The 57,671-nt window shown below is 67.5% G+C and carries 48 protein-coding genes (2 of these 48 running past the window's edge); 27 read left to right on the forward strand and 21 right to left on the reverse strand.

All coding sequences use genetic code 11. The features are described 5' to 3' along the window. Both EV192_RS13325 and EV192_RS13330 read right to left on the reverse strand, forming a co-directional pair. Positions 1–6,904 carry the 5' portion of a DUF7927 domain-containing protein gene (locus tag EV192_RS13325; RefSeq protein WP_243726802.1) on the reverse strand. Its footprint begins 1,220 nt before the window's first position, so the window shows 6,904 of its 8,124 coding nt (coding positions 1–6,904); its start codon is at positions 6,902–6,904; its stop codon lies off the left edge, out of view. Positions 6,905–7,203: 299 nt separating this feature from the next. Next, positions 7,204–8,022, reverse strand: a complete 819-nt coding sequence (locus tag EV192_RS13330) for a hypothetical protein (protein ID WP_132114835.1) — start codon at positions 8,020–8,022, stop codon at positions 7,204–7,206. 283 nt (positions 8,023–8,305) lie between these two features. On the opposite strand from EV192_RS13330, the gene EV192_RS13335 reads away from it, so the two are divergent. From EV192_RS13335 to EV192_RS13350, 4 genes are all read left to right on the forward strand, one after another. Beyond that, positions 8,306–8,698, forward strand: a complete 393-nt coding sequence (locus EV192_RS13335; protein WP_207926008.1) for a nuclear transport factor 2 family protein — start codon at positions 8,306–8,308, stop codon at positions 8,696–8,698. 120 nt (positions 8,699–8,818) lie between these two features. Further along, a complete protein-coding gene (locus tag EV192_RS13340) occupies positions 8,819–11,617 on the forward strand; it encodes a hypothetical protein (protein ID WP_132114837.1) in 2,799 nt (932 codons plus the stop codon). A 97-nt stretch (positions 11,618–11,714) separates the two neighbouring features. Then, a complete protein-coding gene (locus tag EV192_RS13345; protein WP_132114839.1) occupies positions 11,715–12,143 on the forward strand; it encodes a nuclear transport factor 2 family protein in 429 nt (142 codons plus the stop codon). A 32-nt stretch (positions 12,144–12,175) separates the two neighbouring features. Further along, positions 12,176–12,646 carry a winged helix-turn-helix transcriptional regulator gene (locus EV192_RS13350; protein ID WP_207926009.1) on the forward strand — a complete coding sequence of 157 codons (471 nt, stop codon included), beginning with the start codon at positions 12,176–12,178 and terminating at the stop codon, positions 12,644–12,646. Here EV192_RS13350 and EV192_RS13355 read toward each other — a convergent pair. After that, positions 12,635–14,290, reverse strand: a complete 1,656-nt coding sequence (locus EV192_RS13355) for a DUF885 family protein (RefSeq protein WP_132114843.1) — start codon at positions 14,288–14,290, stop codon at positions 12,635–12,637. The genes EV192_RS13350 and EV192_RS13355 overlap by 12 nt on opposite strands. A gap of 73 nt (positions 14,291–14,363) precedes the next feature. On the opposite strand from EV192_RS13355, the gene EV192_RS13360 reads away from it, so the two are divergent. Together EV192_RS13360 and EV192_RS13365 are read left to right on the forward strand one after the other, a co-directional pair. Then, positions 14,364–15,053, forward strand: coding sequence for a FadR/GntR family transcriptional regulator (locus tag EV192_RS13360; RefSeq protein WP_132114845.1), 690 nt, complete (start codon positions 14,364–14,366; stop codon positions 15,051–15,053). After that, the gene (locus EV192_RS13365) at positions 15,043–16,200 is read left to right on the forward strand and encodes an NAD(P)/FAD-dependent oxidoreductase (protein WP_132114847.1); all 1,158 of its coding nucleotides are present in this window, start codon (positions 15,043–15,045) and stop codon (positions 16,198–16,200) included. Before EV192_RS13360 ends, EV192_RS13365 begins: the two co-directional genes overlap by 11 nt. Positions 16,201–16,209: 9 nt before the next feature. Here EV192_RS13365 and EV192_RS13370 read toward each other — a convergent pair whose 3' ends face one another. Beyond that, positions 16,210–16,662, reverse strand: a complete 453-nt coding sequence (locus EV192_RS13370) for a MarR family winged helix-turn-helix transcriptional regulator (RefSeq protein ID WP_165960365.1) — start codon at positions 16,660–16,662, stop codon at positions 16,210–16,212. Positions 16,663–16,728: 66 nt separating this feature from the next. On the opposite strand from EV192_RS13370, the gene EV192_RS13375 reads away from it, so the two are divergent. Both EV192_RS13375 and EV192_RS13380 read left to right on the forward strand, forming a co-directional pair. After that, the gene (locus tag EV192_RS13375; RefSeq protein ID WP_132114851.1) at positions 16,729–17,073 is read left to right on the forward strand and encodes a hypothetical protein; all 345 of its coding nucleotides are present in this window, start codon (positions 16,729–16,731) and stop codon (positions 17,071–17,073) included. A gap of 40 nt (positions 17,074–17,113) precedes the next feature. Continuing rightward, on the forward strand, positions 17,114–20,245 hold the full coding sequence (locus EV192_RS13380; RefSeq protein WP_132114853.1) for an ATP-binding protein: 3,132 nt from the start codon (positions 17,114–17,116) through the stop codon (positions 20,243–20,245). Here EV192_RS13380 and EV192_RS13385 read toward each other — a convergent pair. Then, complete coding sequence (locus tag EV192_RS13385; RefSeq protein ID WP_132114855.1) at positions 20,229–20,978, reverse strand: ABC transporter permease; 750 nt, start codon at positions 20,976–20,978, stop codon at positions 20,229–20,231. The two genes, EV192_RS13380 and EV192_RS13385, sit on opposite strands and share 17 nt — an antisense overlap. Then, positions 20,975–21,913, reverse strand: a complete 939-nt coding sequence (locus EV192_RS13390; RefSeq protein WP_132114857.1) for an ATP-binding cassette domain-containing protein — start codon at positions 21,911–21,913, stop codon at positions 20,975–20,977. Before EV192_RS13390 ends, EV192_RS13385 begins: the two co-directional genes overlap by 4 nt. A 232-nt stretch (positions 21,914–22,145) precedes the next feature. On the opposite strand from EV192_RS13390, the gene EV192_RS13395 reads away from it, so the two are divergent. After that, entirely contained in the window at positions 22,146–23,372 is a 1,227-nt protein-coding gene (locus EV192_RS13395) for a cytochrome P450 (RefSeq protein WP_132114859.1), read from the forward strand. Positions 23,373–23,453: 81 nt separating this feature from the next. On the opposite strand, the gene EV192_RS13400 is transcribed toward EV192_RS13395, so the two are convergent. After that, the gene (locus tag EV192_RS13400; RefSeq protein WP_132114861.1) at positions 23,454–23,957 is read right to left on the reverse strand and encodes a M15 family metallopeptidase; all 504 of its coding nucleotides are present in this window, start codon (positions 23,955–23,957) and stop codon (positions 23,454–23,456) included. A gap of 86 nt (positions 23,958–24,043) precedes the next feature. Here EV192_RS13400 and vanR-Sc point away from each other — a divergent pair, with 86 nt between their 5' ends. After that, entirely contained in the window at positions 24,044–24,727 is a 684-nt protein-coding gene (gene vanR-Sc, locus EV192_RS13405) for a VanSc-type vancomycin resistance response regulator transcription factor VanR (RefSeq protein ID WP_132114863.1), read from the forward strand. Further along, positions 24,720–25,835, forward strand: coding sequence for a sensor histidine kinase (locus EV192_RS13410; RefSeq protein WP_132114865.1), 1,116 nt, complete (start codon positions 24,720–24,722; stop codon positions 25,833–25,835). Before vanR-Sc ends, EV192_RS13410 begins: the two co-directional genes overlap by 8 nt. Here EV192_RS13410 and EV192_RS13415 read toward each other — a convergent pair. The 10 genes from EV192_RS13415 to EV192_RS13460 form a co-directional block, all read right to left on the reverse strand. After that, positions 25,830–26,930, reverse strand: a complete 1,101-nt coding sequence (locus EV192_RS13415) for a UDP-N-acetylglucosamine--N-acetylmuramyl-(pentapeptide) pyrophosphoryl-undecaprenol N-acetylglucosamine transferase (RefSeq protein ID WP_132114867.1) — start codon at positions 26,928–26,930, stop codon at positions 25,830–25,832. The genes EV192_RS13410 and EV192_RS13415 overlap by 6 nt on opposite strands. After that, positions 26,927–27,415: a GNAT family N-acetyltransferase gene (locus EV192_RS13420; RefSeq protein WP_132114869.1), complete on the reverse strand. Its 489-nt coding sequence runs from the start codon at positions 27,413–27,415 to the stop codon at positions 26,927–26,929. The genes EV192_RS13415 and EV192_RS13420 overlap by 4 nt, the downstream gene beginning before the upstream one ends. A 15-nt stretch (positions 27,416–27,430) precedes the next feature. Then, the gene (vanX, locus tag EV192_RS13425; protein ID WP_132114871.1) at positions 27,431–28,039 is read right to left on the reverse strand and encodes a D-Ala-D-Ala dipeptidase VanX; all 609 of its coding nucleotides are present in this window, start codon (positions 28,037–28,039) and stop codon (positions 27,431–27,433) included. After that, positions 28,036–29,067, reverse strand: a complete 1,032-nt coding sequence (gene vanA / locus EV192_RS13430; protein ID WP_132114873.1) for a D-alanine--(R)-lactate ligase — start codon at positions 29,065–29,067, stop codon at positions 28,036–28,038. Before vanA ends, vanX begins: the two co-directional genes overlap by 4 nt. Continuing rightward, the gene (locus EV192_RS13435; protein WP_207926045.1) at positions 29,064–30,026 is read right to left on the reverse strand and encodes a D-isomer specific 2-hydroxyacid dehydrogenase family protein; all 963 of its coding nucleotides are present in this window, start codon (positions 30,024–30,026) and stop codon (positions 29,064–29,066) included. The genes vanA and EV192_RS13435 overlap by 4 nt, the downstream gene beginning before the upstream one ends. A 168-nt stretch (positions 30,027–30,194) precedes the next feature. Then, positions 30,195–30,893: a hypothetical protein gene (locus tag EV192_RS13440; RefSeq protein WP_132114877.1), complete on the reverse strand. Its 699-nt coding sequence runs from the start codon at positions 30,891–30,893 to the stop codon at positions 30,195–30,197. After that, complete coding sequence (locus EV192_RS13445; RefSeq protein WP_132114879.1) at positions 30,890–31,771, reverse strand: ATP-binding cassette domain-containing protein; 882 nt, start codon at positions 31,769–31,771, stop codon at positions 30,890–30,892. The genes EV192_RS13440 and EV192_RS13445 overlap by 4 nt, the downstream gene beginning before the upstream one ends. Beyond that, a complete protein-coding gene (locus EV192_RS13450; protein ID WP_207926010.1) occupies positions 31,768–32,139 on the reverse strand; it encodes a GntR family transcriptional regulator in 372 nt (123 codons plus the stop codon). Before EV192_RS13450 ends, EV192_RS13445 begins: the two co-directional genes overlap by 4 nt. Before the next feature lie 64 nt (positions 32,140–32,203). After that, positions 32,204–33,019 (reverse strand): APH(3'') family aminoglycoside O-phosphotransferase, encoded by an 816-nt coding sequence (locus EV192_RS13455; protein WP_132114884.1) that lies wholly within the window; start codon positions 33,017–33,019, stop codon positions 32,204–32,206. A 37-nt stretch (positions 33,020–33,056) separates the two neighbouring features. Further along, positions 33,057–34,058: a helix-turn-helix domain-containing protein gene (locus tag EV192_RS13460; RefSeq protein ID WP_132114886.1), complete on the reverse strand. Its 1,002-nt coding sequence runs from the start codon at positions 34,056–34,058 to the stop codon at positions 33,057–33,059. A gap of 492 nt (positions 34,059–34,550) precedes the next feature. Between EV192_RS13460 and EV192_RS53760 the strand changes: the two genes are divergently transcribed. Genes EV192_RS53760 through EV192_RS13495 form a run of 7 tightly spaced genes read left to right on the forward strand, consistent with a single transcriptional unit; the run spans position 34,551 to position 41,684 of the window. Continuing rightward, positions 34,551–34,772, forward strand: a complete 222-nt coding sequence (locus EV192_RS53760; RefSeq protein ID WP_165960366.1) for a phosphopantetheine-binding protein — start codon at positions 34,551–34,553, stop codon at positions 34,770–34,772. 18 nt (positions 34,773–34,790) lie between these two features. Further along, positions 34,791–36,305 carry an amino acid adenylation domain-containing protein gene (locus EV192_RS13470; RefSeq protein WP_132114890.1) on the forward strand — a complete coding sequence of 505 codons (1,515 nt, stop codon included), beginning with the start codon at positions 34,791–34,793 and terminating at the stop codon, positions 36,303–36,305. After that, complete coding sequence (locus tag EV192_RS13475; RefSeq protein ID WP_132114892.1) at positions 36,302–37,615, forward strand: ATP-grasp domain-containing protein; 1,314 nt, start codon at positions 36,302–36,304, stop codon at positions 37,613–37,615. Before EV192_RS13470 ends, EV192_RS13475 begins: the two co-directional genes overlap by 4 nt. Continuing rightward, positions 37,584–38,636: a thioesterase domain-containing protein gene (locus EV192_RS13480; RefSeq protein ID WP_132114894.1), complete on the forward strand. Its 1,053-nt coding sequence runs from the start codon at positions 37,584–37,586 to the stop codon at positions 38,634–38,636. The genes EV192_RS13475 and EV192_RS13480 overlap by 32 nt, the downstream gene beginning before the upstream one ends. Then, positions 38,626–39,594, forward strand: coding sequence for a tetratricopeptide repeat protein (locus EV192_RS13485; RefSeq protein ID WP_132114896.1), 969 nt, complete (start codon positions 38,626–38,628; stop codon positions 39,592–39,594). Before EV192_RS13480 ends, EV192_RS13485 begins: the two co-directional genes overlap by 11 nt. After that, positions 39,591–40,415 (forward strand): thioesterase domain-containing protein, encoded by an 825-nt coding sequence (locus EV192_RS13490; protein ID WP_165960367.1) that lies wholly within the window; start codon positions 39,591–39,593, stop codon positions 40,413–40,415. Before EV192_RS13485 ends, EV192_RS13490 begins: the two co-directional genes overlap by 4 nt. A gap of 18 nt (positions 40,416–40,433) precedes the next feature. Then, entirely contained in the window at positions 40,434–41,684 is a 1,251-nt protein-coding gene (locus EV192_RS13495; protein WP_132114900.1) for an MFS transporter, read from the forward strand. An 11-nt stretch (positions 41,685–41,695) separates the two neighbouring features. Here EV192_RS13495 and aroF read toward each other — a convergent pair whose 3' ends face one another. Next, positions 41,696–42,574, reverse strand: a complete 879-nt coding sequence (gene aroF / locus EV192_RS13500; protein WP_207926011.1) for a 3-deoxy-7-phosphoheptulonate synthase — start codon at positions 42,572–42,574, stop codon at positions 41,696–41,698. A gap of 160 nt (positions 42,575–42,734) precedes the next feature. Here aroF and EV192_RS13505 point away from each other — a divergent pair, with 160 nt between their 5' ends. Further along, complete coding sequence (locus EV192_RS13505; protein ID WP_132114902.1) at positions 42,735–43,349, forward strand: helix-turn-helix domain-containing protein; 615 nt, start codon at positions 42,735–42,737, stop codon at positions 43,347–43,349. Beyond that, a complete protein-coding gene (locus EV192_RS13510; RefSeq protein WP_132114904.1) occupies positions 43,241–45,019 on the forward strand; it encodes a tetratricopeptide repeat protein in 1,779 nt (592 codons plus the stop codon). The genes EV192_RS13505 and EV192_RS13510 overlap by 109 nt, the downstream gene beginning before the upstream one ends. Here the strand turns inward: EV192_RS13510 and EV192_RS13515 are convergent. After that, complete coding sequence (locus tag EV192_RS13515) at positions 45,001–46,767, reverse strand: hypothetical protein (RefSeq protein WP_132114906.1); 1,767 nt, start codon at positions 46,765–46,767, stop codon at positions 45,001–45,003. The genes EV192_RS13510 and EV192_RS13515 overlap by 19 nt on opposite strands. Positions 46,768–47,469: 702 nt before the next feature. Here EV192_RS13515 and EV192_RS13520 point away from each other — a divergent pair. The 7 genes from EV192_RS13520 to EV192_RS13550 all read left to right on the forward strand — a co-directional run bounded on the left by EV192_RS13520 (position 47,470) and on the right by EV192_RS13550 (position 55,819). Beyond that, positions 47,470–47,694 carry a response regulator transcription factor gene (locus EV192_RS13520; protein ID WP_132114908.1) on the forward strand — a complete coding sequence of 75 codons (225 nt, stop codon included), beginning with the start codon at positions 47,470–47,472 and terminating at the stop codon, positions 47,692–47,694. Between the two features lie 75 nt (positions 47,695–47,769). Beyond that, positions 47,770–48,132 (forward strand): SH3 domain-containing protein, encoded by a 363-nt coding sequence (locus EV192_RS13525; protein WP_132114910.1) that lies wholly within the window; start codon positions 47,770–47,772, stop codon positions 48,130–48,132. A 149-nt stretch (positions 48,133–48,281) separates the two neighbouring features. Continuing rightward, positions 48,282–49,199 carry a hypothetical protein gene (locus EV192_RS13530; protein WP_132114912.1) on the forward strand — a complete coding sequence of 306 codons (918 nt, stop codon included), beginning with the start codon at positions 48,282–48,284 and terminating at the stop codon, positions 49,197–49,199. Continuing rightward, on the forward strand, positions 49,180–50,535 hold the full coding sequence (locus EV192_RS13535; protein ID WP_132114914.1) for a peptidoglycan-binding protein: 1,356 nt from the start codon (positions 49,180–49,182) through the stop codon (positions 50,533–50,535). The genes EV192_RS13530 and EV192_RS13535 overlap by 20 nt, the downstream gene beginning before the upstream one ends. Beyond that, positions 50,532–51,221, forward strand: a complete 690-nt coding sequence (locus tag EV192_RS13540) for an ABC transporter ATP-binding protein (RefSeq protein ID WP_132114916.1) — start codon at positions 50,532–50,534, stop codon at positions 51,219–51,221. Before EV192_RS13535 ends, EV192_RS13540 begins: the two co-directional genes overlap by 4 nt. Continuing rightward, positions 51,214–52,422, forward strand: a complete 1,209-nt coding sequence (locus EV192_RS13545) for an ABC transporter permease (protein ID WP_132114918.1) — start codon at positions 51,214–51,216, stop codon at positions 52,420–52,422. Before EV192_RS13540 ends, EV192_RS13545 begins: the two co-directional genes overlap by 8 nt. Before the next feature lie 220 nt (positions 52,423–52,642). After that, positions 52,643–55,819: an SdrD B-like domain-containing protein gene (locus tag EV192_RS13550; protein WP_132114920.1), complete on the forward strand. Its 3,177-nt coding sequence runs from the start codon at positions 52,643–52,645 to the stop codon at positions 55,817–55,819. A gap of 209 nt (positions 55,820–56,028) precedes the next feature. Here the strand turns inward: EV192_RS13550 and EV192_RS13555 are convergent, their stop codons facing one another. After that, positions 56,029–56,529, reverse strand: a complete 501-nt coding sequence (locus EV192_RS13555; protein ID WP_132114922.1) for a hypothetical protein — start codon at positions 56,527–56,529, stop codon at positions 56,029–56,031. A gap of 927 nt (positions 56,530–57,456) precedes the next feature. Next, positions 57,457–57,671, reverse strand: the end of a protein-coding gene (locus EV192_RS13560; RefSeq protein WP_132114924.1) for a hypothetical protein. 286 nt of this gene lie beyond the right edge of the window; the window shows 215 of its 501 coding nt (coding positions 287–501); its start codon lies off the right edge, out of view — the gene reads right to left on this strand; its stop codon occupies positions 57,457–57,459.

The following is a 57,671-nucleotide window of genomic DNA, read 5'->3' on the forward strand; positions in this document are numbered from 1 at the left end:
GACCCGTATTCTTCACCGTCACCGTGTACTTCACCACGTCACCAGGATTCACCGAAGACTTGTCGACAGTCTTCTTGATCTCCAGCCCGGACACCGGAGTGGTCGTCGAACAATCAGGATCCGTTGAACCCGGCGGACAATCGCCGCCCGGCGTCTCCGACGACACCGCATTCACCAGCTTGTGATCACCAGGGTTGGGGTTCTTCACCTTCACGCTGTAGGTGACTGTCACCATCCCGCCGACAGCCACATCCCCAGACCACGTCAGCTTCGGCGCCGCATACGTGATCACACCCGCCGTCGCCGCACCATCATTCTGATAGTCCGCATCATCCAGGACCCGGGTCAGATCATCGGTGAACGTCGCACCAGAGTACGGAGTCTGACCGGTGTTCCGCACGGTCACCGTGTACTTCACGACATCGCCTGGGTTCACCGAAGACTTGTCGACGGTCTTCTTGATCTCCAACCCCGAAACCGGCGTTGTCGTCGTACAAGCCGGGTCCTTCGACCCCGGCGGACAGTTCCCACCCGGCGTATCCGAAGACACCACGTTGACCAGCTTGTTGTCACCTGGGTTCGGCTTCTTCACCCTCACGCTGTACGTAACCGTCACCGTTCCGCCGACCGCGACATCCCCGGTCCAGGTCAGCTTCGGCGCCGCATACGTGACCACACCTGCGGTCGCAGCACCGTCGTTCTGATAGTCGGCATCATCCAACACCTGCGTCAGATCATCCGTGAACGTCGCACCGGAATACGGCGTCTGACCGGTGTTCTTCACGGTTACCGTGTACTTCACGACATCGCCTGGATTGGCGGAGGACTTGTCGACGGTCTTCTTGATTTCCAAACCAGACACCGGAGTGGTCGTCGAACAATCAGGATCTGTTGAACCCGGCGGACAATCGCCACCCGGCGTCTCCGACGACACCGCGTTCTTGAGCCGGTTGTCGCCAGGGTTGGGGTTCTTCACCTTCACGCTGTATGTAACCGCCACCGTCCCGCCGACAGCAACATCCCCAGACCACGACAGTTTCGGCGCAACATACGTGACCACACCCGCCGTCGCCGCAACGTCGTTCTGATAGTCGGCATCGTCCAGAACCTGCGTCAAATCATCCGTGAACGTCGCACCAGAGTATGGAGTCTGGCCCGTGTTCTTGACTGTCACCGTGTACTTCACGACATCGCCCGGATTGGCCGAGGACTTGTCAACGACCTTCTTGATCTCCAGGCCGGACACCAGCGTGGTCGTCGAACAATCAGGATCCGTTGAACCCGGCGGACAATCCCCGCCCGGAGTCTTCGAGGAAACGGCGTTGATCAGCTTGTGATCGCCAGGGTTCGGGTTCTTCACCTTCACGCTGTACGTAACCGTCACCGTCCCGCCCACAGCGACATCACCAGACCACGTCAACTTCGGCGCCGCATACGTGACCGCGCCTGCCGTCGCCACACCGTCGTTCTGATAGTCCGCATCATCCAACACCTGCGTCAAATCATCCGTGAACGTCGCACCAGAGTACGGAGTCTGACCGGTGTTCCGCACGGTCACCGTGTACTTCACCACGTCACCGGGATTCACCGACGTCTTGTCGACCGTCTTCTTGATCTCCATCCCGGACACCGGCGTTGTGGTCGTACAAGCCGGGTCCTTCGACCCCGGCGGACAGTTCCCACCCGGCGTCTCCGAAGACACCGCATTCACCAGCTTGTTGTCGCCCGGGTTCGGCTTCTTCACCTTCACGCTATAGGTAACCGTCACCGTCTCACCGACAGCGACATCACCTGTCCACGTCAGCTTCGGCGCCACATAGGACACAGCCCCGGCCGTTGCAGCGCCATCATTCTGGTAGTCCGCGTCATCCAGGACCTGCGTCAGATCATCCGTGAACGTCGCGCCCGTCAGCTTGGTCTGACCGGTGTTCTTCACCGTCACCGTGTACTTGACGACATCACCCGGGTTGGCCGAGGACTTGTCAACGGTCTTCTTGATCTCCAGTCCCGCCACCGGTGTGGTTGTGGAACAGTCCGGGTTGTCCGATTCCGGCGGGCAGTTGCCGGGGGTGTTGGAGCTGACGCCGTTGCGCAGTTTGTGGTCGCCGGTGACCGGGTTCTTGACCTTGACCGAGTAGGTCAGCGTGGTCGACTGGCCCACCAGAAGGTCACCGGTCCACACCAGGTTCGGTGCGGTGAAGACGAAACCGCCGGCGACGGGCGAGGCTTTCGCGTCGTTCTGGTAGTCGGCGTCGTCGAGCACGGCGGTCAGGTCGTCGGTGACGCGCGCCGCTTCCGCGCCGACGAGGTCGATCTTTCCGGTGTTGGTCACGGTGACCGTGTAGGTGACCACGTCACCCGGATTCGCGCTTTGCTTGTCCGAGGTCTTCTTGATGGTCAGTTCTCGGCTGGGCAGGGTGGTCGTACAGTTCGGGTCGGTCGACCCCGGCGGGCAGTTGTTGCCCGGGGTGTCGGAGGTGACGACGTTGGTGAGCTTCTTGTCGCCGGGGTTGGGGTTCTTGATCTTCACCGTGTACGTGACGGTGGCCTGCTCCCCGATGCCAAGCGGACCGTTCCAGCTCAGCTTCGGCGCGGCGTAGGACAACGTGCCGGTCGTGGCCGCGGCGTCGTTCTGGTAGTCGGCGTCGTCCAGCACCTGGGTCAGATCGTCGGTGAACGAAGCGCTGTTCTGCCTGGTCTGGCCGGTGTTCTTGACTGTGATCGTGTACTTGACCACGTCACCCGGGTCGGCCGACTCCTTGTCCGCGACCTTCCTGATCAGCAGTCCGGACACCGGAGTCGTCGTCGAACAATCCGGATCCGTCGACCCCGGCGGACAGTTGCCACCCGGTGTGTCCGTGGAGATCGCGTTGATCAGCTTGTGGTCACCATGATTGGGGTTCTTCACCTTGACGCTGTAGGTGACCGTGACCGTCTGGCCGACAGGGATGTCCCCGACCCACGTCAGTTTCGGCGCGGCGTACGTGACCACACCTGCTGTCCCCGCGCCGTCGTTCTGATAGTCCGCATCATCCAGAACCTGGGTCAGGTCATCGGTGAAGGTGGCCCCGGTCTGCTTCGTCTGCCCAGTGTTCTTCACGGTCACCGTGTACTTCACGACATCACCCGGGTTGGCGGACGCCTTGTCCACCACCTTCTTGATTTCCAGGCCGGACACCGGAGTCGTCGTCGAACAATCAGGATCCGTCGAACCAGGCGGACAATCGCCACCCGGAGTATCCGAAGACACCCCGTTGATCAGCTTGTGATCACCAGGGTTCGGATTCTTCACCTTCACGCTGTAAGTGACTGTCACCGTCCCGCCGACAGCGACATCCCCAGACCAAGTCAGCTTCGGCGCCGCGTACGTGACCGCGCCCGCCGTCGCCGCACCGTCGTTCTGGTAGTCCGCGTCGTCCAGAACCTGCGTCAAATCGTCAGTGAACGTCGCGCCAGAGTACGGCGTCTGACCGGTGTTCCGGACAGTCACCGTGTACTTCACCACGTCACCGGGATTGGCCGAAGACTTGTCGACGGACTTCTTGATCTCCAGACCAGACACGGGAGTTGTGGTCGTACAAGCCGGATCCTTCGACCCTGGCGGACAGTTCCCGCCCGGTGTGTCCGAAGACACCGCGTTGACCAGCTTGTTGTCGCCCGGGTTCGGCTTCTTCACCTTCACGCTGTAGGTGACCGTCACCGTCTGCCCGACAGGGACATCCCCACGCCAAGTCAGCTTCGGCGCCGCGTACGACACCGAGCCCACCGTTGCGGCGCCATCATTCTGATAGTCCGCGTCATCCAACACCTGCGTCAAATCGTCAGTGAACGTCGCGCCAGAATACGGCGTCTGACCCGTATTCTTCACCGTCACCGTGTACTTGACGACATCGCCCGGGTTGGCAGACGGCTTGTCCGCTACCTTCTTGATTTCCAGCCCAGACACCGGAGTCGTCGTCGAGCAGTCCGGATCCGTCGACCCAGGCGGACAATCGCCACCTGGCGTCTCCGAAGACACCGCATTGATCAGCTTGTGATCACCGGGGTTGGGGTTCTTCACCTTCACCGAATACGTCACGGTGACCGTCTGACCTACCGCGACGTTCCCGGTCCACGTCAGCTTTGGCGGCACATAGGACACTGCACCAACCGTTGCGGCGCCATCATTCTGATAGTCCGCGTCATCCAGAACCTGCGTCAAATCGTCCGTGAACGTCGCACCGGAATACGGAGTCTGACCGGTGTTCTTCACCGTCACCGTGTACTTCACCACGTCACCGGGATTAGCCGAAGACTTGTCGACGGACTTCTTGATCTCCAACCCGGACACCGGAGTCGTGGTCGAACAATCGGGATCCGTTGAGCCCGGCGGACAGTTCCCACCCGGGTTGTCCGAAGACACCGCGTTGACCAGCTTGTTGTTGCCAGGGTTCGGCTTCTTCACCTTCACCGAGTACGTGACCGTGACCTTCTCACCAGCGGCGAGTGAGCCCGCCCAGGTCACCTTCGGCGTCGCGTAGGACACCGTGCCGGTCGTGGCCGAAGCGTCGTTCTGGTAGTCGGCGTCGTCCAGCACCCCGGTCAGGTCGTCGACGATCTTGAGGCCGGCGGCGGTGACTCGCCCGGTGTTGGTGACGGTGACCGTGTAGCGGACCGTGTCTCCTGGGTTCGCGGACTGCTTGTCCGCGGTTTTCTTCACCGTGTACGACGGGGCAGGCACCTTGGTGGTCACGCAGGCCGCGGCCGGGTCGTCCGGGCACCGGTTGTCCGGCGGTACCACCGGCGGCGGGCCGATCGGCACCGCGGCGCGGTTCACCAGGTCCTTGCCGATCGCGGCCTCCTCAACCCGGACCTTGACCGTCAACGTCACGGTCTCGCCGACCGCCAACCCGGGCACCGCCCAGTCGATCGGGCCGCTGCCGCTTGCCGTGCCCTTGGACGGCGTGGCGGACAGGTAGCTCGTGCCCGGCGGGAGGGTGTCGCGCACGGTCAGGGCCGGCACAGGGATGAAGCCGGTGTTCCGCAACGTGACGGTGTAGGTGAGGATGTCGCCGGGCACCGCCTCCGGGCGGTCGACCGACTTGGTCAGCTGGTACTTCGGCGACGTGACCGTGTTGCGGACGGTGTTGGAGGTGCGCTCCTGTGGGCGCCCGGTGTCCTTGCCGCGGAAGGTGAGCTGGCCGGTGTTGTCGAGTTTGGTGCCGTCCGGCACGTCCGGGCCGACCTTGACCTTGAAGCCGACCTGCTGGGACTGGCCAGGCCCGAGGTCACGCAGCCGGCAGGTCACCACCTGGCCGGTCGCCGAGCAGTCCGGATTCGAGCCCGCCACGTACGTCACGCCGGCCGGCAACGTGTCGGTCAGCACCACGTTGGTCGCGGTGTCCAGGTCGTTGGTGGTGCCGTCGGCGTGCTTGTTGGCGACGTCGAACGTGTACGCGACCTCTTGGCCCTTGGTGACGTAGCCGGGCGGGGCGTCGTTGGTGTTGCCAGGCGGGTCGTTGGCCTTGGTGATCTGGAGGTCCGGTTCGAGCGCGTCGGTGACTAGCCACACCACCTGCGGGTAGAGCGCGTCACCGGTGGTGCCGATCTTCACCTGCAACTGGGAGGCTCCCGCGGGGACCTTGCCGGTGATGTCGATGGTGCGGGAGTCGTAGCCGACGTTGTTCACCGGGTTCGGGTCGCGGGTGGTGACGTTCGTCCCGGAACCCGTCGCGGTCACCTCGTCGATCCGGCTGCTGAAAGCGTTGTTGGTGACCACGCCCGCGGGCGCGGGCACGGAGATCCGTTGCAGCGACGCGGCGTCCTGGCCGACCTCCAGGTAGTCGCCGGTGATGTTCGCGTCGCCGTCGCCCGCCACGATGCCGAGGGCGACGTTGGGCTGGCGCGACGCCGGGGCTTTGATGCCGCTCAACGAGATGACCGCGCTCGCCGGGCTACCACCGCCGGCCACCTTCTGCAGGCCGTCCCAGACCTGCAGGTAGCGCAACGGTTCGCTGGGCAGTTCGTACGCCGCCACGAGCGACCAGCCGCCCCAGCAGCCGAGGTTGCTCGACCGGTTGGCCGACTGTCCCTGGCAGGCCTGGATGTCGGCGACCGTGTAGTCACCGGCGCCCGCCGCGGTCACCAGGCTGGTGACGTCCACCGCGCCGCCGTACGCGTACAGCGTCGGGAAGCCGGAACCCAGGGCGTCGAACCAGTCGTAGCTGGTGGCCGTAACGCTGGTGTACGTGGTCGACCCGGGCGCTTTCACCGAGACCTTGTTGCCCACGGTGCCGTCGCCGGAACCGGTCGGGAAGCCACCGGTGCCCACTGGGTTGAACTGCCAGTACAGGCGCGCGTTGAGCACTTTGGCGCCGGCCGGGAGGTTCAGTCGCGCGGTGGACGCCGTGTTGCCCGGCGCGGCCGGGTCGACCTTGATCCAGGACACCGAGTTCGCGTTGTTCGCCATGGCGTCGCAGAAGACCCCCGGGGCACACTGCACCACCGAGTTGGCCGCCATGGTGATGCCGCCGTGTGCGAGGCCGGAGTACACCGGCACCGGCCCGATCGGCCGCTCCGTGCCCGCACCCCGGGACTGCGGCCCAGGCGACGCGGCGGGCGCCGTCGGCTCCGCCGAGCTGCTGGGGGTCGAGGTGGTGGGTGTGTCGGTAGCCCGTGGCGGCCGGCCAGTGGCCGAGGTGGCCGGCGTGGCGTCGGCTCCGGGCGGCAGGCTCGTGGCCGGCCCGCCAGTGGCCGAGGGGTGCTCCTGTGGGGTGTCTGGCGTCGACGTCACTGTCGGGGTGGCCGGTTCGGTCACCGTTGCTGTGGCCGGAGCGCCCAGCAGGAGGACCACGACCACCACGGCGACCACCGATCGCAACCGGCGGAGCCGTTCCCGTCCGAGCCGACCATGACGCACCAGCATGCCGCCTCCCACACCACCTCGCCCTCACCCGCGCAGGTCACAGCCAGTGAGGGCGCAGCGAGTCCACCCGTGCGGCAATGCTGCGATCCCGTGATCACCCCGGCAACCGAGACAAGCGCCACTCCCTTGACCGAGAACCCAAAGCAGTGACAAGGCCTCTCAACCGGGTGACCGCTCATCCCGAACCCAACGACACCACTGGGTGAGAATCACCCGACAAACCCACAGGGAGTGCGCAGCCGCCCGCCCAAACCACCCAGCCCAGCGACATCGGCGTTCAACAGGTGATTAGTTGGCACTCAGACAAGCAGCGGGACGAGTTTCTCGGCGAAGTCCCGGTTGCCCCCACCGACCGCCAGATCGACCGGAACTCCGTCCCGAAGCCGGATGAGGTCAGGCTCGCCGAGTTCCGCGGCCGGTCGGCCGGCGATCCGCGAGTTGTAGGCGGCGGCGATCGGCATCCCGCTCATCATTCCGATGGACTGTGACCGGCCGTCCGGCAACCGGAAGTCGCAATTGCCGAAGACGGACGTGCTGACCACCTGAGCGCCGAACTTCTCTTGGACGAGGGTGCACAGTTGCAACGCCTGCACGGGCTTTGGCAGGTCCAGGAACTCGTCGTGGCTGAAGGGTGTGGCGACGAACGGAAACAGCCCGGCGGTGTCGGCCTTGACGGCTGGACCGCCCGGCTTGGCGAGCACCGGCACGAGGTCGGCGAGTACCTTCCTGGCCAGGGCGAGATCACCGGTTGTCCGCAAGGTGAGGACGGGCCACTGAACGCTGCCCAGCGTGAGGGCGACTCGGTCGGCGATCGCGACATCCATTGCCACGCCGCTGTCCTCGCGGACCGCCGCGGGCCTGCCCGCGATGGTCTCCACGCCCCTGAACACGTCAGGGCTGGGGTACAGCGACAACTCGATGCTCAGTTGACCGGCGGTGATCTTGCAGCGGCTGTCCGTGCCCTCGACGTTCGGCACCCGGCGGGCATCGGCGCCCAACAGCCGCTGCCACTGGTCAGTGGACAACGCCTGGCACAGGATCTGCGATCCGGTCTCCGGTTGCACGAAACTCAACCCGAACCCGCTGGCCATCGGCACCTTGCGCAAACCGTCCGCCATAACCGGATCGGGACGCGGTGCCTCGGACTTCGAATCCGTTGGTGCCGGCGCACCACATGCCGTTAAGACGATCAGCGCAACCAACATCCACCGAACGAACACTGTTCCCCCCTTTGTCAGCCCCTTGCTGCCCACCGATATGCCGATGGTCAGGAGATCTTGTACCAGACTCCTGACCCGATCGACGACCTGGCGCAGGCGTCATTCCCTCGCGGGAATTGCCCGGCTTCCCCACACATCGCAGGATCACTCCTACGTTCATCGTCTCGCAGGAGGAATTCCGTTGTCCGACAACACCACCGCCGCGGTCATCGCCCAGTTCAACGACGCGTTCACGCGGCACGACCCCGCTCTGCTGACCGGCCTGGTCGCCGACGACTGCGTGATGGTGTCGGTACAGCCCGCACCCGAAGGCGCCCGGTACGAAGGGCTCGACGCCTGCCTGGGCTTCTGGCAGGACCTCGCCGCCGATGAGAACACCAGCTTCGCCCCGGACGACGTGTACGTCTTCGGCGACCGCGCGGTCATCAAGTGGCACGTCACCTTCAAGCACGGCGAGGTCAACGAGGTGTTCGGCGACGCCCACGCGTCGTCCACTTCGGTGGCCGGCGTCAACCTCATGCAGATCCGCGACGGACGCATCGTCGAGGCGCTCGGCTACAGCAAAACCCCGTGAAATGCCAAAACGGGTGGCGCGGGTACGGAATGATGGTGAGCGATGTCCGTACAGCTGGCGTTTGGCGTGACAACCGGGACTGGATTGCGGTGTTGGCTGCCCGTCTCCGGTGGTAGAGCCATGCCCCGGCCGATCGACGACCGGGTCGGCGCGCACCCGCCTGGTTCCGCCGTCGCCGTCGGCCCGGCCGACGCGGAACCCGCGGTGCTGCAGGAGGCGAGCAGGCAGCTCACCTTGCTGGTGATCGACGGGACCGAAGCGGCCGCGGGGGCGGGCGTCGATCTCGGCGGCGGCTTCACCTCGGCACGGCTGGCCGGCGCGCACGGTGACCGGCGGGACGCGGTGCTCGCCGCGCTGCGGGTCCTCGGCGTCAATGGCGCACACCGGCTGGGCGATCGGACCGGCAGCCTGGTGGCGCTGTTCGGGCCGTCGGCGACCAAGCGGGTCGGCGCGGCCGCGAACACGGCGATCGCCGAGCAGCGTTGGGCGGCGCTGCAACTGGCCTCGGCGGCGTCGGACCTGCTCGGGCCGGAGCAGTTGGAGCGCTTGCTCGCACTGCGCGCCCCGGACGGGATCGACCCGTTCCCCCGCGGTGCGGCGTCCACACTGTCCGGTCATCTGTCGCGGGTGCTGGAGAGCTGTCAACGACCGCGGCGACTGGCGCTGATCATCAGCCTGTGGGATCACGTGTGCGCGCGGCTGGTCGAGCGACGGCGTCTGGACCGCCTGCCTTCGGGGCAGACCCGGGCCGATCGGATCGGCAAACTCCGCGACCGCCACCGTGACCACTTCGATGAGTTGATCCTGCGGCAACTGACCCATGCGGTCGGCCGCCCGACGCTGGCCGCCGCGGCTCGCTGGCTGCCACCGCCGTGGTGGACGGCACGGGAACTCAGCGATCTCCTGCACGACGCCATCGCGGCGACCGCGTTGTTGCGGTTCGCCAGGACCTTCTCGGACGACGGTCTCGCGGCCGCCGCGGCGAAGCACCACAGTGAACTGGTCGCGGCCGACGCCTGCCTCACCGACAACGAGCGGACCGCGGCAGCACGCCGGCCCGAGGGCGCCTACAGCCATCCGGCGCGGCCAGGATGCTATGTCCACCAACTGGTTCAGCGACTGCCGCCGGAGCACGAGATCACCCCGAGGACCGAGATCCACGTGCGGGAACGGGTCGGCATGGCCCGCAACTACGGCGTGGTCGTCTTCGACGCGGTGACCAGATTCGTCAGCTATCTTGATCAGCCGCTGCACAACTGCTGGGACACCTGTAAGCCGTGGCAGGCGGCCGAGCTACGGCAGTGGCGCGCCGCAGCGGGGTTTTCGCGGGCGCCGGGCAGTTGGGAGCAGCCGCCGTTGTCCGACGCGCACGCCGACAGCCCGACGCAGACCCTTGCGCAACGGTTGGCCGCCGTTCCCGCCGCGGATCCGGCCTCGGTGGAAGCGCCGCACGATCTGCTCTGGCTCGCCGACCTCGCCGACGCACTGGCGCCCTTCTACGGCAACGAGTCCGCCACGGCGGGGCACGCACGGCCCGCGCCTGACCTGGACTACGACCCACCGGCGCCGGACCGGCCCCTTGCCGACTCCGTACCGCTGGCCGTCGCGGAGGTGGCCCAGCTGGTCGCGTTCGGGGCGACGCCGCCGCCCCGTTGCGGCAGTTGGTCGGAACTGGTGGCCGGGGTCAACGCGGACGCGGTGATCGCCGAGGCCAGTGTCGGCGCCTTCCCGATCCCACCCGAAGTGTCCGCTGTGGACACTCAGGTCGTGCCGGGCACCGCGCTGTCCGTGGAACTGGGCCGCGATCCACGGCAGCTGGCCGAATGGTCCGGCTACATGGGCAACTGCATCGGCGAGTCGTGGTACGCCGACCAGGCCCGCCGAGGTCACTGCGTGCTGATGGCGTTACGCGACAAGGCGTCCGGCCGGATCGTCGCCAACCTCGACATCCGGCGACGCACCGGCGGCTGGCTGATCCACGAGCTGCGCGCGCGGTTCAACGACAATCTCGCCCCAGCGTTGGAAAAGCACGTCAAACAGTGGGTGAACGGACTCACGACACCCGTACCGTCCGCACCCGAGCCGCTGCTCCCCGTACCGCCTGTACGGTCGCGGAGCGGCTCGTCGCGCCGTTCCGCAGCAGGGCGCTTGCCTGCCGATCTCATCGTCGCCTTGGTCTCGGCAGTGGAGCGGGAACTGGCGTCGGCACCAGCCGTGTCCGCGCAGCGCACCTACGCCGCGCTAGCGCGTGGTCTCGGACGGCCTGGGCAGCCGGCCGATTTCGACCCGGACGCGGCGGTGATCGCCCTCAAACGCGTCGGCCCGACCAAGCACGTCGAACTCCTTCATGCGGCCATGGACGCCGGGCTCGACCTGCTGGTCCTGTGGCAGGCGACACGCGTTCGCCCGCTCGCCGCCGCAGTGGGCAGGCTGGATCCAGAGGACCGGCTCGCGACGCTCACCAACGGCTCAGCCCTCCCGCGGACGCTGCGCGCACTCGTGCGCCGGCCGGAAATCGCGCCGGCCTACGCCATGGACGCGGTGGCACGAGCGGTCCGCGCGGCCACGGGTGAACTGGCCGGCAGTGAAGCGTTGGCTCGATCTGTGGCCCGCAGCCCCTCCCCCGAACTGGTGTGCGCGCTGGCGATCGCGACCACCTGCGCACCCAGGTCCACAACGGACAATGTGGTGCAGCTCACCGCGGCAAGAAAGATAATGGTACCCGGCTTCCCCGCCACCAACCTGTTCGACGAGCACGGACCATGGCAGCACGCACTGACAGCGGCGGCCGATCTCGGCGCACCAGTACAACTGTTCGCGGAGCGCATCGCCGAGCACGGCCTGCTCATCCCGGCGGCGCTGCTCGGAAACGGCGGCTGGCCCGCCCTCTGGCGCCGTGCGCACCGCGCCGGTCGTTAGGGCCGTGCCGAGGTCGCCGATCCACAGTGCCTTGCAACGAGCAAGTCACCTCTCTACTGTGGAGGTCACTTGTTAGTTGCAAGGGACGGAGGCCGGCATGTACCACGCGATCGTGCGCGCCAAGGTGCGCAAACTGTGGGCACGGATCGGGCAGGGCGACTACCACGCCGCCATCGCCATGGCCGCGCCTGATGTGCACTTCCGGTTCGTCGGCGACGCCCCGCCGGCCGCGGATCTCACCGGGCGGGCGGAGTTCGAGCAATGGTTCCGCGACCTGTTCGCGCTCTTCCCCGGACTCCGTATCACCCTGACCGACCTGGTGGTCCGAGGCTGGCCGTGGCGTACCACCGTCGTGGTCCGGCTCACGATTGTCGCGACACTGGCCGACGGGACTCCCTATCGCAACGAAGCCGTCCAGTGGATCACCCTGCGCTGGGGCCGGATGGTCGACGACTACGTCCTGGAGGACACCAGTCGTCTGGCTGACGCCGTCCAGCGGCAACACGAAGCGGCCGCACTATCGTGAAACGAGATCGTTTCGCGACGATGGCGTGTTCGGTGGCCCGGAGCGTTGGGCTGGTCGCCGATCCCTGGGCGCTGCTGGTGCTGCGGGACCTTTTCCTTGGCCTGAACCGGTTCGAGCAGTTGTACCGGGACCTGGGCGTGGCCACGAACGTGCTGGCCGAGCGGCTGGATCGCCTGGTGGACGCGGGTTTGGTGGTCCGGGAGCCCTATCAGCACCACCCCGTGCGACACGAGTATCAGCTCACCGAGTCCGGCAAGGACTTCTACGGCGTGGTCCTCAGCCTGCTCGCATGGGGTGACAAACATCTGGCCGACGACGGCGCCCCCATGCTGCTGATGCACGCGACCTGCGGTCATCAGACCACCCCGGTCGTCACATGCGACCACTGCGGCGCCGAACTCCACGCCGACCAGGTGACAGTCCTCCCTGGACCGGGCGGCCGCGCCGGACCCGGCACCACCCTGATCGCCGAGCTGCTCACCGGTCCTGGCTCACCGGGCTGACGGTCCACCGCCGAGCTTGTCGGCGTTGTCGAGATGGTCGCGTAGGCCGAGAAGTTCCAGGCGCTGCAACGTCAACGGTACGTTTCCCGCACGCCAGAGCCGGTCGTGGAAGGCACGCAGGTCGAAGTCCGGGCCGTGGTGCTGGGTGCACGCGGTGAACAGGTCGAGGATCTGGGCACGACCGGCCAGGTAGCTCAGGCCGACCCCGGGGTTGCTGGCGTAGAGGACGGCGTCCTCCCAGGCGGTGTACTGGTCGAGGGGCACGAGTCGGGCGAGTTTGTCCGCGGCCTGGTCCAGGGTGATGGCTCCGGTGGCGAGGTCGATGTCGATCCCGGCTCGCAGGGCGCGCAGCCGCATCGAGTTCACGAGGAACAGGGCACTGTGCGGCCGGTCGTCGAACAACCCGGACAGCAGCATGAGTTCCTCGTTGTAGAAGGCGATGCCCTCGCTGGGCAACGAGTCGAAGCGGTGCCGGCGGACCGGGTCCGGGTGCTGCCAGGACAGAGCGAACTGTTGGGCGTGCACGCCTTCGTGCACGATCGACGTGCGCGGGTCGGTCGCCTTGGCCAGTTCGAAGTACGGCAGGTCGGGAGCCGGCTCGCGGACGTAACGCAGCGCGTCCTCGCCTGCCCTCGCGAGGGAGGTGGGGTCGTGCGGCACCCCCAGCCAAGCCAGGGGCGCGAGGTAGGACGGCATTTCGACGAATCGGTAGTGCCGCAGGGTTTCCGGCTGGCTGAGCAGGTTCCGTTCGTGGTAGAAGCGGCGCATCTCCAGCTCGTCTCCATGCTGCTGGGCGACTTCGGCGGCAGCGCTCGGAAACAGCGCGTCCGGTGGTAGATCCCGATAGCGATGGCGCAGGATCGTCTCAGTCGCGACCGCCCGGTGCCATTCCTGCGCGGCCATGACGCGTAACTGTTCGACCGGATGCGGCCACAACGAGACGCCGTGCAGGAAGGACGCGAACGCCGCAGGCCCAACGGCGGTGGTCTCGGTCACGGTGGGCGGCGTTGTCCGAAGCCATCCCCGGTAGTCGACCAGAGCCCGCGTGGCCGCCGCCGCGGCAGCCCGGAACGCCGGAACGTGCCCGGTGGGCAACACCGCGGCCAGGCCGGCGATCACCTCGGCCATCTGGTCCTCGATGGACCCGAGCATCCGCACCGCGTACCGGGTGAACGGCCCGGCCGCGTGACCCGGCAGGTTCGCCCGCGCCTGGGCGAGGGTGCGCGGAACGCAATCGAGCAGCCGGATCACGTGCCCGGCGCGGTCGTCGTCGAACGGACGGCGGATCAGCAGGAACGTGTACAGCGGCCCCAGCGCCTGCTCAACGTAGAAGTACGGGCTGACCTGCCACGCACGCAACGACCGCAACTCCCAGCCGACCCGGGCGAGCGCACAGCCGAGCAACCGCTGATCGACCTCCTCCGCGGTCGTTCGAGGCGGCGGGAGTTCTTTGAGCCGGTGGCTGAACCGGTCGAGCGCCGCGTGCCGCTCCGCGACAGCCTTGGCGGACCAGTCCGGTAGCCAGCCGTGTGGTCGGTCCAGGCGAACGACGTCATCGTGCGTGTCCGCCACGGTCGCCGCCCGCCACCGCCAGAACTCCGCACTCAACTCGACCAGGTCATGGGGAAGTACGGGATCGGTCACGGCAACCTCCGTTGCTTGTCGACGTCCATGATCCTACAATTGGGTGACCCAGTAGTCCAACTCAAGGTGACTCATGCAGATCGACGTTTTCGGCAAGATCGCGAGCGAACGCCGCTACGAATCAGTGGTCCGGCAGGTGCTGCGCCTGATCTCGACCGGCGAGATCTCGCCCGGCGCCCAACTGCCGCCCGAGCGTGACCTGGCCGAACGGCTCGGAGTGAGCCGCAACGTGCTGCGCGAGGCGTTCCGGGTCCTGGAGGTGCGCGGCATCGTGCACTCCCGTGCGGGCGGAGGCCGTTACGTCCGAGCCGACAACATCGCCGCCACACTGCCGGCCGATGGCGTGGTCCTGCGCATCGAGGAGGCGGTCATCGCCGACGTGCTGGAGTCGCGGGAACTGCTGGAAGTCCAAACGGCCCGGCTCGCCGCGACGCGGGCCACCGACGACGGGCGCCAAGCCGTGCTCGCGGCCTGCGAAGGTTCCGACGGCGAGTGGGCGGAGAACGTCCGGTTCCACACCGCGGTCGCCGCCGCCACCGGGAACTTCATGCTGGAACGGCTGGTCCGGCTGCAACTGGACCTGCTCGCCGACGTCCGGCAACGCGACCACTACCCGGCCCCGGGCACGGCAACGGCTTTGCTGGCCGAACACCAGGCCATCGCCGACGCCGTCGCCCGTGGCGACGCCGACGCAGCCGAAGCCGCGGTACGCGCGCACTTCGCGCACACCCGCGCGGTGACTCGGCAGCCCGATGAACGCTGACGTCGTCATCGTGGGCGGCGGGATCATCGGCTGCGCCACCGCGATCCACCTGCTACGGGCCGAGCCCACCCTGCGCGTAACCGTCGTCGAACCCGACCCCGGCTACCGGCTCGCCGCCACGCCCCGCGCGTCCGGCGGCATCCGCCAGCTCTTCTCGTTGCCGGAGAACATCGCGCTGTCCCAGTACACCCTCGACGTCATCGCGCACTGGACCGACTTCGCCGGCCCGGACGCGCCTGAGCTGCTGTGGCGGCCCAACGGGTACCTGTTCATCGCCGCCGAACGCGACGCGCCCCGCCTTGCCACCGCTCTGGACACGCAGATCCGCCACGGCGTACGCGCCGAGTGGCTCGAACCCAGCGAGTTGGCCACACGCTTCCCCGTTCTCAACGTCCGCGATCTCGCCGGCGGTGTGTTCTCCGCCGACGACGGCTGGCTCGACCCGTGGGCGATGCTCCAGGGCATGCTCAACGCGGCCCAGCGACTCGGCGCGCGCCTGGTCAAGGATCGAGTCGCCGGACTGACCATGCAAGGCACCGTGGTCCGCACGGCCGACCTCGTCTCCGGGGGCCGCCTCGCCGCCGACGCGTTCGTCAACGCCGCGGGCTGCTGGGCGCCGGACCTCGCCGCGGGTGTGGGGATGCCAGTCCCTGTCGAACCCATGCGCCGGCTGGAACACCAAGTCCACTCCCCCGCGGACATGTCCGGGTTGCCGTTCGTCAAAGACGTGCACGGGCTGGCCATCCGCCCCCAGGGCGGGGGTCTGTCGGTCGGACTCGTCGACTTCGACCACGCCGGCGGTTTCGACCTCGACGTCGACCACGGCCACTTCGACCGCGCCGTCTGGCCGGCGCTCGCCCACCGGATCCCCGCGCTCGACCAGCTCCGGCTCAAGGCCACCACGGCCGGTCTCTACGACCAGAACCGGCTGGACGGCAACATGATCATCGGCAACCACCCGGGTACGGTCGACAACCTCCACCTCGCGTGCGGCTTCTCCGGCCACGGCTTGATGCACGCCCCCGGCGTCGGCCGCGCGCTCAGCGAACTCGTCCTGTACGGCGAGTTCCGCACCATCGACCTCAGCCGGTTCACCTACCACCGCGTCGTCAACCACACGCCGTACGCCGAAACAGGAATCCGCTGAACCGCCTGGTCACTGACCTTCGGTGAGCCGTCCCATCAGAACGGCGAGCGCTTGGTCGAGCCCCTGACCGAGGTCGGGACCCAGCCGGGCGGCCAGGGCCGCGTCCAGGGTGGCCGCGAAGTCCGCGGTCTTGCCGAGTACGGCCTTTCCTTGCGCGGTAAGGGAAAGAACGTGCTTGCGCCGGTTCTCCGGGTCGCGGCGGCGGACAATGAGATCGCTTTGTTCCAGGTGGTCGGCGATCCGGACGATCATGCTGGGGCTGACGCGCATGAGCCGCGCCACATCGTCCTGGGTCCTGGCCAGTCCCTGCTCGATGACCGTGAGCATGCCGACATGTTTCGGCGTCAGCCCAGCGGCCTGCAGGTGTTCGGCGAAGTCGCTCGCCAGGTGAATCCCGAGGACGGTGAGCCGGAACGCCGGCGACTCGTACAGAGGTCGCCTGTTGCCAGGGGTGGGTGCCACGTCGATACTGTAGCCTGAGTTCATAGTGAACTTAGTCAACAGTTGAGACCTGAAAGAGTGACGCGAATGATCGCACTGCTGGTGGTCAACGCCGTCTTCGCGGCGGTCAGTGTCGGATTCGCCGTGATGGCGGTCGCCCGACCGGCGACACTCAGCCGCTCCCCCACGGCGACGAGCGGGGAACGGTTCTACGCGTGGATGTACGCGATAAGGGCAGTCCCTCTCGGCGTGGTCGCCGCGATCCTCCCGGCGACCTCGCCAGGCCCCGCCACCATGGTCGTTCTGATCGCGGCCGCCGTGGTGCAGCTGGCCGACGCCGGCATCGGCGTCTCCCGACGTGAATGGGGCATGGTGGCCGGCGCCACAGCGGCGGCCATCGTCCACATGATCACCGCCGTCGCCATCCGGTGACCCACAGTGGGCTCCTGCTGTCCATGGCAGGATCAGGCGGGTGCAGATCGCGATGCTGGGACCATTCGAGGTTCGGACGGACGACGGCGCCCTAGCCGACGTGCCGGGCGCGCGGCTGCGCGGGCTGTTGGTCGCCCTCGCGCTCAGACCAGGTCGCGTAGTCCCGAAGGCGACACTCGTCGACTGGATCTGGGGTGAGTACCCGCCCGCCGACGCGGCGAACGCCTTGCAACGCTTGGTTTCCCGACTGCGGAAGGTGCTGCCGGAAGGAGCGGTCGAGGGGCAGCCGGACGGATACCGGCTGGCCGTGGCACCCGACGCGGTGGACGCGGTGCGGTTCGAACGCCTCGGCAGCCAGGCCCGTAACGACGAGGATCCGCGGCGGATCCGGCTGCTGCGAGAGGCGCTCGCGTTGTGGCGCGGTGCGGCGATGCAGGACGTCGGTTTGCAGGACAGTGGGGCGTTCGACGCGGCGGTCGCCCGGCTTGAGGCCCTCCGCCTGACCGCCATGGAGGACCGGTACGACGCGGAGGTCAGCCTCGGCCACGGTGCGGAGCTGGTCACCGAACTGACCGACCTGGTGGCCGCGCATCCGGTACGGGAACGGCTTGTCGCCGCGCTGATGAGCGCCCTCGCCGCGACCGGACGCGACACCGAGGCGCTGCTCGTGTACCAGCGCACAAGAGAAGCCCTGGCCGACGCGCTGGGCGTCGACCCCTCACCGGAGCTGTCCGCGTTGCACGTCGCGCTGCTGCGGGGCGAGTTGGGCCGGGAGGAGAACCGGAAGACCAACCTGCGGGCCGAGCTGACCAGCTACATCGGCAAGGACGCCGACATCGCCGCGGTCCGCGAACTCATCGCCGAACACCGGCTCACCACCCTGATCGGGCCGGGCGGCTCGGGGAAGACCAGGTTGGCCACGGAAACCGCGCGCCTGCTGCTCGGCGACCTGCCGGACGGGGTCTGGCTGGTGGAGCTGGCGGCCATCAGCGCCGACGGCGACGTTCCACAAGCGACGCTCACCGCGCTCGGCCTGCGGGACGCTCTGCTCGGCGAGGCAGCGAACGCGGAGCCGACCGACCGGCTCATCGCCGCGATCCGCGAGCGGGACGCGCTGCTGATCCTGGACAACTGTGAACACGTGATCGAGTCGGCGGCGGCGTTCGCCCACCGGCTGCTCGGCGAGTGCCGGCGGCTGCGGATCCTGGCGACGAGCCGGGAACCACTCGGCATCACCGGTGAGGCGCTGTGGCAGGTCGTGCCGTTGGCCTTGCCGGACAGGCACGCCGGTCCCGGCGAGATCGAGTCCTCGCCGGCCGTCCGGTTGCTGCGCGACCGTGCGGCCGCGGTGCGCAAGGATCTCGAGGTCGACGCCGACACGTTGGCGACGATGGTGCGCGTCTGCCGGGCGCTGGACGGGATGCCGCTGGCGATCGAACTGGCCGCGGCCAGGTTGCGGACCATGTCCATCGACCAGCTCGCTAACCGGCTGGACGACCGGTTCCGCCTGCTGACCGGCGGGAGTCGGACCGCGTTGCCCCGGCACCGAACGCTGCGGGCGATGGTCGACTGGAGCTGGGAGTTGCTGACCGACGCCGAACGGATCGTCCTGCGCAGGCTCTCGGTGTTCTCGGGCGGGGCGAGCCTGGACGCGGCCGAGCGGGTCTGTGCCGAAGACACCCTCCAGCAGGACCACGTGCTCGAGTTGCTCACCGCGTTGACCGAGAAGTCGCTGCTCGTCGCCGCGGGTGACAGCGCACCGCGCTACCGGATGCTCGGCACGATCAAGGAGTACGCCAGGGACCGGCTCACCGAGGCCGGCGAGTCGGACCTGGCACGCCAAGCACATCTCGCCTACTTCACCGGACTCGCCGAGGAGGCGGACCCGGAGCTGCGCCGCGCCGATCAGATGAAATGGCTCGCCCTGCTTGACGCCGAGCACGACAACATCAGTTCCGCGATGCGTGGCGCGCTCGCGGCCGGCGATGCGCAGGCGGCGATGCGACTCGGGGCGGGCGCCGGCTGGTACTGGTGGTTCAGCGGGCGCAGGGCCGAAGGCACCGAGCTGATCACGGCGGCCATCAACACCCCGGGCGAGGTGGACGACGACATCCGGGCCACCGTGTACGGGCTCGCCGTGACGTTCGCCAGCGCCGGGCGGATCGGCGACCAGGCGCAGGTGGAGGAGTGGATCCACGAGGCGTACCGGATCGCCGAGCGCAGCCAGTCCCCCAGTCCGGTGATGGCCGCGGTCACCCCGCTGGAACGGATGCTGCAGGGATCGGACGCTTTCCAGCACGCGTGGGAACCGTTGCTGGACAACGAAGACCCCTGGGTACGCGCACTTGCCCGGCTGCACACCGGCAAGGCTCGGGTCATGCTCGGCCTCCCCGGGCGGGACGCGGACGCGTACTTCGAGACGGCGCTCACCGAGTTCCGGGCACTCGGCGAACGGTTCGGGATCTCGTTCGCCCTGACCGAGCTGGCGGACCGGATCGCCACGCGGGGCGAGTTCGCCAGTGCCTGCGAGTACTACGAACAGGCGATCGAGGTGGTGACCGAGGTCGGTGCCGTCGACGACGTCATCCGGATGCGGTCGCGACAGGCTCAGCTGTACTGGCTGCTCGGTGACGAGGCCGCCAGCGAGGCCGCGATGGCCGAAGCGGAACGGCAGGCCGAGCGGGTCACCTGGCAGGAGGCGTTGGCGGACCTGGCCCTGTCGAAGGCGGAACTCGGCCGCTGGCAGGGCGACGCCGAGGAGGTCCGCCGGCAACTCGATCTCGCCACGACCCTGCTGGGCGACAAGGCGGCGAACCTCCGCACGATTTCGCACGACCTGCTGAGCTACTTCGCCGACGATATCGACGAGGCCCGTGAGCACCACGCCGCCGCCTACCAGGCAGTGGCCGACTCGGGGTACGCACCCTTGATCGCGCAGGTACTCGTCGGGATCGCGGACCTGGCACTGCGGCGCGACCAGTACGAGCAGGCCGCGCGGCTGCTCGCGGCGAGCACCGGCGTGCGCGGACTGCGGGACCGGTCCAACCCGGACGTGGCCCGGATCGAGCAGGCGGCACGAAGTCGCCTCGGTGACACGCGGTTCACCGAGGCGACTCAGGAGGGGACGAAGGCCAGCTGGCGTGACCTGGTCGCGGTCACGCTCGCTTCTTGAAGGTGGACCGCGCCCACAGGTACCCGACGACAGCGATCCCGACGCACCAGGCGATGGCCGCGATCGCGGTGCCGGCGGACGGTGTGCCGTTGAGCAGCCCACGCATGGTCTCGATGATCGGCGTGAACGGCTGGTACTCCGCGAACTGCTTCAGGCCCGGCCCCATCTTCTCGGCCGGCACGATCGCGCTGCTGAAGAACGGCAGCATGATCAGCGGCACGGCGCCAAGACCCGCGGTTTCCGGGGACTTCGCCGCCAGTCCCAAGGCGACCGTGAGCCAGCCGGCGGCGAAACCGAGCAGCAGGACCATGCCGACCACGCCGAGCCAGTCGAGGAAACTCGCCGACGGGCTGAATCCCAGCAGGAAAGCGACCCCGATGAGCGCCGCGATGGCGACCACATTGGTCAGCAGGCTGGCGATGACGTGACCGGTCAGCACCGCGCCACGGGAAACGTCCATCACCTTGAACCGGTTGATGATGCCCTTCAGCATGTCGGAATTCACCGATGTGGCGGTGGCACTGAGCCCGTAGCAGACGGCCAACAACATCAGCCCTGGCGTCGCGTAGTCGATATAGTCGACACCGACGTTGAACGCGTCACCCATCATGTACACGAACATCAGCATGATCACGATCGGCATCAGGACCGCGTTGAACACCGAGGTCGGATTCCGGGCGATGTGTTTGAAATCGCGACGCAACATGACCATCGAGTGGGATTTGGCGCTCATTTCGCAACCTCCGTGCTGTGGCCCGTCAGGGCGAGGAAAACGTCGTCGAGGTCCGGCGTGTGCACGGAGAACTCCTCGGCGTCGATCGAGTACTCGTCGAGACGGTCCAGCAGACCCCGCATCGCTTTCGTGCCGCCGTCGCTGGGCACCCGCAAGGTCAGTGCCTCGTCGTCCCGGGTGGAGCCGGGCAGGACCCGCGCGGCCGCCTCGAGTTCGGTCATGCTGGTGAACCGAAACCGCACGTGGCTGCCTGGGACCTGGCGCTTGAGCTCGCTGGACGTGCCCTCGGCGACCAGGCGGCCCTGGTCGAGCACGGCGATCCGGTCGGCGAGCTGATCGGCTTCGTCGAGGTACTGGGTGGTGAGGAAGACGGTGACGCCGTCGGCCACCAACCCGCGGACGATCTCCCACATCGTGCGGCGGCTGCGCGGATCCAGTCCGGTCGTCGGCTCGTCCAGGAAAATGATCTGCGGGTTGCCGACCAGCGTCATCGCCAGATCCAGCTTCCGGCGCATACCGCCGGAATAGGTCGACGCCTGTTTCTGCGCCGACTCCACCAGATCGAACCGCGCCAGCAATTCCTTGGCAATCCGCTTGCCATCGCTTGAACCACCACGCTGGAGATCCACCATCAACTGCAGGTTCTCCTGGCCGGTCAACAGCTCGTCCACGGCCGCGAACTGACCGGTGACCCCGATCACCGACCGGATCGCCTTGGCGTCGGTCGCGATATCGTGCCCGGCAACCCGAACTGTGCCACTGTCGGCCTTCATCAACGTGGTCAGCACGTTCACCGTTGTCGTCTTACCCGCACCGTTCGGACCGAGCAGGGAGAAAACGGTGCCCGCCTGAACATCCAGGTCGATGCCATCGAGCACAATCTTGTCCCCATAAGCCTTCCGCAGCCCGGAAACCGTGATCGCTGAATTTCTCATGCCACCACCATCGCGGCTGTCCCTGTCACGGTCCTGACGCGCCCCTGACACACCCCCTGACACACGTTGCACCAGGTCAGAGGCCTGCGCGGGCACCGGCGACAGCCTGGTCGACCAGCGCCCACCCCCGCCTGTGGGCGGTAACCGGCGTGGTCCGTGTCAGAGCCATGTCAGGCGCGTGTCCGGCCCGTCGGCGATGGTGGCCACAACAACCACCACGAGAGGACATCCGATGAGTCGACCGGCTCCCATCCCGCACGGCCTTCCCATGGAGCGCGACGCCGGCCCGTTCGACCCGCCCCGCGACATCACCCGGCTGCGGGACGCCCGCCCGGTCAGTCCCATGGTCTTCCCCGACGGTCACGAGGGCTGGCTGGTCACCGGCTACGAAGCGGTCCGCCAGCTCATGGCGGACACCCGGTTCAGCTCCCGCAAGGACATCGGCATCCTCCACATGCCGTACGACGTCCCCGGCATGCCCGCCATCACCGAACCGTCCCCGCAGGTGCCGGGCCTGTTCATCGCCATGGACCCGCCGGACCACACCCGGCTGCGGCGCATGCTCACCGGCGCCTTCACCGTAAAACGCATGAAGCAGCTAGAAGAGCACATCGTCGACATCGTCGAGCGGCAACTGGACGAACTGGCGCGCCTGACCCCGCCGGTCGACCTGGTCAAGGAGTTCGCGCTGCCGGTGCCCTCGCTGGTGATCTGCGAACTGCTCGGTGTCCCCTACGCGGACCGGGAGACCTTCCAGGTCAACTCCGCCAAGTTCTTGGAAAGGAACGTGCAGCTCGACGAGAAGATGGCCGCGTACAACGCGATAACCACGTACCTGGCCGAACTGGTCACGCGCAACCGCGCCGCCCCCGGCGAAGACATGCTGTCCGACCTGGCCCGCCATGACGACCTCACCATCGAGGAGCTGGCCGGCATCGGCTTCCTGCTGCTGCTCGCGGGCCACGAGACCACCGCCAACATGCTGGGGCTGGGCACCTTCGCACTCTTGGAGCACCCCGAGCAGCTAGCCGAACTGCGCGCCAACCTAGATCTGCTGCCCGGCGCGGTCGAGGAACTCATGCGCTACCTGTCCGTCGTCGACGTCCTCTTTCGCTACGCCACGGACGACATCGAACTCGGCGGCGAAATCATCGGCAAGGGATCGACCGTCATGTTCTCGATGCTGGCCGCCAACCACGACCCCCAACGCTTCGAAAACCCCGACACCCTGGACATCCACCGAACCGCCCGCGGCCACCTGTCCTTCGGCCACGGCATCCACCAGTGCCTCGGCCAGCAACTGGCCCGGATCGAGATGCGCGCGGGTTTCGAAGGCCTGCTGCGCCGTTTCCCCACCCTCGAACTCGCCATCCCCGCCAACGAGGTGAAACTCAGGACCAACATGAACATCTACGGCGTCCACGAACTGCCGGTCACCTGGACGGAAACGGCCCAGTAGGACGGTGTCCACGTCAGCGGCCGAGGTGCGTGCCCCCGCTGACGTGGATCACCTGCCGGCGGCGTTGATCCAGCGTCCCGGTCACTGCCGCATCCTTGGATCGTGTGAGGGGTCGGCGTACATGGGCGGGCAGCCGTCTTCGATGGCTTCGGGGCGCAGTTCGTAGTGCCAGGGTTCGTTGCGGTAGATCTGGCACAGCCCGTACTCGGCGCCGTGCTTGGAAAGCCACGCCCTGGCATCGGACGGTCCAATGTCGACCGCGTCGCCCGACACGTGCGCAGACTTGTCGGGGGTGGCCACCCATCGGGCGGCTTCCTTTGCCGAGCCGTGTTTCGAGACCGCCTCATGCAGCAGTTGTTCCTGGTACTCCGGGGAACGCCAGCCACCGTTGACCAAGAACTCGACCCCATCGTCCGCGGCATCAGTCGCGGCTCGGCGTAGGGCATCGAGCAGATCGGGATCGAGGTTGGCCACAGCCGGAATCTCGTCATCGAAGACCGGCACGGGATCAGGGACAGCGCCATGGTCGCGCCAGACGGCCGAGGACGCCGCCCATCGGGCGCGTGCTGGTTCGCTGTAGGGCATGCGTCCAATCAAGGCGGGGTGGTGTTGCCGGCCCGTATGCGGTTCTCGATATGACGACGATATGGGCCGGCTCGTAGCATCGGGGCATGCGTGTGTTGATCGTCGAGGACGAGCCTTATATGGCCGAGGCCATCCGCGACGGGCTGCGCCTGGAGGCGATCGCCGCCGACATCGCCGGTGACGGCGACACCGCGCTGGAGCTGCTGAGCGTCAACGCCTACGACATCGCCGTCCTCGACCGCGACATTCCCGGGCCCTCCGGTGACGAGGTCGCGGAAAGCATCGTCGCGTCGGGTAGCGGCATGCCGATCCTGATGCTCACTGCCGCCGACCGTCTCGACGACAAGGCCACCGGGTTCGAACTCGGCGCCGACGACTACCTCACCAAGCCCTTCGCCCTCCAGGAACTCGTGCTCAGGCTCAGGGCACTCGACCGCAGGCGGGCGCACAGCCGGCCGCCGGTGCGGGAGATCGCAGGACTGCGGCTGGATCCGTTCCGTCGCGAGGTCTACCGGGACGGCCGGTACGTCGCGCTGACCAGGAAGCAGTTCGCCGTGCTCGAAATCCTCGTCGCCGCCGAAGGCGGTGTGATCAGCGCCGAGGAACTCCTGGAACGGGCGTGGGATGAGAACGCCGACCCGTTCACCAACGCTGTGCGCATCACGGTCTCGGCACTGCGCAAACGACTCGGCGAGCCCTGGATCATCGCCACTGTGGCCGGTGTCGGCTACCGCATCGACACCGGACACGAGCGTGGGGACCGTGGATAGGGCGCCTGGTTTGAGCGTTCGCCTCAAACTCACCCTCAGCTATGCCGGGTCCATCGTGTTCGCGGGTGCCTTGCTGCTCGCCGTGGTGTGGGTGTTCCTGCTGCGTTACGTCCCCGAGGTGATCGCCGCCCCGCCGCGCGGCGCGCCCGGGTCGCCCGGTCCGATGATCATCCCTGACCGTGCCGACCTGCAGCGAGCCTTCGTCCCGAAGGCAGCCCTGGTCATGGTGTTCCTGCTGATCTTCGGCCTCGTGGGCGGATGGTTCCTCGCCGGCAGCATGCTCGCGCCCCTGACCCGCATCACGAACGCCACCCGCATGGCCGCGAACGGATCGCTCTCCCACCGGATCCAGTTGGAGGGCCGCGAAGACGAGTTCCGCGAACTCGCCGACGCCTTCGACACCATGCTCGCGCGGCTGGAAGCACACGACGCCGAACAGCGGAGATTCGCGGCCAACGCCTCCCACGAACTGCGTACCCCACTGGCGATCACCCAGACACTTCTCGACGTGGCCCGCAACGATCCGAACCGCGACATCGGCGCACTCGTCGACCGCCTGCGCTTCGTCAACACCCGAGCGATCGACCTCACCGAGGCACTGCTCCTGCTCAGCCGCGCCAACCAACGGTCCTTCACCCGGGACCACGTCGACCTGTCCCTGATCGCGGAAGAGGCCACGGAAACGCTTCTCCCGCTGGCCGAGAAACGTGGTGTCACCGTCGAGACCACCGGCGACATCGCCCCCACCACCGGCTCCCACGCGCTCCTGCTGCAGATGACCACGAACCTCCTGCACAACGCGATCGTCCACAACCTGCCCGAGCAGGGCACCGTGCGGGTCACCACCAGCGTCCACCCGATGACCGTGGTGCTCGCCGTCGAGAACACCGGCCCGAAGCTCAGCCCACAAGTGGTTTCCACGATCGTCGAGCCGTTCCAGCGTGGCACCCAACGCGTCCACAGTGACCACGCGGGGGTCGGCCTCGGCCTGGCAATCGTCAAAAGCATCGCCCAAGCGCACTACGGAACCCTCATCATCACCCCCCGGGCCGATGGGGGCCTCCGCGTCACGGTGGACCTACCTGCCACACGGGCGGATGGCTCATGAGGCGGACCTACGTCGCTCGGTGACCGCGGTGAGCACGTGCCGGGCCAGGACGACGTCCGCGTCAGGTGCGCCGACCGCCCACGTGTTGGCCGACATCGCCGCGATCCGCTGGGAATCGGTGAGCACCGGGATCAGCGTGGTCTCGATCCAGGCCGGGTCGAGGTCGGCGTTGTCGACGAGCAGTGCCCCGCCCGCCGCGACGACCGGCTCGGCGTTCAGCCGCTGCTCACCGCCGCGCTGCGGCAACGGGACGTACGCGGCCGGCAGGCCCACAGCGGCCAGCTCGGCGCACGTCATCGCCCCTGAGCGGCAGATCACGAAGTCGGCCGCGGCGTAGGCGTAATGCATCTCGTCGACGTAGGAGACGACGACGTAGGGCGGGTCGCCGTCCGGCACCTCGACCCCGTGTTGCGGCCCGGTGATATGCAGCACCTGCACGCCGTTCGCCCGCAACGCCGGGGCCGCGCCGGCCACCGCGGTGTTGATCGTCCGGGCGCCCTGCGAACCGCCGGTGGCCATCAGTACCGGCCTGTCGGGTCGCAGGCCGAACCGCTGCCGGGCGGCGTGGCGCAGCGCGGGCCGGTCGAGCCCGGTGATCGCCGGCCGCAGCGGGATCCCGATGGCGGTGGCGTGTGCCAGCCGGACACTCGGCGCGGCGGTGAACACGTGCGTCGTCATCCGGGCCGCCACCCGATTGGCCACTCCGGGCCGGGCGTTCGCCTCGTGGACGACGATCGGCAGGCCCTGCTGGCGGGCGGCGAGGTAGGCCGGCATCGCCACGTAGCCGCCGAAGCCCACCACGACCTCGGCCCGCACGCGGTCGAGCACCGCCCCAGCCGCCCGCACCGAGTCACGCAGCCTGCCCGGCGTCTGCAGCAGGGCCCGGTTCAGTTTGCGCGGCAGCGGCACCGGCGGGATGAGTTCCAACGGGTAGCCGCGGGCCGGGATGAGCGTGGTGTCCAGGCCGCGGACGGTGCCGAGGGCGGTGATCTCAGCCATGGGCTCCAGCCGGCGCAGCGCGTCGGCGAAGTTCATCATGGGCTCGATGTGCCCGGCCGAATGGCCGCCGGCGACAACGACGCGCGGTGCCGTCACGCCTGCCCCCGTCGCCGCGCGGTCCCGCCGGCGTGGGAACGGTCGGTGTCGTCGAGATCGCGTAGGAACCGGGATGACCTTCCTGTTTGGGCGATGTAACCACGGCGTCGGTAGAACTCGTGCGCGTCTTCGCGGCGGTCCGCGCTGGTGACCTCCATACGTACGCAGCCACGACCTGTAGCGAACACTTCCGCCGCTTTGACAAGCTGACCGCCGACGCCCTGGCCGCGTGCTTGCTCCGCGACGACCAGAGCCACGATCCGCCCCCAAGAGCCGGCGCGCTCGAAGAACGGGCAGACGTGGACCGCGACCAGGCCGAGAAGGTCGCCGCCGGCCTCGGCCACGTAGGCCGCGCTGGCGGGGTCGTCACCCCAGGTCTGGATTCGGGTCGCTGTTGTCTCGGTGCCGCCCTGGGGATAGCCCAGCTGGTGAAGCAGCTCGTTGACGGCCGCGGCGTCGGTGGTGTGTGCCAGTCGTATCTGCATGCCTTCTCGACTCAACTATGTGATGGGAAAATCGAAATAGCTGTCTGGATATGGCTCGTCTTTCAGCGTGTAATGCCACCATTCACAGTCGTATGCGCTGAAACCACAGGACTCCATGACGGAACAGAGATACTGACGGTTTCTCGCTTCGACGTGCGTGACTCCTTGCGCGCCATGATGTGAGATGGAGTCCATCAAGTCATGGTCACCGCCCATGGCAGCAAGGTCACCGGTGGCCAGGTGATAGAGCGTCAAGTCGACGGTACTGCCGCGGCTGTGGCCCGACTTGGCGGCCACATAACCCTTGTCGAACATCTCGGCTCGGTCGATGTTCGGATAGTGCCGCGGCTTCGTCCGGCCGTCCTCCGGCTGTCGTGACCAGCGCAGAAACCGATCTACGGCGCGTTGCGGGCGATAACCGTCCCAGAGCAGCAGGCCGAAGCCAAGGGACGCGGCCTTTTCCTGCGCGCTGTCCAGGGCCGCGCACAAGGCTGTGGTGCCGACAATTCGATTGGCCACGTATCCGTCCACCGGCCGGCCGGTGAAGTTGTCCCAGGTGGCGTACTTGGCGTCCCAGCGTATTCCGGGCACCAGCTCGTCCACGAAGACGAAATCGTCCTTCATCGGACTTTTCCGGTCAATGCCAGCGATACGACCTGGTCGATCACTTCGGCGAGCGGCATCCCCGCGGCCGCCATCATTCTCGGGTAACGGCTGTACGAGGTCAGGCCGGGCAACGTATTGACCTCGTTGAGCATCACTGTTCCGTCCTCCTTCAGGAACATGTCCACTCGCGCCAGTCCCCGGCAGCCCAGAGCGCGATATATGGCCTTCGCCGTCTCCTGGACGAGCGAGCGCGTCTCGGCCGAGATATTAGCGGGAACAGTTATTGTCGAGTTCTCGGAACCGCTTTCCGGCGCACTCTCCTGGTGGATTCTGAAAAAACCGTGAGACAGTGCGATCTGATCCACCTCGCCGGCGATCAGATCCAGGTCGTTCCCCAAGATCGCGCATCCGACCTCGCTGCCGACGACAGCCTCCTCGATCAACACCTTCGAGTCGTACTGTCGCGCGGTCTCCACCGCACTCAGCAGCTCTTCTTTGCGAGACACCTTGCTGACGCCGAACGACGACCCCGAACGGGCCGGCTTGACGAAGACGGGATAGGTGAGCCGGTCCGGGTCAACGTTCTCGTTCGCCTGGACGGTCCAGAAATTCGGCGTCGCGATGCCGGCGCTGCCGGCGACGACGTAGGCAAGGGACTTGTCCATGCAGAGGGCCGAACTTGGGACATCGCAGCCGACGTAGGGGATGCCGGCGAGCTCCAACAAGCCCTGAATCGCACCGTCCTCGCCGAGCTTGCCGTGCAGAACGGGCAACACGAGGTCCAGACTGATCGTTTCGTACCGCCCCTGGTTCAGGACAAGCAATCCGTGGACGCCGCGGTCCGGTGACAGGATGGCCGGACGGCAACCGCCGTTTTCCCAGTCCGCGTCAGGGCCGTCACACAGCAGCCAGGCACCGCTCTTCGTGATCCCGATCCAGAACGGTTCGTACTTGTCGGTGTCGAGGTGCTTGGCGACCTCCTGCGCCGACTTGACGGAGACGGGATGTTCCTCGGAACTGCCCCCGAACATAATTCCGATTCTCATATCCAATGCCGCTTTCCGCTTTCAAATTTCCGACAGTTGACAATAGAGTTCTCGACAGTGTCACTCAGGGCGTGGTCCGTGTAGTAGGCGGTGTGCGGACTGATAATGACATTCGGCAGTTTCCGCAACCGCGACAACTGTTCGCTTTCGATGGGCGCGTTTCCGCGGTCGGCGTAGAATATTCCTTCCTCGCCTTCGAGGACATCCAGCGCCGCACCGCCCAGCCTGCCGCTTTCCAACGCCGAAACAAGGGCCTCGGTATCCAGAAGCGCACCACGTCCGGTGTTGATGACGAACGCGCCGGGCTTCATCTGCTCGATACGTCGACGATCCAGCAGATGGTGGGTGTCCGCGTTCAGTGGCGTGTGCAGCGTGACGATGTCGCTCTGCTGCAACAGTTCATCAAGAGGAACGTAGTCGGCGGAGGTCCTCGGACGGATGTCGTACGCCAACTTCTGACAGCCGAACCCCCACAGCCTGTCGATGACAGCCGCACCGATGCGCCCTGTTCCAATCACCCCGACGGTGAGATCGCGTAGTTCTTTCCCGCGCACGTCAGCCAACCGATAATCATGAGCATCCACCCGGCTGAGAATGGATCTCGCGTTCCGCACGGCCATCAGTATCAGCATCAGCGTGTAGTCAGCCACACTGTGCGGCGAATACGCGACATTCTCAACGGAGATGCCGACGCTCGCCGCGTACTCCACATCGATGTGGTTGTACCCAATGCTTCTGGTGGAGATATACGTGACGCCTGCCTCGCTCAGCGCGCGAAGAGTGTCATTCGTGATGCGAGTTTTGTGACCGACACTGATACACCGATTCCCGACAGCCAGTTCGATATTGACCCCGGATACCGCGGCCGCCGTGATAGTTGGCATGACGCCGAAGCGAGGCGCCATCTCGCGGAACAAAACAGCCTCGTCCGACCCACATCCATAAATTGTCAGGCCCATCGTCGGGACAGCCGAGGAGGACCAGGACGCCAGCGACCGGGTGCGGCGGGCCGCAGTTCGCGTTGGTTCGCTGTGGGTCATGCCGCCAGTCAAGGCAGCGTGGTGTTGCCAGCACGTATGTGGTTTTCAATACGCCGACGATATGCTACCAGTCAGTAACATGCCGGGTCAGGCCGTCGCGCGCCGGAGCACCAGCCACGCCGCGCCGCCAAGCGCCAGCGCGAACACCAGCGGATACGCGGTGAACAGCGTGAGCGAAGGCTGGCGGCCGAGGAAGTTCCCGATCGCGGGCCACCAGCGCTGCGCGGTCGCCAGCGCGCCGATCCCGGCCAGCACCGCCGCGCTGCCGAAGACCGACACGTAGATCCCGGTCTGCCGCCAGCGCTGGAACACCACACCGGCCAGCACGCAGATCGCTGACACGGCGACGATCGGCCCGCTGTAGGCGAGCCACTGCGTGACCGGGTCGTCCTCACGCAGCGCGCCGAGCCCGAAGATGCGGGCCTCCCGGCCCCACCCGCCGGTCACCCGCTCGACAGCGCCGAGCGCCACCAGCACCAGCCCGAGGAACAGCGCCTGCGCCGTGACGACCAGCGCCGTCGCCGCGGCGAACCGGCGGCGCGTCACGCCGAGCCCGAGCGAGAAGGGAAAGACCTGGGTCATGGTCTGCAGGTGCGCGGCCGCGGCCACGGCCCACAACGTCGGCAGCAGGTAGATCTCGTGCGAGCCGGCGGTGGCGGTCTCGCCGTTGGAGACGTCGATGCCCAGGCCCAGCAGGGGCATCACGACCAGCAGGGCCAGCGGGTACGCGAGCAGGGCCGGCCAGTTGACCAGCTGGATCCGCGCGATGTCGAGCACGCGTGTCATCGGGATTCCTTCCCTGCGGCGACCGGCCCGCCGTTGCGTTGGGTGGTGCGGACGACCAACTGCTGCAGCGAAACCGGCTCGAAGTCCAGCCCAGGTTCGAACCGGTCCCGGGCGCCGGTGAGGGTGACGCGTAGGGAGCCGCCGATCCGTTCACGGTGCAGCTCTTCGTGTCCGGCGGCGAAGCGTTCGACGGCGTCGGCGGGCCCGGTGACCGCGACGGCTTGGCTCCGCAGCGACTCCGCGTCGGCGTCGATGAGCACCTTGCCGCGGTCGAGCAGGACGACGTGTTCGATCAGGTCGCTGACCTCGTCGATCAGGTGCGTGGAGAGCACGATCGTGCGCGGGTGCTCGGTGTAGTCGGCGAGCACCCGGTCGTAGAACAGCTGCCGCGCGACGGCGTCGAGGCCGAGGTAGGGCTCGTCGAACAGGGTCAGCGGAGCCCGCGAAGCCAGCCCGATGATCACCCCGACCGCGGACAGCTGCCCGCGCGAGAGCTTGCCGAGGAGCCGGTCGGCCGGGACGGCGAAGTCCGCCAGCAACGCCGCCGCGTACGCGCTGTCCCAGTTCGGGTAGAGCAGCTCCGCGGCCCGCAGCGCGTGCTTCACCCGGAACTTCTCCGGGTAGTGCTGGCTTTCCTTGATGAAACACACCCGTGAAAGCACGCTGGCGTTCTCGTACGGGTGCTGCCCGAAAACCTCCACCGTGCCGCCGGTTTCGAAGCCCTGCCCGGTGAGGATCCGCATCAACGTGGTCTTGCCCGCGCCGTTGCGGCCCAGCAGGCCGTGGATCGTGTTCTCGGCGAGCTCCACGCTCACCCCGTCGAGCGCGGCGAGCGGGCCGTAGCGCTTGCTAACCCCGACAGTGCGCACCACGTTCATCGCTGCGGCTCCCAGACGTCGATCAGCTTCTTGATCTCCTCGGCGTCCATGCCGAGCTTGCCCGCCTCCGCCATCAGCGGGGCGACGAACTGCCGCGTGAAGTCCCGGCGCCGCCGCTCCAGCAGCTGCGCGCGGGCATCCGTGGCGACGAACATGCCGATGCCTCGTCTCTTGTAGAGGATCCCGTCGGCGACCAGCTGGTTGATGCCCTTGGCCGCGGTCGCCGGGTTGATCCGGTGGAAGGCCGCGAGCTCGTTGGTGGAGGGCACCTGCGTGTCCGCGGCCAGGCTCCCGTCGACGATCGAGTTCTCGATCTGCTCGGCGATCTGGAGGAACAGCGGCCGTCCGTCGTCCTTCACGCCGACCACCGCGTGCTGCGGTTCGTCGGTTCGTTACTCATGTAACTAACCATGGAGGCTCGGCCGCGCCCTGTCAAGCCCAGGTAAGCGGGTCCAGGTGGAGGTAGAACCGCGACCGCTCGCTGTCGATGCGGTCAGCCCCATACGTCGTGCCGAGAACGCGGTCGGCACGGGCTTCGTGGTCGCCTACCCACGTTTCCCGTGCATTGGCTTGCAGCAGGGCCAGGTCGGCGTGCCGATCCGCGATGCCGAGGCGTCCGAGGTCGATGAGGCCGGTGCAGCTCAGGGTGTCGGTGTCGATCAGGAAGTTCGGCAGGCAGGCGTCCCCATGGCAGACGACGAGGTCGTCGGCTTCCTGCGCGCGCCGCTCATCGAGTTCCACACGCAGTTGCTCAAGCAGGGTGGTGCTCGGTACGCCCCGCTGATCCGCGCTCAGGAAGTCCGGATTCACCGCGTCGCGGCGCACAACGTCCTCCGCGATGCGGAACATGGACGACACCCTGCGTTCGAACGGGCACTCCGCCGTTGGCAACTCGTGCATTCGGCGCAGCATGCGCACTATCGACGGCCACGCCCGCAGCAGGGCGCTGGACGAGAGTTCGTCCGCCGGAAGCCCGGGTACAGCCGTGGTCACCAGGCACGCGCCCCGACGCGACGACGACCATTCCACTATGGACGGACCAGGGACTGGCGTGTCGGCCAGCCACTGGACACGGTCGCGCTCGCCGCGCAGTTCGTCGATGCCGTCCTCGGCCACGCACTTGGCGAAGACGCTGCCGTCGTCGAGCCGGAACACCGCCGCACGGGACTCACCGGCCGTGACCGGAATCCACTCGCGACCACGTTGGCCCAACGGTGGGAGGAGATCAGCGAACAAGGGGTCGATCATGACCTCATGGAACCCCATGCCCGCCGCGGCCAGCCAGCTAGTGGCGGGATGGCTCGGGAGTGGTACCAAGCCATCCCTTGGCGGCCGCGTGGACGCCGGCTTGGAAGCGGCTGTGGGCGCCGAGGCGGTCCATGATCTGGGACATCATCCGGCGGACGGTGCGCAGCGACAGGTTGAGGCGCCTGCCCGCGACCTCGTCGGTGTGCCCCTCGGACAGGATCTTGAGGAGCTGGAGCTCCTGCGGGTTGAGGCCGCTGTCGTTCACCGGTTCGGGGGCGCCGAAGGGGGTGGCGGTAGCCCATACCTGCTCGAACAACGAGTAGACCGCGGCGACGACGCCCGGCGCGCTCACCTCGATCGCGCCGCGGCTGGAATCCGTTGGATCCACCGGAAGCAGGGCGACTGACCGGTCGATGATCACCATCATCATCGGCAGGGTGGGGACGCTCCGGGTCAGGCCGCCGAGGTCGGTCAGCCAGCGTACGTAGGCCAGGGTGCCTGGGTCGTTGCGGAAGCTGTCCTGGTACACGCTCCGCACGGACACACCACGTTCGAGGGCGGCCTGGTTGGCCGGCTTTCCCGCCTGATGGGTGTCGGGTCGTTGGGCGGCCCCCGGAGTGAACGACGCGCATTCGCTCGTGGCGGTGCAGGCGAGCTCCTCAAGGCGGACCCGGACCTGGTCCAGCCCGGTCAAGTGGACGACGTGATCGCGGTCGTGGGTGGCGTGGTGCTCCACGGCGATGGCCGAGATGGCGGCCCTGGTGGTCTCGATCTGACGCTGGCGCTCGGCGACCTCCGACTCGGCGCGAGCCAGCAGCGCGGCGAGCCCGACCTGCGGACTGACCGGCCGCAGCCCGTTCGGACGGTCCCATGACGGCCGCAGGAGCGCCAGGTCGGCCAGCTCGTCCAGGCACTCCCTAACCCTGCCTTCCGCGACTTCCATGTGCGCGGCAAGGTGTGTCACTCCCCAGTCCGGATGAGCCAGCATCAGGCGATACACCGACTCAGTCATGCCCGACAACCCCAGTGATTCAAGCACGCTGGCATCCTATGGCCAGGTTGTCCCCGACGTGGGGAAATCTCCCATCTGGCACCAAGGTGCCAGGCACTCTCCTGCCAATTCCGTAGTGCTGACATCGCTGACGGTCACTGCCACACTCGTGGATATCAGATTCCCGGCACGAATGAAGGGGCCGACAATGTGGATTCCGCTTGACGGGTTTGAGTGGGGCTGACGTGGACATGGCCGGGGTGACCTTGCGTTCGCCTCCGGGCGCATGTGCACTTGTCGCCGAGGCGGCACTTGTTGACGTGATCTGGCAGTACGCACTTCCGGTTGACCAGCTCGAACATGTACGAGTGCGGTTGCGACCGGATCATGCCGACATCGTGGTTTTCCTCAATTCATCAAACACACACGACGCTCAGTCGACCACAGTCCAGATATGTCTTCGCGCGATATCCGCGGCCGGCGTCCTGGCCGGCTGGGAAGTGTGCGACCACCGCTCACCGACTGGAGAGGACCAGCAGCATGACCAGCACCGACGTTGAGAAACTGGTCGGCGAGATCTGGGAGGACGTTCTCGATCTCGATTCGATCAGCTCGGACGACGATTTCTTCGAGCTCGGCGGAGACAGCGTGCAGGCGCTCGATGTCGTCTACCGGCTTCGGGCCGCCGGCTGCTCGCTGAAGATCGGGGACTTCTTCACCAACCCGACCGTCCGAACCCTTTCGGCGGTTGCGGCGGGATAGCCGGAAAGGGCGGATCCGATGTTCGATCTTCGTTGCAAGACACTTCACGAACAGTTCAGCGAATCCGCTCGGCAGTGGCCCGAACGGACTGCTCTCCTCGACGAGGAAGGCGCCCTCACCTACCGGGAGGTCGACGACCTGAGTGGCGAACTCGCTCAGGTTCTGCGCTCATTGTCGATGCCAGGTGAATGCGTCATCGGCCTGCGAATGTCGCGGACCCGGTTCACCCCGGCCGGAATGCTGGGCATTCTCCGGGCGGGCTGTGGGTACCTTCCGGTCGATCCCGACTATCCGGCCGCCCGCCGGGAGTCCCTGCTCGAGGACTCGCGGGCCCGCCTGATCGTCACCGACGGCCCTGCTGAGGAGCGGGAGACCGTGCTGACCACGGTCGGCCCGTTCACCGTGGTCGAACGCGACCAGGCCCAGGAACAGGACACCGTGGACGACCTCGCCTACGTGATCTACACGTCCGGGTCGACGGGCCGGCCCAAGGGTTGTCCCGTCAGCCACGCGAACGTCATGGCGCTCTTCGGCGGCTGCGCCGAACTCTTCGACGTCGGCCCCGAGGACGTGTGGACGGTGTTCCACTCCGCCAGCTTCGACTTCAGCGTCTGGGAACTCTGGGGTGCGCTGCTCACCGGCGCGAGCGCGGTGCTGGTTCCCAAACAGGTGTCGGTCGATCCGGAAGCGTTCGCCCAACTGCTGTCCCGGCGGCGGGTGACTGTCCTGAGCCAGACACCGTCCAGCTTCAACGCTCTGATCCGCGCCCTCCCGGCCGGCGAACGGCTCGACGACCTGCGCTACATCGTCTTCGGCGGGGAGGCTCTCCGGCCGGGCGACGTCATCGACTGGTTCGACCGCGGCTTCGCGCCCGCCGCGGAGCTGATCAACATGTACGGCATCACCGAGACGACCGTGCACGTCACCTATCGACCTCTGACGCCGCAACTGTGCCGTGACGCCCGCTCCGGCCGCACGCCGATCGGTGTGCCCCTGCCTCATCTGCGTGTCTCGTTGCGTGACGAGCGAGGTCAGCCCGTCACCGATGGGCAGCCCGGCGAGATGTGGGTGGCCGGTGACGGTGTGACTCAGGGTTATCTGAGGCGTGCTTCGCTGACCGCTGAGCGATTCGTGTCGGACGATCTCGACGGAGCCGACCAGTTCTACTACCGCAGCGGGGACTGGGCCGTCCGCGACGAGCACGGCGAGCTGTATTTCATCGGCCGCCAGGACTCCCAGGTCAAACTGCGTGGTTTCCGGATAGAACTCGGCGAGATCGAGGCGGTGCTGGCCGGGTTGGCCGGTGTTCGCGCGGCAGCGTGCGACGTCGAGGCCACCGCCGCGGGCCACGAAGTCCTGGTAGCGCGCGTAGTCCTCGAACCGGACGCGCTCCTGACAAAGCACGACATCCGGCGGTACGCGAGCGCTCAGCTCCCCGCACACATGCGGCCGCACCAGATCCGCACGTGCGCGCGGCTGGCGCTGACCGCCAACGGCAAGTTCGACCGCCACGCCCTGCGGAGCGCCCGATGACCACGATCGCCGTCGTCTACGACAAGGGCGCCGCAGGTCCGCAGGAGATCTTCGCCGGCCTCCGCGACCTCGGTGAGCTGGTCTTCCTGACTCCCGACACGGCCCACACCCGAGCAGTGCGACCGCTGCTCGCCGAGTTCGGCACCGTCGTCCCGATCGTCGAAGACCCGCGTCTCATCCTTGAGGGGCTCCGCACGTTCTCACCGGACGGGATTGTCACGTTCAGCGAGCGGATGCTGCCCCTGACCGCCCACTTGGCGTCGGACCTTGGGCTCCCAGGCCATTCACCCGAGGTTGTCAGGCTGCTCACTGACAAGTCCGCGCAGCGGAAACGTCTCGCCGAACGGCATGTCGACCGCACGCGGTCGTTCCCGCTCGACGACCCCGACCAGTGGCGGGAGGCGCTGACCCGGGTCGGGCTGCCGGCCGTCATCAAACCGCTCCGCGGCGAGGGCAGCCGCAGCACGCACAAAGTAGTGTCGTCCAACGGTTTGCCTGACCTGGTCAGTGAACTGCTCGACGCCGAACGGCACGCCGGTGTCCGACGGCCGGTCCTCGTGTTCGAGGAGTTCCTGGAAGGCCGGGAATGCGCCCCCTACGGGGACTACGTGTCCGTGGAAAGCCTTGTGTCACAAGGCGAGATATCGCACTGCGCGGTCACCGGGAAGACACCGCTCATCCGGCCGTTCCGCGAGACCGGGCAGTTCTGGCCCGCGTGCCTGCCGGTCGCCGAGCAGCAGGCCGTGCTCGAGCTGGCCGGCGCCGCCATCGGCGCCCTCGACCTGCGGACCGGGATTGTCCACACCGAGATCAAGCTGACCGCGGACGGCCCGCGGATCATCGAGGTCAACGGGCGGCTCGGCGGATGGATCAGCGAACTGTGCGCCCGGACCGGTCACGCGGACCTCGTGGCGGCTGCCGCCCGGCTGGCTCTTGGCGAGGACGTGCGATGCGACCTGTTCCAGAGCGAGCGCACGTTCTTCCAGTACTACAACCTCGCGCCGGCTGAAGGCGGCCGGCTCGACTCGGTGACCGGGGTCCGAGAGCTGCGGCGCGTGCCTGGCATCACCAAGTACCGCCAACTGGTGTCCCCCGGCACAGTTCTTCCGCCGGGTGTCACCACCCACCAGTTGGACGTGATCATCGGCTGTGCGGACCGCCCCGAAGACATGATCACCGCGATCGACCAGGCGCTTCGCGTCATCCAGTTCCAGTTCTCGTCAGACCGGCCGATCAGCGGCGCCGAACTACGGGACAAGGCCATCCGAGGGGGAAACCATGACTTCAGCCACGCGATTCACCAGCGTTGAGCGGACACTGCACCGAATCTGGGTCGACACGCTCGGACACGCGAGCTTCGGCCTGAACGACGAATTCTCTGCCGTCGGCGGCGACCACGAGTCGGCGGCCGCGATGTGGCGGCTCGTCCGGCGGCGATTCGGCTGTGACATCAGTCCCGACACCGGCGGTGAACCCCTCACCATCGGGGCTCTCGGGCTGATCCTGCGAGGAAGTGCGACGCCGACGGAAAACCGGGCACTCGTGCGGCTGCGGCCCGGCCACGGTGACGAGTATCCGAGTCTCTACTGTTTCCATCCGCTGGGCGGAAGCATCGCGAGATATGCCGACCTCGTCGACATGCTCGACGACCGGCTGCCCGTGCACGGTCTCCAGTCCGTCGGTCTCGCACCAGGATATGAACCCGACAGGACCATCAACGAGATGGCCACGCGTTACGCGGCGGAGATCGCGCCGACCGCACCGAACGGGCCCATTGTGTTGCTGGGCTACTCACTCGGGGGAACTCTCGCCTTCGAAACGGCCCGGCAACTCCGTGCGCGGTTCAGGTACCCGATTCACATCGTGATGGTCGATGTCACCCCCTCGTTCACGCCGACCGACGCCGCCGCGACGGCCTACGACGCGCTCGCCAACTCGGCACTGGGCATCGGCCTCGACGTCGCCCCCCTCATCGGGCTGGCCCGGGACGAAGCGTTGCGACGGATTCGCGCCGAAGCCGCCGGCCAGGGGATTCTCCCGGCGAACTTCAGCCTCGACCGCCTGCGCAAGTTCGCGGAAGTGTGCGAGATCAACGGATCGGCCGCCGACGCGTACATCCCTCGTTACCTCGGCGGCGATCTCACGCTCTTCCGGTCCTCCGGCCATATCGGCGAACCCGACGATCTTGGCTGGGGCGGGTACGTCGACCACGTGACCACGCACGTTCTCGACGGAGACCACCACCAGATCATGGAGACCGAGGGCCTGGCCGTCATCGCCGGCGAACTCGAGAGTTCGATCCTCGCCAGGGGACTGTGCCATGCGGCCTGACCAGAACAGGCTGGCAGCGCTGGAGTCCGAACAGAGCCGCGCGGTGGAGATCGGCGAGGCCGGTGACCCACGACAAGCCGTGGCACTGCTCGAAGATCTGCTGCGCACCTATGTCCACGAGTTCGGCGACGATCACCTGGGAACGCTCGACGCCCGGGAGGAACTCGTCCATTGGATCGGTGAGGCAGGCGACCCGTTGGCCGCGGCGGCCGAGACCCGGAAGGTGCTCGACATCCGGCGGCGGGTGCAGGGGACCGACCACCCGAAGACGCTCTACACATGGCACACGCTCACGTACTGGACGGGTGAGTCCGGCCATCCAAGGTCGGCGGCCGAGATGTCCGCGGAACTGCTCCCCCTGCGCGAGAAGGTGCTCGGCGCGGAACATCCGGAGACCCTCGTCACCCGGCACCGGGCCGCGTACTGGACCGGTGAGGCGGGCGATCCCGGGATCGCCGCCGAGGCACTGCGTGAGCTGCTGCCCATCCGCGAACGAGTGTTGGGTGCCGAACACCCGCACACACTGACCACCCGACACGAACTCGCCCGCCGGATCGGGGAATCCGGCGATCCGGAAGCCGCCACCGAGGCACTGCGCGAGCTGCTGCCCATCCGCGAACGGGTGCTGGGTGCCGAACACCCGCACACACTGACCACCCGACACGAACTCGCCCGATGGGTCGGGCAAGCGGGGGATCCGCGGGCTGCCGCCGACATGCTGCGCGAACTGCTGCCGCTGAGGCAGCGAGCCCAGGGGGTGACCCATCCCCGAACGCTGACGACCAGCCACGAACTCGCGTTCTGGCTGGCGGAGACCGGTGCAGTCGCCGAAGCCCTTGTGGTGCTCGACGATCTCCTCCCGGTGCGCGCGGAGAAGCTCGGCGACGACCACCCGCACACCATCGCCACCGCCGAGCTGCGTACCAGGCTTCGCGACCGAAAGGAGCGCGACCGGTGACCGGACTCGCGACTCTCGCCCCTACGCTGACATCCGACTTCGATTCGCTGTGGAACGCACGAACGCCTTCCGCGCAACGCGGGCAATGCCTGGTTCCCGTCTCGCCTGGAAGCGGTTCGCCGGTGTTCTGCGTGCATTGGGGGTCGGGCAACATCCGCTTCATCCGCGAGACGACGAACCGGTGGAGCAACGGCCGGCCTGTTCTCGGCTTTGAAGCCGTTGGGCTCTACGACAACGCACGCCCGCTGCTGTCGGTGACCGAGATGGCCGACCGGTACCTTCGCGAACTGCTCGCGGCACAGCCACGTGGGCGCTACACGTTGGTCGGGCTGTGCTCCGGATCGCACATCGCGTTCGAGATGGCACGTCGCCTGACAGCGATCGGCGAAGAGGTCGACGTTCTGGCCGTCGTCAACGGCGTCTGTCCGGGGGTCTCAGTGTCCCGGCCGGAATGGGAACTCGCTGATATCTATGAGCTTCGCCTCGCCGGCCTGCGCCGGGACTTCGGCGTCGCCGATCTTGACCCGCACATTCCCCGGATCATGGCCGACCTCAAGCTCCGCGGCTGGATCGACGAAGACGCGCGGCGCGAGGACTTCTATCCGCACCAACTTCTGTGGGCCACGGCCGCGTTCGCCCAGGAGCACTACACCACCGAGCCGTACCACGGCCCGCTGCACGTCTTCAGATCATCCGACATCCGTGGCCCGGGCGCGGTGCCGTGGACCAGTGTGGCGCCGCGAGCCGAATCCACGATCCTCGACGCCGCGGACAGCGTCGAGGTGCTGAAGCACTCTGCCTTCGCTCGGCTCTTCGCCTGACCAGAACGGGAAAAACGAATGTCACTGTCCACAGTGGTACCCAGGTCCCGGACCGAGCGGATCCTCGCCGCGGGGGCGTTGGCGGACTCGGTCGGAACGGGTCTCTACACCACGGCCGGAATCATCTTCTTCACCCGTTTCGTCGGCCTGAGCGCGGCCGAGGTCGGTCTGGGAATGGCCATCGCGGGCGTCGCCGGCTTCCTGGCCGCCGTCCCGCTGGGACACCTGGCCGATCGGTGGGGCGCTCGCGACGTCGCCGTCGGCCTTGCCCTCATCCAGTCGGTTCTCATGGCCGCGTTCGCGATCGTTCAGTCGTTCACGGGTTTCGTCGTCGTGGTGATGCTGTTCTGCGCGGCGGAACGGGGCACGTGGACCGCCCGCTCGGCCATGGTCGCCGGTCTCGTGCCCGCCGAGTCGCGAGTTCGTGCGCAGGCCTACATGCGCAGTGTGTTCAACCTGGGAGTGGCCGTTGGCGCCCTGCTCGCCGGTGCCGCCCTCCAGGCCGACAGCAAAGGCCTCTACCTCGCGGTCATCCTCGGCAACGCCGCCTCCTTCGCGATCTACGCGGCGTTCGCCAGTCGGCTCCCCCGTATCGCCGGCCTGGCCACCGCCACCACGAGGTCGCTCAAGGATGTCCTGCCGGTCCTGCGCGACTGGCCGTACCTGAGTCTCGGGTTGCTCAACGGCTTCCTGTCCATCCACGCGACCGTTCTGCTGATCGGCCTGCCCTTGTGGCTCAGTGAGCACACATCCGCCCCGCGCGTGATGATCTCGTGGCTGTTCCTCCTCAACACCGTGATGGCCGTCCTGCTCCAAGTGCGGGCGAGCCGCGGATCCAACACAGTGCGGGGGGCGGCGCGGGCGCTCGCCTTGTCGGCGGGCGCCACCGCCACCGCGTGCCTCCTGTTCGCCCCCGCCGCGAACCTCCCGGCCTGGGCCGCCGTCGGGCTTCTCGGCGCGGGGACCGTCGTGCTCACCGTGGGAGAGCTCCTCCAGTCGGCCGGAAGCTGGGGGCTTTCCTTCGGGCTGACCCGAGGCGAGGCCCACGGAAGCCACCAGGGAGCGTTCTCGCTCGGCGACTCGCTCAAGGACATCCTCGGTCCGATGCTGGTCATCTCGGTCGCGATCGCCCTTGGTCCGGTCGGCTGGCTGGTCCTGGCCGCCCTGTTCGCCGCCGGCGGCCTGCTGGTCACACCGGCGACCCGGTGGGCCGAGGCGCACGGTTCACGAACGACGACACCGGTCCTCGCAGTCGCCGGCGTCCGATGACCCGCCCGGACTCAGACGTCGCTGGCGGCCGACTGCAGTACCTGCTCGCCGAACCCGGACGGCCAGCCATCGATCGAGGTGATGATGGCCTTCAGGGCATGTGGGTGCAGCGCCTGCCGAGAGTCGGTCCAGGACTCGTCAGGGTCCGGGTGCGCCTCGATGATCAGTCCGTCCGCGCCGGCCGCGACCGCCGCGAGGGCCAACGGCGCCACCCACTCCCGCCTGCCGGCCGCGTGGCTCGGGTCGACGATGATCGGGAGGTCACACAGCGACCGCATCACGGGAATCGCCGAGATGTCGAGCGTGTTGCGGACCTCGGTGTTGAACGTCCTGATCCCCCGTTCGCAGAGGATGACCTGCTCGTTCCCCTCAGCCCGGATGTAGTGCGCGGCACCCAGCCATTCGTCGTAGGTCGCCGAGAAGCCCCGTTTGAGAATGACGGGCAGCCCCGCTCGGCCGACCGCCTGCAGAAGCCGGCTGTTGTACATGGAACGGGTCCCGATGAGGAACCCGTGGACATAGGGAACGAGTCGCTCGACGTCCTGCTCGCCCAACGGTTCCGAGATGATCGGCAGCCCTGTGGCCGCCCGTGCCTCGGCGAGCAGCGGCAGACCGGCGTCGCCAATACCCTGAAACCGGTCCGGCCACGACCGAGGCTTGTGCACACACCCCCGCAGCACCGTCGCACCCGCCTCAGCCGCCGCCACCGCGTGCTTGACATAGTCGGTCTCAACGGAGCACGGTCCCGCGATAACCGGCACACTGCCGAGACCGAACACCACATCCCCAATGCGCACCGGCGTGACCCTGCGCAGACCATCCCGCGCACCATCGTCCGACACTCCCACCATGAACTCTCCCCAGATCGCGAGCACGTCAACCTGCCCCATTTCGAGCGATAGTAGCCCGGCCGGCCCATGACGCGTGGCGGAGATCCTCAATGGACACTGACGCGCAGCTGACGGCCACGACTTGTCATGACATGTGTTGAGCGGAAACGCATCGCGGTGGACATGTGGCACACTTCCGCACTCGGGTTGAGGGGGCGCGATGACGAGCCGGTTTGACGCGTTGCTGCGACAGCGGCGACTTGAGGTGGGGATGACCCAGCGACAGTTGGCCGAACGCTCCGGTGTGTCTCTGCGCACCATCAGCAGGCTCGAGGCCAGCCAGGGTGGGGATCCGCGGGTGGGCACGGTGGGCCTGGTGGCCGACGCCCTGGGGTTGGGGCACGAGCAGCGGGAAGAGCTGCTGGCCGCCGCTGTCGGCGCCGTCGGCGGCCAGGCCAGGCCGGCGCCCCGGCAGCTGCCCGCGCCGCCGGCGCTGTTCGTGGGCCGCGACCGCGAGCTGGCCGCTGTGACCGCTGCCCTGGATGAGCAGGCCACGGCCGGGGCGACGGTGGTGATCTCCGCGATCGGCGGCGGGGCGGCATCGGCAAGACCTGGCTGGCGCTGCGGTGGGCCTACCAGAGCCTGGACCGGTTCCCGGACGGGCAGTTGTTCGTCGACCTGCGCGGCTACGCCCCCGGTGGGACGTCGATGCCGTCGGCGGAGGCGGTGCGAGGACTCCTCGACGCCCTCGGTGTCGCCCCCGCCGGTGTCCCCACCGCCCTGGACGCTCAGGTCGCGTTGTACCGCAGCCTGGTGTCCGACAAGCGGATGCTGATCCTGTTGGACAACGCCCGCGACACCGAGCACGTCACTCCACTGTTGCCCGGCGGATCGACGTGCACCGTGGTGGTGACCAGCCGCGACCGACTCACTGGCCTGATCGCCGCGCACGGGGCTCGCCCGGTGCCCCTGGACGTCTTCGATGACGCCGACGCCCGCGAGCTGCTGGCCCACCGTCTCAGCCGCCAGCGGCTGGCGGCCGAACCCGAGGCGGTCGACGAACTCCTGGCCTACTGCGCCGGGCTGCCGCTCGCGCTGGCGGTGGTCGCCGCCCGCGCCGCACTCCACCCCGACATCCCGGTGGCCGCGCTGGCCGCCGAACTACGCGACGCCGCCGGCCGCCTCGGCGCCCTGGACACTGGCGGCCCGACCGCCAGCGTCCGCGCCGCACTGTCCTGGACTCATGACGCGCTCACCAGCGAGCAGGCCGAGGTGTTCGCGTTGCTGGGCCTGGCCCCAGGGCCGGACATCAGCCTGCCCGCCACCGCCAGCCTCACCGCCCTGCCCGACCACAGGACGCGGTCTGCCCTATTGGCGCTGGAGCGGGTGTCGCTTGTCCAGCAGCACGTTCCCGGCCGCTACCGGATGCACGACCTGGTCAAGCTCTTCGCCACCGACCACGCCCTGACCGAGCGGGCGCGGGACACAGCGCTGCGCCGACTGGCCGACTTCTACCTGCACACCGGGTTCGCCGGCGGCCAACTGCTCGACCCACACCGTCAACCGATCCAACCCGACCTCCCAGCGCCCGGGTGCCGCCCCCGAACGCTGTCTGACCGCGCGGCGGCCATCAGGTGGTTCGACGCCGAGCACCGCAACCTGCTTGCCACGCAACGACTCGCCGCCGAACGCACCTGGCGTCGCCAGGTGTGGCAGATGGCCTGGGCGCTCAACGACTTCCTGTGGCACCAGGGGCACAGCCGCGACTTTCTGGCCGTGTGGTCGGCCGCCCTGGCCGCGGCCGACCACCTCGCCGACCCCGTCGCGCAAAGCCTTGCCCACCGCGGCCTCGGTCGGGTCCACGCCCTGCTCGGCCAGCACGACCAGGCACAGGACCACCTGCACCGCGCCTTGGCCCTGGCCCAGCACGCCAACGACCCACACAGCCAAGGCCATGCCCACCGGTATCTCGCGTGGGCCTGCGACCAGCGAGGGGACTATGGGCAGGCGCTGCGGCACGAGGCCGCCGCCCTGCGCCTGTTCCAGACACTGGACCTACCCGCCTGGGAAGGCGACGTGCTGAACATGATGGGCTGGAGCGCGGCCCTGGGCGGCGAGCACGACCGGGCCCGCGAACACTGCGAGGCCGCGCTCGCCCTGCTCGAACACCACCACTTCCCCCTCGCCGTCGTGGCCACCCTGGACAGCCTGGGCTACATCGCCCGCCACACCGGCCAACACGCTGACGCCCTGGACTACTACCAGCAGGCCCACACCCAGTGCCGCGATCTCGGCCACACCGTCTTCGAGGCCGAGATCCTCGACGGGCTGGGCCACTCACACCTCGCGCTCGACCAGCGCGAGCACGCCCGCGCCGCCTGGCGACAAGCGCTGGATCTGTACCAGGCCCAACACCGCGCCGCAGATGCCGACCGCGTCCACCAACAACTGACCGCTCTCAACACCAGCCAACCCGCCGAACAGGCTCACCCGGTCACCACGTAGCCCAGTCGCTCGGACTTGACGTCGTCTGAACAGCGGGACTCCAGGGTGTCATAGCTGGCGCCAAAGTACTTGTGGGCGCACCGGTAGAGCGGGGCACTGGGGTGTGCCTCCGGCGGCGAGGAGAAGATCCAGCCAAGGTCAGCGGTCTTGGTGAACTCGGACGGGCAGGTCCCCGAGTCCACAGTGGTGCGCTCCGCGCCCCAGTCCTCCTCGCACGCGATGAGCAGGCGAGTGCCCGGGTAGGAGCGCGTGGCGATCTGACCGAGTGTCGCCGTCTGGCGATAAGGAGGGTCGTGCTGTGGTGGCGGCCGCTGGGATGTGGTGGTGTAGTACTTGGCCCTGGTGTGCTCGCCCTCGGCGGTGTAGCTGAGCAACGGGATGAGTTGCAAGGCGGGCGGCCCGGACGGCTGAGGCACGCTGACGGTGGTGGTGAACGTCGTGGTGGACGGCGGCGCGGTTGGCTTGACAGCAACCGGCGCCAACGACGCAGATGAGGCGGGCGCAGTGCTCCTGGTGACCGGCGACGCCGACGATGTGATGGGAAGTGCCACGGACACGTTGGCCACCGCGCCGCTGTCACTGTTGACCACCAACAGGTGAGAACCGTCCGCACTGTCCACATAGATCCGGCCGTCCTCGCCGCGGGACGCCCTCGGCGCCCCGCCTTCGCCGGGCACCTTCGTGGTGCTCTTGAGCGCCCCGTTGCTGTCGTAGGTGAGCAGTTCGTTGCGAGTCTGGTCGACCAGCGCGATGGTCCGCTCGGACACGACCGGCGCGGCGAACTTGCCGTCCTTGGGCAGGTCGACCGCTACCGGCTTCACCGCAGGGCGGTTGGCCAGCCCGGCGGTGTCGATCAGGTGCAGCCGGTTGTGCTCCGGGTCGAGAGCCGCCAACCAGCCGTCCACGGTGCCTGTGGCGATCTGGGCCGTCACCGGCAGGTCAACGCCGATCGCGGTGGACTCGCCGAACCCGTCCTTGCCGATGACACGCACCGTCTTCGACGTGATGTCCACGACCGTCGGCCGGTCGTCCACGACGGTCAACGACCCGGCGTGCCCCTCGGGCAACTGCGCGGGGCAAGCCAGCCGGATGGCCGCCTTGGGCAGGTCACACAGCGAACCGGTGTCGATCCGGTGCACCCACACGGTGGCCCCGTCAGGGCCATGCTCCCCGGTGGCCACCGGAGTCGACAGCGGGCCACCAGCGGGGACCGTCGCGGCCGGGTCACCGAGCCGGACGATCTGACCGGCGTTGCGGTACACCAGGTACGGGCCGCCCGCGACCTCCAGCACGGCCGGCTGTTCGACGGCCGGGGGTGTGCTGGCGTTGTCCACGCTCAGGGTGGACTTGTCGAACTCGGTGATCCTGGACCGCTCGACCACGTAGCCGGCGCGGTCGCCCTGGACGACCTGGCTGCCGCGCTCGACGCCAGGCACCGGGACCTGGGCGTCCACCTGGTTGGTCGATCCGTCCACATGGAACGCCGACTGCAGCCCGTCGTGGAACACCCAGTGCCCCACCTGGATGAAGTCAAGGCCGGGCGGAGTGGCGGCCTGGCCGGACACGGCCACGCCGACCAGCCCGGCGCTGCCCACCATCAGCACAGCGACCGCGAGCCGGGTCCGCGCGGTGGCGAACTGCGGGTGCCGGAGTGGTTTGGGGGACGAGGCACACCGCGCCCGATGAGGGGAATCAGAGACCAGCCCCCGCAGCACGTTGTCGTGGGATCGCGATGTCTGATCAGCCAACCCTCGCCCCTCCAACCAAGCGCCAGGCCATGACAGCCCGCCCCAGCAGTTCCCCCATGCCGCAGATGTCCCAACCCATTCACAGGGCTGAGACGGTCAGTGCTGTCCGCCCATGGCCCGACGCGGGCGATCATGCCGCCAAACGGGCCCATGGGACAGGTCACCAGCACGCCAAATACGGCGCACGTGTGACGCGCACCGTGCGACAACGTCCAGCCACCGCAAGGGCTTGGTCGTGTTACTGGCGAACGGCGGCCCGCTGCCGGTGGAGCGGGCCGCGGACATCGGGCGGCAAACACTGCCCCGATGGGAACTCCCCACACTGCTCGGTGGCGGTCCCCAGCTACTGCTGAAAAGCAGCACCACCGTAGATGCGTCCGTCGTACTCAAAGCGTCTGTCGTCCGGAGAGGGAGAGTCGGGCAGGGCTTCCGTGATATGGACGCGGCACGAGTCTCCAGGACCACCCCGACCGCACAAACTCGACCAGGCGGGGAGACCTTGATCCACCACCTGGTTAACGCCGGGTCAACCAGGTGGTGTTCAAGTGATCGATCAGTGGTTTGACCACGCCGCTCGTCATTTCCATTGGCCTGCTGGCAACAAGATGACAGCGATTGTCATGATCGTTGTGCTAACCTCCTTCGTTGGCTGCCGGATGGCGAGGCCCCGGTCAGGCCTGGTTACCGTACGGGGGGTACGAAATGCCGACCAGTTCTGCGCTGATGCCGACAGATCGTGAGATCCAGGTTGTGCGGCTGGTCGCCGCGGGCCTGTCCAACGCACAGATCGGCGAACGTCTGTGGATTAGCGAACGAACCGCGAAACAACATGTCTCGAACCTGCGCCGGAAGCTTCGCGCCCGCGACCGGGCGCATCTGGTGTCCCTGTGCTATCAGGCAGGCTGGTTGCGCGTTGACTGTCCCTAGGGACGATGCGGGGTTCAGCGTCGGTCAATAGGCTTTGTGACGTCTCGGTTTCCGCGCAAGGAAAGGGGAACCTGCGTGAATCTGCCACGACGAATCATCACCGGCCTCGCGGCCTCGACCATGGCCGCCGGCCTGCTGGTCGGCACCGCCGAGGTCGCCGGTGCCGCCGCAAGCGGCGACTACACGGGCACCGGGGTGAATATCCGGACCGGCCCATTCACCAACCGCACTTCCAAAGGACAGGGGAATCCCGGTGACCGGCTGACCGCGACGTGCCTCGCGGTCAACGGAACCCCGGTCAACGGAAATACCGGCTGGTTCCGTCACACGAACAGCCGCACCGGCAGGTTCGGCTACAGTTCGGCCGAGTTCATCGGCATCTCGTCCGGGAGTTTCGATGTGAGGAACTTCCCCGACGCACCGTGCACGCCCGCATAGATCAACTTTTGTCGGTGGCCGCGACCGGTGCGCCCGGTCGCGGCCACGAGTATGCTCGCTCGCAGGCGCTACAGATTCGCTGATCTTTCCCAAGGGGGCAGACTTTGCCAAGACGCGCCGGTCCATTGACAGCGGGTGTGGTGTGCGCGATGGCGGTACTGCTGGCCGCCTGCGGAAATGGTGGCGGTGGTTCGGCGGAGGTGTCCGGTGGGTCGGATATTCCGGTTCCGCCGGTGAGCAGCGGCGCTACCGGCCCAATACCGCCGGCAGTTCTCGGCGTCGCCCAACTGCCGTTGAGCGTGTACAGCGGCACCAACGCGCAGAACGACATCCTGGACCGGGCTGTCGAACTGCTCACCCAGACGTGCATGCGCGGCAAGGGGTTCGACTACAAGGTCGTCGATCCCGCGTCGGGTGCGCAGAAGACCCTGGTGAAAGGCGACTACGGGATCACCGACAAAGCCCAGGCGGCGGTGAACGGCTACCGCGATCCCCATGTCGTCTCGGTGGACTCGTCGGGAAAGGTTCACACGCCACCAGGTGTTACCGCGGAGACCGGGCCCGCGGAGAGCCCGGACTACATGATCGCGCTTGAGGGCTCCGCGACTGGCCCGCTCTCCGACGGCCAGGGACGGATCAAGCGTGCTGGCTGCCGCAACGAGGCGCTGTTCACCATCCACGACTACGACAACACCCGCGCCAGGGCCGATCTGGACTTGCCGGGACGACTGGCGGACGAAGCCAACCAACGTGCCGCTCGACACCCCGAGGTGACAGCGGCGGTGAACGCGTGGAGTTCCTGTATGAAGGGCAAGGGCTACCGGTACTCCACACCGCAGGAACCGATGAACACCAAGTGGCCTGACAAGCCGTCCGCCGAGGAGATCGCCACGGCGCTCGCCGACATCTCGTGCAAGGAACAGACGGGCCTGGTGACCACCTGGGTCAACACGATCGTGGCGTACCAGCGGGAACTGATCGACCGCAGCGCCGCCACACTGGCCGAGCTGAAGAAGATCACCGACGAACAAGTCAAGCGGGCCGAGGATGTTCTGGCTGGGCGATAGGCGCAAGCGGAAAGGCGAGTCGGCGGGCCGCCGCAGGAAAGTGGTACTCGGCGTCGCGGCCGCCGCGGTGCTGCTGTCGGCCGGCGGGCTCGTGGGGGCGACGTTCGTCAAGTCGCCGACACAGCTCGCGGCCGAGCAGCAGGCACCCCCGCCGACGCTGCTGACCGCCACCGTGGTGGAACAGGTGGTTGGGGACACGCTTGTGTTGCGCGGCACAGTGACCGCGGCACAGGAGTTTCAAGTGACACCAGCCCCGTCCGGGGCAAACACCGCGGCTCCCGTGGTCACGGGCGTACGCAAGTCGACTGGTGACGAAGTGCGTGCCGGGGAAGTGATCGCCGAGGTGTCCGGCCGGCCGTTGGTCGCCCTGCACGGTGACACGCCGGCGTTCCGCGACCTGCGTCCGGGAAGTCACGGCGCCGATGTGCGGATGCTGCAACAGGCGTTGGCCGAACTCGGTTTCTCCAGCGGAGGCGACGAGGCCGGACAGTTCGGTGCCGGCACGAGGAAAGCGGTGCGCGGCTACTACGAGAAGCTTGGTTTCGACGTGCCGACAACGGGAGGTTCGAGCGGTGAGGACGCGTCCGCCCTGCAGTCCGCCAGCGACGCGGTCACCCAGGCCGAACGGCACCTCCGGGACCTGCGCGAAGCGGCGGCGGGCGGCCATCAGATCGACGACGCCGCCGAGGACCTGCGAGCGGCCCGCGCGCGCCTCGCCGACCTGGACGCCCACAGTGGACCGATGGTGCCCCGTTCCGAAGTGGTCTTCCTGCCCTCGTTCCCGGCCAGGATCGGCAAGTTCACCGGCAAGCTCGGCGCCGACGTCCAGGCTCCACTGGTCACCGTGTCGGCCGGCAGTCTCCAGGTGACCGGTCGGCTCGATCCCGCGGACCGGTCGCTTGTCCGGCAGGGCGTGCCCGCGGAGATCGACTCCGAGGCGGCCGGCTGGCACGGCACCGGGAAGGTGACCGGCATCGCCGAACAGGAACCCCAGGCACCCGCGCCCACCGGCCAACCCGGACCGGGCCAGAGTCCGCCCGACACCTCGCACCTGCCGGTCACGGTCGTGCCCGATTCGCCGCCGCCGCCCACCCTGATCGGCCAGGACGTCCGGCTGACGCTGCGGTTCGCCCAGACCTCGGGGCCGGTCCTGGCCGTCCCGCAGGCGGCGATCACATCGGCCGCGGACGGGCGGACCTATGTGACCAAGGTCGGGGTGGAGGGTGTTCGGAGCCGGGTGGAGGTGCGTGCCGGCGTGTCCGGCAACGGGCTGGTCGAGATCTCGCCGGTGAGCGGCGGTGTCGCCGCCGGTGACAAGGTGGTGATCGGGAGTTGACCGGCCCGGCGATCGCCTTGCGTGACGTCAGCCGGACCTATCCCGGGCCGCCTCCGGTGTCCGCGTTGCGGGCGTCCAGTCTCGTGGTCGGCCGTGGTGAGTACGTGGCGGTGGTGGGGCCGTCCGGTTCCGGCAAGTCGACACTGTTACACCTGCTCGGACTGCTCGACCGGCCGAGCGGGGGCACGTACCACCTCGATGGCGTCGACGTGGCCGGACTGTCCGAGAACGAGCGTGCGGCACTGAGAGGCCGCGCGATCGGCTTTGTGTTCCAGGCGTTCCACCTTCTGCCGCACCGCACTGCCACTGAGAACGTCGAGTTGGCGATGTTGTACAACGGCACACCACGAGCCGGCCGCCGGGCGCGGGCCCGCCAGGCCCTCGATCGGGTTGGGCTGTCACACCGGCTGACCGCGCTGCCGACGACGTTGTCCGGCGGGGAGAAGCAGCGGGTCGCGGTGGCGCGTGCGTTGGTCAACGAACCCACTTTGCTGCTGTGCGACGAGCCCACCGGCAACCTCGACACGGTGACCGCGGGCACCGTGCTCGACCTGGTGGACGGGCTGCACCGCGACGGCCTGACGATCATGGTGATCACACATGACGACAGCGTCGCCACGCGGGCCGGGCGGAAGGTCATGATCAGGGACGGCATGCTCGCCGAGATCGCCGGCGACGATGGCTAGGTTCGCGTTGCGGGACCTCGCCGCGGAGGCAGTCGCCGGCATCACCCAGCGGCCGGCCCGTTCGGTGCTTACCATGCTCGGCACCGTCCTTGGCACGGCGGCGTTCGTCGCCATCATCGGGTTGACCGCGACCTCGGCGGGCCAGATCGACAAGCGGTTCACCCTCCTCGGCGCGACCCAGGTGACCGTGGAAGACACCGCGGCGACTCAACGGGTGGATCCGCGACTCGACTTCCCCGAGGACGCTGACTCCCGGGTGGGCGGGCTCAACGGGGTGGTCGCCGCCGGCCGGTACTGGAAAGTGCCGCTCGCGGAGGGAACCGCCGTCAGTGCCCGGCCCAGAGTGTCCACTCGGGACGGTGAGCGGCTGGAGGTACTCGGGGTGTCACCGGGTGCGCTGCGCGCGGCCGGCACGACGACGTCGACCGGGGTGCTGTTCGACGAGTTCCACGAACGAAGAGCGGAAAGAGTCGCGTTGCTCGGCGCGGGAGCCGCCGGCAGGCTGGGTATCAGTCGTCTGGACGCGGCCCCGGCGGTGTTCGTCGGCGACGCCGCCTACACCGTGGTCGGCATCATCGCGGACGCCGAACGCCTGCCCCGACTGGGTCTGTCCGTGATCATCCCGGCGAGTACCGCCCTGCGCCGCTACGGTCCACCACCACCGGCAGACCCGGCGAAGATGCTGATCCAGACCCGGCTCGGCGCGGCCCAACAGGTCGCGCGCGAGGCACCGCTCGCCCTCCGGCCGGATCACCCCGACCTCCTCACAGCACTCGCCCCCGCCGACCCACGCTCACTCCGGGACGCGGTCACCCAAGACGTCAACAGCTTGTTCCTGCTGCTCGCCGGCCTCGCTCTCGTGGTCGGCGCTCTCGGCATCGCCAACACCACCCTGGTCTCGGTCATGGAGCGCACAACTGAGATCGGGATCCGCCGCTCACTGGGCGCCCGGCGGCGGCACATCGCCGCGCAGTTCATCGCCGAGTCCTCAGTACTGGGTGCGCTCGGCGGGCTTGTCGGGGCGAGCCTTGGCGTGATGACAGTCGTGCTTGTCGCGCTGTACCAACGATGGACGGCGGTACTGGACCCGCTTGCGGTCATCCCCGCGCCGGTGGTCGGGGCTGTCGTCGGCCTGCTGGCCGGGGTCTATCCCGCGCTGCGCGCGGCATCCATCGAGCCCGTCGACGCACTGCGCAGCTAGCAGAAAAGCTTGCCGAGTACACAGGTTGGCTGGCGCAGGAGGCGCGCAACTCCGTCGGGGCGTTGCCGCTGGTACCATCCTGTGGTCAAACCGGACGTCTGGGCGGCATGGGGGTTCTCACGCCCCGTCGGGGTGCCGTAAGCACAGACTTGGCATTTGGGGAGTGTCGTTGTCTGGAAGATCAATGCGCCGATTCGCCACGCGTCTCGGTGCGTTTTCCGTGGCTCTCATCCTGAGCGGCAGCCTGGCCGTAGGAACCGCCGCCGCGGACGAACCAACCACCACCGAACCCGCGCCACCGACCACCACGTCGACCAAGTCGACCCAACCACCACCAACCTCGGAAACCCCACCACCAGGGGAATCCAGCCCACCTCCGCCGACGTCTGCCGATCCGGCCCCACCAGCGCCGCCTTCGAGCACCAAGCCGGAACCGACGACGACAACGACTCCACCCGCGGACCCGTCCGGCGCCCCCGCCCCCGCCCCGGCGCCGCCGTCGAGCGGTTCGGCGGGTCCGGCGTCCGCGCGGGATGGCCTCGCCGACCTCAAGGTCTCGGCCGCTTTCACCGAACCGACCTACAAGGCCGGCGATTCGGCCACCATGCGGGTCACCATCAACAACACGGGTTCTGTCGCCGCGGAGGGGGTTCGCGCCTCGGGCGGCGGCGACCTGGATGTCCGGAGCGCCTGGGGTCCACTGGGGACGAAGCCCGGTGTCCGCGTCGAACCGAACACGGACTGGACGACTGAGCTGACTGGTCGCGTTCTCAAGACTGACAACGGAAAGGTGACGTTCTCTGTCAAGGTCACCGCGGACACAGGCGACGCCAACCCGGCCGACAACGCCACCTTCGTCGAGGTTCCGCTGACCCAGGCGACTGGTGTCTTCGGTGGTGCGATCGTCGCTGACATAGACGACAACGGCACGATCGATCCGGGCGAGGGACTCGGCGGGGTGACGATCACCCTCTCCGGCCACGGGCAGGAAGCCCGGACGAAGACGACCGATGCCCAGGGCCGGTTCGAGTTTCCCGACCTGCCGGTGGGGAACTACTTTGTCGACTACCGCACCGCGTCCTTCCCGTGGGTTGTCCCCGGCCTTTCCGGGAACGGGTTCGACAGTCTGACGATTGACGATTCCGGCAAGTACGCGAACGTCACGATCACGGCCATCCGCAGCCTGTTCAATACCCTGCGGGTGACCATGAAGTTCGACAAGTCCAACTACGCCCCCGAAGACACCGCGAAGGTCACGGTGACCCTGCGCAATACGAGCGCGCGCCCGCTTGCCGGCGTCGTCGCCCAGTGCTCGCATCGGCAGGATGGGCCGGAGCTGGTCGGAACCGGCTCCGGATGGGGTGATCTGGCTGCCGGGGCGCAGGGCGTGACGGTTCCGGCGAACGGGGTCAAGACCGTCCAGGTCACCGAGGCGGTGCCGGCCGCATCGCCACGGTACGGGTACGTCTCCGTCGCGTGCTCGTTCGGGCCGGCCAACTACCCGCTCCAGGCAAGGGTTTTCGGCAACGCGACGGCCACCGTGCTGGGCGTTCACGCGACCGGCGTCGGTGTGGTGGCCGAGGACTTGAACCACAACTTCCAGGTGGATCCCGGTGAGGAGCGGTCCGGGGTGACGGTCAGGGTCGCCGACCAGGACACCGGTGTGATTCTCGGCGAGGCCCGCACGGACGGCAGCGGTCGGTTCGCTGTTGAGAACCTGCAGGCCGGCGCGTACGAGTTGCGGATCGACGACCCGTGGAAGTGGCAGAACTCCTTTGTGGTGTTCTCCGTCGTGGCGGACACCCCGCCGCGTGTGCAGGAGCTCTTCGTCGAACCCCGGCATGGGCAGGAAGGCAAGCTGGCCAACCTGCGGGTGACCGCAGAGTTCGACAAGCAGGCGTACGAGTCCGGCGATCTGGTCCACGTCAAGATGACCGTCGCCAATGTCGGCGAGGCGGACGCCGACGAGGTGCGGATCTTCCACGAAAGTTTCTCGGACCCGACCTCGCTCGTGGTGGACGAGGCCAGCCTGGGCGATCTCGGCGCATTCGGCGGCGGAGGCCACATCGCGGCGGGAGCGACCAGGGTCGTCGATGTCACCGGAACCGTTCGGGCTCCGGACAGTGGCGTCGTCACCTTGTCGGGCCAGGCGTTCCTGAAAGGCAACGACAGGTACTTGCCGAACAACGTCTTCGACATCGAAGCGTCGGTCACGGTCACCACCGGTGACTACGCCGGCCGGATCTACGCCGACACGAACGGCAACGGGAAGTTCGATGACGGCGAGGGCCTGGGTGGGATCCTGATCCGCGTCTCGGGCGGTGTACCGCGCAAGTCGACCGATCAGGCCACGAAACCCGACGGCAGCTTCGCGTTCTCGGCGCTGAACACCGGGCAGTACTTCGTCGGATTCGAGGACCCGACGGGCAGATGGGTGCCGCTTGGCGAGAGCGGGAACGGGTTCGACAGCTTCCAGCTCGACAAGGCCGGTCACGTCGGTGTGCTCATCAAGGCCATACCGCCGCTGTCCGACTCGTTGGTGCCGACACTCGTGTTCACCAAGGATAGCTACGCGGAAGGGGAGAGCGCCCACCTGACAGTCACACTGGTGAACAAGGGCACGGTAGATCTCACCGGCGTCAAGGCGACCTGCGGATCCGAGGCGCCCAACGGCCTGATCGGTGGTCCCGGCTGGGGCGCGCTGGACAAGGCGGCCGAAGGGGTAACGGTCCCGGCCGGGACGACCCGGATCTTCGACGTGTCCGAAAAGGTGCCCGTGGGCAGCCGCGACGCCGGTGAGGTGTTCGCCGCCTGTAGCTTCGGAGCCCAGGGGCATCCGGCGGCCGGGCATCCGGTGGTCTTGGCGCGGGCAAGGGTTCCGGGTGCGATCGGCAGCGGCTCGGGGCGACTCACCCAGACGCTGAAGGGCGACGGATCGGAGTCCCCGAGGGCCGGTAACCCGATTCCGGACACCAAGGTGGTGCTGCTCGACGGCTTCACCCACCTGCCGGTGGCCAAGACCCGGACGGACTCCGACGGGAAGTTCTCGTTCAGCGGTCTGCCTGCTGGTCAGTACGAACTGGTCGTGGTCGGACCGTGGAAGTTCTTCGACGAGTTCGGGCAGTTCTTCTACGTCTCGGGATCGGGCTCCGACAATGGAGACATCCTCCTGGTGCCCGGCCCGGAGAAGGCTGACCCGTTCCCGGACACCCAGCAACCGGTGCCCGGTGAGCCGGCGAGTCCCGCTGCTCCGCAGCCGCAGGGATCCGTAGTTCCGGCTTCGGCTGGGTTGGCCTCGACCGGGGCGAACGTGACGGGCCTGACGGTGCTGAGCATGGTGCTGCTGTTGCTTGGGGTCGGCGTGGTGTTGGCCGGCCGAAGGAAGCAGGCGAGCTAGCGCCGGATCAGTGAGGTGAACGAAGTGGCCGGGATGATCAGCATCCCGGCCACCGGGTTCTTGGAACTCGGGATACTTCCTCGCGTTGGTTGTTGATATCGGTGCCGTCGGCTGTTACTCCGGACGCCTCTGATGTTGTTGCCGCGCACGGTGTTCCAGTCGGTGACGCGGTTCCAGTGGCTGAGGTCGATGCCGTAGCCAGTCAGGCTTCACTTGACCATCCGGGTGCTCGGCGACTTCTCCAACCGTGAGTACGCGTAGCCGCCTGTCAGCTTCCGATGGAAGCGTGGGTCGACCAGGCCGTTGTCGGTGGCGTTGTCGGTGCCAGTGCCGGGTGCGGGTGATGTCGGTCGATCGACTAGTCGTCGCGCTCGGGCTCCGTGGTCTCGTCGTTGAGTTGCAGTTGTACGCGCGTGGCTTCGTCGATGTGGCCGAGGGTGGCTGGCGTGTGAATGGCCCATCCGGTCGAGTGTGTCGGCCACTTCGTAGGCGGCACCAAGGTTGCGGTAGAGGATCAGCGCTTCGTGGTAGTGGCCGATGCCACGTCTGTGGTTGCCGGTCTGGTGTTCGATGAATCCCAGGCTGTCCAAAGTGTGTGTCATGCCGCCGGAACTGCGGTGGTTCCGGTGCAACGCGAGCGCGGCCTGGCAGTGGTCGCGCGCGGTGTCGTAGTCGGCGAGGCAGGGCGCGAGCCCTGCCTCGGTCGCCATGGTGGCGGTCCGCCAAGGCCACCGCTTTGCCCAGGTGCTGGATCGCTTCGTCGTGCTGCCGCATGGACCAGATGGGTTTTGAAGGGTTTGTGGAGCTGAGGGGATTCGAACCCCTGACCCCCACACTGCCAGTCCAGTTTGGACAGTGCCTCTGACCTGGCACTCCAGAGTATCGCCACGTCAGACACGTTGCAACCACTGCGATAGAGTGCAGTTCGCTACCGTAGCGTGCACGCCCAACGCACATCCCTGCTCCAGATTGCTCCACACACGTCCAGTATGAATCGGACATATCGTCATCACCAGTGTCTAGTGAACGCGAACTGGGCTGTCGCTCGTTCCCGCCGCGGCAGGTGCGTTGTGGACACCGAGGGCGTCACCGGCGTTGTGTTCGAACATGTAGGGACACTACGTCGCTACAACCCGTTCCAGCGCTTGCAGGAAAGCACTCACGCCCCGGCCGCTTGGGAAGACCTGCTTGTCACGTGGGCGAACGGAGTCGATAGCATTCGTCGCTGCGTGCGCGGCATGCCAGGTATCGACGACCAGCACGTCGACGCGTGCAGCCAGCGACGTCAGCGAGGCGGTGGCGACAGTGTCGGAGTTGGACTCGGCAGAACGCGGCGAACAGAGCATAGCCAGGCGTTTCGCGAGTGACTCTGCTTCGCCAGGCATAAGCGAGTAGAGCCCGATGCTTGCCGTCGAAGTGGCGCCACGGCGACTCGGGCTCGTCAACCCGCTGGTCGGACATGGCCACCGGGATCTCGCACTCAAACGTCCAAGTGGGTCGGGTCACCAAACGGCCCCACGGGTACAGACCACAATCCCCGAGGCCCATCACAAGGGACACAGTTCAACCGACGTTTTGCCGTAGCAGCGTCCGGTAAACCGAGTGACCGAGATGAGGAGCTGGTCAACAGATCCTGTTTAGGCTTGCCGGGCCGGCTTATCCCGGTCAAACCGAGTGATTGACCCCCAGTCGCCGAATTCCGGCACAGGCTCCCAGTTGATGTCAAGGTTAACGTCGCGATAGTCAGTAACAGTTCGCTCATGCGCCTTCTCGTCCGTTATCTCCCTACGAACCGTGCCGTCGACTTTGTAGGTGATCTCCTCAATCAGTTCCGATTCGTTTATTAGCCGAG

This window comes from Actinocrispum wychmicini (assembly GCF_004345645.1).
In the GTDB taxonomy this organism is placed as follows: Bacteria; Actinomycetota; Actinomycetes; order Mycobacteriales; family Pseudonocardiaceae; genus Kibdelosporangium; species Kibdelosporangium wychmicini.

Coding starts and splice junctions, on each gene's coding strand:
- EV192_RS13330 (WP_132114835.1), bottom strand. CDS start 8,022: ATGGCGGACGGTTTGCGCAAGGTGCCGATGGCCAGCGGGTTCGGGTTG.
- EV192_RS13360 (WP_132114845.1), top strand. CDS start 14,364: ATGCAGATCGACGTTTTCGGCAAGATCGCGAGCGAACGCCGCTACGAA.
- EV192_RS13530 (WP_132114912.1), top strand. CDS start 48,282: ATGGCGGTACTGCTGGCCGCCTGCGGAAATGGTGGCGGTGGTTCGGCG.
- EV192_RS53760 (WP_165960366.1), top strand. CDS start 34,551: ATGACCAGCACCGACGTTGAGAAACTGGTCGGCGAGATCTGGGAGGAC.
- EV192_RS13495 (WP_132114900.1), top strand. CDS start 40,434: ATGTCACTGTCCACAGTGGTACCCAGGTCCCGGACCGAGCGGATCCTC.
- vanR-Sc (WP_132114863.1), top strand. CDS start 24,044: ATGCGTGTGTTGATCGTCGAGGACGAGCCTTATATGGCCGAGGCCATC.
- EV192_RS13535 (WP_132114914.1), top strand. CDS start 49,180: ATGTTCTGGCTGGGCGATAGGCGCAAGCGGAAAGGCGAGTCGGCGGGC.
- EV192_RS13340 (WP_132114837.1), top strand. CDS start 8,819: ATGCCCCGGCCGATCGACGACCGGGTCGGCGCGCACCCGCCTGGTTCC.
- aroF (WP_207926011.1), bottom strand. CDS start 42,574: ATGGGGCAGGTTGACGTGCTCGCGATCTGGGGAGAGTTCATGGTGGGA.
- EV192_RS13420 (WP_132114869.1), bottom strand. CDS start 27,415: ATGCAGATACGACTGGCACACACCACCGACGCCGCGGCCGTCAACGAG.
- EV192_RS13375 (WP_132114851.1), top strand. CDS start 16,729: ATGATCGCACTGCTGGTGGTCAACGCCGTCTTCGCGGCGGTCAGTGTC.
- vanX (WP_132114871.1), bottom strand. CDS start 28,039: ATGAAGGACGATTTCGTCTTCGTGGACGAGCTGGTGCCCGGAATACGC.
- EV192_RS13365 (WP_132114847.1), top strand. CDS start 15,043: ATGAACGCTGACGTCGTCATCGTGGGCGGCGGGATCATCGGCTGCGCC.
- EV192_RS13400 (WP_132114861.1), bottom strand. CDS start 23,957: ATGCCCTACAGCGAACCAGCACGCGCCCGATGGGCGGCGTCCTCGGCC.
- EV192_RS13470 (WP_132114890.1), top strand. CDS start 34,791: ATGTTCGATCTTCGTTGCAAGACACTTCACGAACAGTTCAGCGAATCC.
- EV192_RS13445 (WP_132114879.1), bottom strand. CDS start 31,771: ATGAACGTGGTGCGCACTGTCGGGGTTAGCAAGCGCTACGGCCCGCTC.
- EV192_RS13345 (WP_132114839.1), top strand. CDS start 11,715: ATGTACCACGCGATCGTGCGCGCCAAGGTGCGCAAACTGTGGGCACGG.
- EV192_RS13435 (WP_207926045.1), bottom strand. CDS start 30,026: ATGGGCCTGACAATTTATGGATGTGGGTCGGACGAGGCTGTTTTGTTC.
- EV192_RS13440 (WP_132114877.1), bottom strand. CDS start 30,893: ATGACACGCGTGCTCGACATCGCGCGGATCCAGCTGGTCAACTGGCCG.
- EV192_RS13520 (WP_132114908.1), top strand. CDS start 47,470: ATGCCGACCAGTTCTGCGCTGATGCCGACAGATCGTGAGATCCAGGTT.
- vanA (WP_132114873.1), bottom strand. CDS start 29,067: ATGAGAATCGGAATTATGTTCGGGGGCAGTTCCGAGGAACATCCCGTC.
- EV192_RS13390 (WP_132114857.1), bottom strand. CDS start 21,913: ATGAGAAATTCAGCGATCACGGTTTCCGGGCTGCGGAAGGCTTATGGG.
- EV192_RS13485 (WP_132114896.1), top strand. CDS start 38,626: ATGCGGCCTGACCAGAACAGGCTGGCAGCGCTGGAGTCCGAACAGAGC.
- EV192_RS13505 (WP_132114902.1), top strand. CDS start 42,735: ATGACGAGCCGGTTTGACGCGTTGCTGCGACAGCGGCGACTTGAGGTG.
- EV192_RS13395 (WP_132114859.1), top strand. CDS start 22,146: ATGAGTCGACCGGCTCCCATCCCGCACGGCCTTCCCATGGAGCGCGAC.
- EV192_RS13480 (WP_132114894.1), top strand. CDS start 37,584: ATGACTTCAGCCACGCGATTCACCAGCGTTGAGCGGACACTGCACCGA.
- EV192_RS13455 (WP_132114884.1), bottom strand. CDS start 33,019: ATGATCGACCCCTTGTTCGCTGATCTCCTCCCACCGTTGGGCCAACGT.
- EV192_RS13545 (WP_132114918.1), top strand. CDS start 51,214: ATGGCTAGGTTCGCGTTGCGGGACCTCGCCGCGGAGGCAGTCGCCGGC.
- EV192_RS13385 (WP_132114855.1), bottom strand. CDS start 20,978: ATGAGCGCCAAATCCCACTCGATGGTCATGTTGCGTCGCGATTTCAAA.
- EV192_RS13475 (WP_132114892.1), top strand. CDS start 36,302: ATGACCACGATCGCCGTCGTCTACGACAAGGGCGCCGCAGGTCCGCAG.
- EV192_RS13555 (WP_132114922.1), bottom strand. CDS start 56,529: ATGGCGACCGAGGCAGGGCTCGCGCCCTGCCTCGCCGACTACGACACC.